Source organism: Streptomyces sp. NPDC001270, assembly GCF_042896695.1.
GTDB lineage: Bacteria > Actinomycetota > Actinomycetes > Streptomycetales > Streptomycetaceae > Streptomyces.
Genome location: NZ_JBIAXM010000042.1, coordinates 1 through 57,042, shown reverse-complemented (window position 1 = coordinate 57,042; position 57,042 = coordinate 1). Strand labels below are relative to the sequence as shown.

General features: G+C 72.0%; 46 protein-coding genes and 5 pseudogenes (1 of these 51 only partly in view). 20 read left to right on the top strand and 31 right to left on the bottom strand.

Annotated features, from left to right (window positions below):
• On the bottom strand, positions 1-858 hold the 5' portion of the coding sequence (sucD, locus tag ACFY2B_RS40190; RefSeq protein WP_390768011.1) for a succinate--CoA ligase subunit alpha. It extends 42 nt beyond the left edge of the window; 858 of the gene's 900 nt are visible here — the first part of the coding sequence; its start codon is at positions 856-858; its stop codon lies beyond the left edge, outside the window.
• A gap of 15 nt (positions 859-873) precedes the next feature.
• The gene (sucC, locus tag ACFY2B_RS40185) at positions 874-2,004 is read right to left on the bottom strand and encodes an ADP-forming succinate--CoA ligase subunit beta (protein ID WP_390768010.1); all 1,131 of its coding nucleotides are present in this window, start codon (positions 2,002-2,004) and stop codon (positions 874-876) included.
• 622 nt (positions 2,005-2,626) lie between these two features.
• Between sucC and frc the strand changes: the two genes are divergently transcribed.
• The 3 genes from frc to ACFY2B_RS40170 all read left to right on the top strand — a co-directional run bounded on the left by frc (position 2,627) and on the right by ACFY2B_RS40170 (position 7,514).
• On the top strand, positions 2,627-3,859 hold the full coding sequence (gene frc, locus ACFY2B_RS40180; RefSeq protein WP_390768009.1) for a formyl-CoA transferase: 1,233 nt from the start codon (positions 2,627-2,629) through the stop codon (positions 3,857-3,859).
• A 4-nt stretch (positions 3,860-3,863) separates the two neighbouring features.
• On the top strand, positions 3,864-6,008 hold the full coding sequence (locus ACFY2B_RS40175) for an acetate--CoA ligase family protein (protein ID WP_390768017.1): 2,145 nt from the start codon (positions 3,864-3,866) through the stop codon (positions 6,006-6,008).
• 117 nt (positions 6,009-6,125) lie between these two features.
• Positions 6,126-7,514 carry an OFA family MFS transporter gene (locus ACFY2B_RS40170; RefSeq protein WP_390768008.1) on the top strand — a complete coding sequence of 463 codons (1,389 nt, stop codon included), beginning with the start codon at positions 6,126-6,128 and terminating at the stop codon, positions 7,512-7,514.
• Positions 7,515-7,571: 57 nt separating this feature from the next.
• On the opposite strand, the gene ACFY2B_RS40165 is transcribed toward ACFY2B_RS40170, so the two are convergent.
• From ACFY2B_RS40165 to ACFY2B_RS40070, 20 genes and pseudogenes are all read right to left on the bottom strand, one after another.
• Entirely contained in the window at positions 7,572-8,741 is a 1,170-nt protein-coding gene (locus tag ACFY2B_RS40165) for a sugar phosphate isomerase/epimerase family protein (protein WP_390768007.1), read from the bottom strand.
• Positions 8,738-10,162 carry an alkaline phosphatase family protein gene (locus ACFY2B_RS40160; protein WP_390768006.1) on the bottom strand — a complete coding sequence of 475 codons (1,425 nt, stop codon included), beginning with the start codon at positions 10,160-10,162 and terminating at the stop codon, positions 8,738-8,740. Before ACFY2B_RS40160 ends, ACFY2B_RS40165 begins: the two co-directional genes overlap by 4 nt.
• Positions 10,159-11,328: a metabolite traffic protein EboE gene (eboE, locus tag ACFY2B_RS40155; protein WP_390768005.1), complete on the bottom strand. Its 1,170-nt coding sequence runs from the start codon at positions 11,326-11,328 to the stop codon at positions 10,159-10,161. The genes ACFY2B_RS40160 and eboE overlap by 4 nt, the downstream gene beginning before the upstream one ends.
• Positions 11,329-11,331: 3 nt before the next feature.
• The gene (locus ACFY2B_RS40150; protein WP_390768004.1) at positions 11,332-12,180 is read right to left on the bottom strand and encodes a TatD family hydrolase; all 849 of its coding nucleotides are present in this window, start codon (positions 12,178-12,180) and stop codon (positions 11,332-11,334) included.
• Positions 12,180-12,872: an EboA domain-containing protein gene (locus tag ACFY2B_RS40145; protein WP_390768003.1), complete on the bottom strand. Its 693-nt coding sequence runs from the start codon at positions 12,870-12,872 to the stop codon at positions 12,180-12,182. Before ACFY2B_RS40145 ends, ACFY2B_RS40150 begins: the two co-directional genes overlap by 1 nt.
• Positions 12,869-13,822 (bottom strand): annotated as a pseudogene (locus ACFY2B_RS40140) (sugar phosphate isomerase/epimerase family protein); the annotation flags it as partial. The gene ACFY2B_RS40145 and the pseudogene ACFY2B_RS40140, both read right to left, overlap by 4 nt.
• A 383-nt stretch (positions 13,823-14,205) precedes the next feature.
• A complete protein-coding gene (locus ACFY2B_RS40135) occupies positions 14,206-15,603 on the bottom strand; it encodes an SCO3242 family prenyltransferase (RefSeq protein ID WP_390768002.1) in 1,398 nt (465 codons plus the stop codon).
• Positions 15,597-16,841 (bottom strand): inositol-3-phosphate synthase, encoded by a 1,245-nt coding sequence (locus ACFY2B_RS40130; protein ID WP_390768001.1) that lies wholly within the window; start codon positions 16,839-16,841, stop codon positions 15,597-15,599. Before ACFY2B_RS40130 ends, ACFY2B_RS40135 begins: the two co-directional genes overlap by 7 nt.
• Positions 16,842-16,927: 86 nt before the next feature.
• Entirely contained in the window at positions 16,928-18,256 is a 1,329-nt protein-coding gene (locus ACFY2B_RS40125) for a ThuA domain-containing protein (protein ID WP_390768000.1), read from the bottom strand.
• Between the two features lie 12 nt (positions 18,257-18,268).
• Positions 18,269-20,770: a PQQ-dependent sugar dehydrogenase gene (locus tag ACFY2B_RS40120; RefSeq protein ID WP_390767999.1), complete on the bottom strand. Its 2,502-nt coding sequence runs from the start codon at positions 20,768-20,770 to the stop codon at positions 18,269-18,271.
• 107 nt (positions 20,771-20,877) lie between these two features.
• Positions 20,878-21,876: a sugar phosphate isomerase/epimerase family protein gene (locus ACFY2B_RS40115; RefSeq protein WP_390767998.1), complete on the bottom strand. Its 999-nt coding sequence runs from the start codon at positions 21,874-21,876 to the stop codon at positions 20,878-20,880.
• 11 nt (positions 21,877-21,887) lie between these two features.
• Complete coding sequence (locus tag ACFY2B_RS40110; RefSeq protein ID WP_390768016.1) at positions 21,888-23,096, bottom strand: Gfo/Idh/MocA family protein; 1,209 nt, start codon at positions 23,094-23,096, stop codon at positions 21,888-21,890.
• 60 nt (positions 23,097-23,156) lie between these two features.
• Entirely contained in the window at positions 23,157-24,197 is a 1,041-nt protein-coding gene (locus ACFY2B_RS40105; RefSeq protein ID WP_390767997.1) for a substrate-binding domain-containing protein, read from the bottom strand.
• 17 nt (positions 24,198-24,214) lie between these two features.
• Complete coding sequence (locus ACFY2B_RS40100; RefSeq protein WP_390767996.1) at positions 24,215-25,234, bottom strand: ABC transporter permease; 1,020 nt, start codon at positions 25,232-25,234, stop codon at positions 24,215-24,217.
• Complete coding sequence (locus ACFY2B_RS40095) at positions 25,231-26,748, bottom strand: sugar ABC transporter ATP-binding protein (protein ID WP_390767995.1); 1,518 nt, start codon at positions 26,746-26,748, stop codon at positions 25,231-25,233. The genes ACFY2B_RS40100 and ACFY2B_RS40095 overlap by 4 nt, the downstream gene beginning before the upstream one ends.
• Positions 26,749-26,870: 122 nt before the next feature.
• Positions 26,871-28,052, bottom strand: coding sequence for an ROK family protein (locus ACFY2B_RS40090; RefSeq protein ID WP_390767994.1), 1,182 nt, complete (start codon positions 28,050-28,052; stop codon positions 26,871-26,873).
• Positions 28,053-28,570: 518 nt separating this feature from the next.
• Positions 28,571-29,248 carry a GntR family transcriptional regulator gene (locus ACFY2B_RS40085; protein WP_390767993.1) on the bottom strand — a complete coding sequence of 226 codons (678 nt, stop codon included), beginning with the start codon at positions 29,246-29,248 and terminating at the stop codon, positions 28,571-28,573.
• 178 nt (positions 29,249-29,426) lie between these two features.
• Positions 29,427-30,374 (bottom strand): beta-ketoacyl-ACP synthase III, encoded by a 948-nt coding sequence (locus ACFY2B_RS40080; RefSeq protein ID WP_390767992.1) that lies wholly within the window; start codon positions 30,372-30,374, stop codon positions 29,427-29,429.
• A 133-nt stretch (positions 30,375-30,507) separates the two neighbouring features.
• Positions 30,508-30,636 carry a hypothetical protein gene (locus ACFY2B_RS40075; protein ID WP_390767991.1) on the bottom strand — a complete coding sequence of 43 codons (129 nt, stop codon included), beginning with the start codon at positions 30,634-30,636 and terminating at the stop codon, positions 30,508-30,510.
• Positions 30,611-31,942 (bottom strand): OFA family MFS transporter, encoded by a 1,332-nt coding sequence (locus tag ACFY2B_RS40070; RefSeq protein WP_390767990.1) that lies wholly within the window; start codon positions 31,940-31,942, stop codon positions 30,611-30,613. Before ACFY2B_RS40070 ends, ACFY2B_RS40075 begins: the two co-directional genes overlap by 26 nt.
• 202 nt (positions 31,943-32,144) lie before the next feature.
• Between ACFY2B_RS40070 and ACFY2B_RS40065 the strand changes: the two genes are divergently transcribed.
• The 3 genes and pseudogenes from ACFY2B_RS40065 (at position 32,145) to fdhD (ending at position 34,293) form a co-directional block, all read left to right on the top strand.
• Positions 32,145-33,116, top strand: a complete 972-nt coding sequence (locus tag ACFY2B_RS40065) for a 2-dehydropantoate 2-reductase (protein WP_390767989.1) — start codon at positions 32,145-32,147, stop codon at positions 33,114-33,116.
• Positions 33,117-33,174: 58 nt separating this feature from the next.
• Positions 33,175-33,401: pseudogene (locus tag ACFY2B_RS40060) on the top strand (hypothetical protein); the annotation flags it as partial.
• A 4-nt stretch (positions 33,402-33,405) separates the two neighbouring features.
• A complete protein-coding gene (gene fdhD / locus ACFY2B_RS40055) occupies positions 33,406-34,293 on the top strand; it encodes a formate dehydrogenase accessory sulfurtransferase FdhD (protein ID WP_390767988.1) in 888 nt (295 codons plus the stop codon).
• A gap of 89 nt (positions 34,294-34,382) precedes the next feature.
• Here fdhD and ACFY2B_RS40050 read toward each other — a convergent pair whose 3' ends face one another.
• Complete coding sequence (locus ACFY2B_RS40050; protein ID WP_390767987.1) at positions 34,383-35,195, bottom strand: LysR family transcriptional regulator; 813 nt, start codon at positions 35,193-35,195, stop codon at positions 34,383-34,385.
• 129 nt (positions 35,196-35,324) lie between these two features.
• Here ACFY2B_RS40050 and ACFY2B_RS40045 point away from each other — a divergent pair, with 129 nt between their 5' ends.
• Both ACFY2B_RS40045 and ACFY2B_RS40040 read left to right on the top strand, forming a co-directional pair.
• Positions 35,325-36,044, top strand: coding sequence for an SDR family oxidoreductase (locus tag ACFY2B_RS40045; protein ID WP_390767986.1), 720 nt, complete (start codon positions 35,325-35,327; stop codon positions 36,042-36,044).
• A 276-nt stretch (positions 36,045-36,320) separates the two neighbouring features.
• Positions 36,321-38,324 carry an exo-alpha-sialidase gene (locus tag ACFY2B_RS40040; protein WP_390767985.1) on the top strand — a complete coding sequence of 668 codons (2,004 nt, stop codon included), beginning with the start codon at positions 36,321-36,323 and terminating at the stop codon, positions 38,322-38,324.
• Between the two features lie 18 nt (positions 38,325-38,342).
• On the opposite strand, the gene ACFY2B_RS40035 is transcribed toward ACFY2B_RS40040, so the two are convergent.
• Positions 38,343-39,359 carry a bile acid:sodium symporter family protein gene (locus ACFY2B_RS40035; RefSeq protein WP_390768015.1) on the bottom strand — a complete coding sequence of 339 codons (1,017 nt, stop codon included), beginning with the start codon at positions 39,357-39,359 and terminating at the stop codon, positions 38,343-38,345.
• 161 nt (positions 39,360-39,520) lie between these two features.
• Between ACFY2B_RS40035 and ACFY2B_RS40030 the strand changes: the two genes are divergently transcribed.
• From ACFY2B_RS40030 to ACFY2B_RS40015, 4 genes are all read left to right on the top strand, one after another.
• Positions 39,521-40,390 carry a LysR substrate-binding domain-containing protein gene (locus ACFY2B_RS40030; RefSeq protein ID WP_390767984.1) on the top strand — a complete coding sequence of 290 codons (870 nt, stop codon included), beginning with the start codon at positions 39,521-39,523 and terminating at the stop codon, positions 40,388-40,390.
• Between the two features lie 87 nt (positions 40,391-40,477).
• Positions 40,478-40,915 (top strand): MerR family transcriptional regulator, encoded by a 438-nt coding sequence (locus ACFY2B_RS40025; RefSeq protein ID WP_390767983.1) that lies wholly within the window; start codon positions 40,478-40,480, stop codon positions 40,913-40,915.
• Positions 40,912-41,889, top strand: a complete 978-nt coding sequence (locus tag ACFY2B_RS40020) for an NAD-dependent epimerase/dehydratase family protein (RefSeq protein ID WP_390767982.1) — start codon at positions 40,912-40,914, stop codon at positions 41,887-41,889. The genes ACFY2B_RS40025 and ACFY2B_RS40020 overlap by 4 nt, the downstream gene beginning before the upstream one ends.
• A gap of 412 nt (positions 41,890-42,301) precedes the next feature.
• Positions 42,302-44,128 (top strand): AMP-dependent synthetase/ligase, encoded by a 1,827-nt coding sequence (locus tag ACFY2B_RS40015; RefSeq protein ID WP_390767981.1) that lies wholly within the window; start codon positions 42,302-42,304, stop codon positions 44,126-44,128.
• A 120-nt stretch (positions 44,129-44,248) separates the two neighbouring features.
• On the opposite strand, the gene ACFY2B_RS40010 is transcribed toward ACFY2B_RS40015, so the two are convergent.
• Together ACFY2B_RS40010 and ACFY2B_RS40005 are read right to left on the bottom strand one after the other, a co-directional pair.
• A complete protein-coding gene (locus tag ACFY2B_RS40010; protein WP_390767980.1) occupies positions 44,249-45,037 on the bottom strand; it encodes a Tat pathway signal sequence domain protein in 789 nt (262 codons plus the stop codon).
• A 4-nt stretch (positions 45,038-45,041) separates the two neighbouring features.
• Positions 45,042-46,208, bottom strand: a complete 1,167-nt coding sequence (locus ACFY2B_RS40005) for a glycoside hydrolase family 105 protein (RefSeq protein WP_390767979.1) — start codon at positions 46,206-46,208, stop codon at positions 45,042-45,044.
• A 446-nt stretch (positions 46,209-46,654) separates the two neighbouring features.
• Here ACFY2B_RS40005 and ACFY2B_RS40000 point away from each other — a divergent pair, with 446 nt between their 5' ends.
• On the top strand, positions 46,655-47,488 hold the full coding sequence (locus ACFY2B_RS40000) for an aldo/keto reductase (RefSeq protein WP_390767978.1): 834 nt from the start codon (positions 46,655-46,657) through the stop codon (positions 47,486-47,488).
• A 24-nt stretch (positions 47,489-47,512) separates the two neighbouring features.
• On the opposite strand, the gene ACFY2B_RS39995 is transcribed toward ACFY2B_RS40000, so the two are convergent.
• Entirely contained in the window at positions 47,513-48,124 is a 612-nt protein-coding gene (locus ACFY2B_RS39995) for a hypothetical protein (RefSeq protein ID WP_390767977.1), read from the bottom strand.
• Between the two features lie 220 nt (positions 48,125-48,344).
• On the opposite strand from ACFY2B_RS39995, the gene ACFY2B_RS39990 reads away from it, so the two are divergent.
• Entirely contained in the window at positions 48,345-49,043 is a 699-nt protein-coding gene (locus ACFY2B_RS39990) for a glycoside hydrolase family 75 protein (RefSeq protein ID WP_390767976.1), read from the top strand.
• Between the two features lie 112 nt (positions 49,044-49,155).
• On the opposite strand, the gene ACFY2B_RS39985 is transcribed toward ACFY2B_RS39990, so the two are convergent.
• The 3 genes and pseudogenes from ACFY2B_RS39985 to ACFY2B_RS39975 form a co-directional block, all read right to left on the bottom strand.
• Entirely contained in the window at positions 49,156-50,076 is a 921-nt protein-coding gene (locus ACFY2B_RS39985; RefSeq protein WP_390767975.1) for a class I SAM-dependent methyltransferase, read from the bottom strand.
• A gap of 236 nt (positions 50,077-50,312) precedes the next feature.
• Positions 50,313-50,499: pseudogene (locus ACFY2B_RS39980) on the bottom strand (SAM-dependent methyltransferase); the annotation flags it as partial.
• The gene (locus ACFY2B_RS39975) at positions 50,496-50,801 is read right to left on the bottom strand and encodes a 4a-hydroxytetrahydrobiopterin dehydratase (protein WP_390767974.1); all 306 of its coding nucleotides are present in this window, start codon (positions 50,799-50,801) and stop codon (positions 50,496-50,498) included. The gene ACFY2B_RS39975 and the pseudogene ACFY2B_RS39980, both read right to left, overlap by 4 nt.
• A gap of 197 nt (positions 50,802-50,998) precedes the next feature.
• Between ACFY2B_RS39975 and ACFY2B_RS39970 the strand changes: the two genes are divergently transcribed.
• From ACFY2B_RS39970 to narI, 6 genes and pseudogenes are all read left to right on the top strand, one after another.
• On the top strand, positions 50,999-51,835 hold the full coding sequence (locus tag ACFY2B_RS39970; RefSeq protein ID WP_390767973.1) for a helix-turn-helix domain-containing protein: 837 nt from the start codon (positions 50,999-51,001) through the stop codon (positions 51,833-51,835).
• A 95-nt stretch (positions 51,836-51,930) separates the two neighbouring features.
• Positions 51,931-52,794 (top strand): helix-turn-helix domain-containing protein, encoded by an 864-nt coding sequence (locus tag ACFY2B_RS39965; RefSeq protein ID WP_390767972.1) that lies wholly within the window; start codon positions 51,931-51,933, stop codon positions 52,792-52,794.
• Positions 52,795-53,322: 528 nt separating this feature from the next.
• Positions 53,323-54,096, top strand: a pseudogene (locus ACFY2B_RS39960) (molybdopterin dinucleotide binding domain-containing protein); the annotation flags it as partial.
• Complete coding sequence (gene narH, locus ACFY2B_RS39955; RefSeq protein ID WP_390767971.1) at positions 54,096-55,700, top strand: nitrate reductase subunit beta; 1,605 nt, start codon at positions 54,096-54,098, stop codon at positions 55,698-55,700. The pseudogene ACFY2B_RS39960 and the gene narH, both read left to right, overlap by 1 nt.
• Positions 55,700-56,194, top strand: coding sequence for a nitrate reductase molybdenum cofactor assembly chaperone (gene narJ / locus ACFY2B_RS39950; RefSeq protein ID WP_390767970.1), 495 nt, complete (start codon positions 55,700-55,702; stop codon positions 56,192-56,194). The genes narH and narJ overlap by 1 nt, the downstream gene beginning before the upstream one ends.
• Positions 56,191-56,913, top strand: a complete 723-nt coding sequence (gene narI, locus ACFY2B_RS39945) for a respiratory nitrate reductase subunit gamma (RefSeq protein ID WP_390767969.1) — start codon at positions 56,191-56,193, stop codon at positions 56,911-56,913. The genes narJ and narI overlap by 4 nt, the downstream gene beginning before the upstream one ends.
• 31 nt (positions 56,914-56,944) lie before the next feature.
• On the opposite strand, the pseudogene ACFY2B_RS39940 reads toward narI, so the two are convergent.
• Positions 56,945-57,042 (bottom strand): annotated as a pseudogene (locus ACFY2B_RS39940) (shikimate kinase); the annotation flags it as partial.

Sequence of the window (57,042 nt, the reverse complement as noted above, 5' to 3'; positions counted from 1 at the left end):
CACCAGTCGAGCTGTTTCGGTGGGGGTGCCGCCGACCCGGACACCGGCTGCCTCAAGGGCCTCCTGTTTGGCCCGCGCGGTGCCGGAGGAACCGGAGACGATCGCACCCGCGTGACCCATGGTACGGCCCTCGGGGGCGGTGAATCCGGCGACGTAGCCCACGACGGGCTTGGTGACGTGCTCGCGGACGTACGCGGCGGCGCGTTCCTCCGCGTCGCCCCCGATCTCGCCGATGAGGATGATCAGCTCGGTGTCGGGGTCGTCCTGGAAGGCGGCCAGGCAGTCGATGTGGCTGGTGCCGACGACGGGGTCGCCGCCGATGCCGACACAGGTGGAGAAGCCGATCTCACGCAGTTCGTACATGAGCTGGTAGGTCAGTGTGCCGGACTTGGAGACCAGTCCGATACGGCCGGGCTTGGTGATGTCGGCGGGGATGATGCCGGCGTTCGACTGTCCGGGGGTGATCAGCCCCGGACAGTTGGGGCCGATGATCCGGGTGCCCTTCGTCCTGGCGTGCGTGGTGAAGACGACGGAGTCGTGGACCGGGATGCCCTCGGTGATGACGACGGCGAGCCCGATTCCGGCGTCGACGGCCTCCAGCACGGCGGCCTTGGCGAAGGCGGGCGGTACGAAGACGACGGTGACGTCGGCTCCGGTCGCCTCGATTCCTTCGCGGACCGTGCCGAAGACGGGGACGGCCCGGTCGGCGAAGTCGACGGTCTGTCCCGCCTTGCGCGGGTTGACGCCGCCGACGACGTCGGTGCCCGCGGCCAGCATCCGGCGGGTGTGCTTCAGGCCCTCGCCGCCGGTCATGCCCTGGACGAGGACCTTGCTCTCCTTGGTGAGGTAGATGGCCATGGTGTCCCTGTCTCCTCAGGCTGCGGCGGCGAGCCGGGCGGCATGGGCGGCGGCGCCGTCCATGGTGGTGGCCTGCTGGACCAGCGGGTGGCCGTGGTCGTCGAGGATCGACCGGCCGCGGGCCGCGTTGTTGCCGTCGAGCCGGACGACGAGCGGTCTGGTCAGCCGGACCCTCTCCAGGGCCTGCACGATGCCGTCGGCGACCGCGTCGCAGGCGGTGATCCCGCCGAAGACGTTGACGAGGACCGACTTGACGGCCGGGTCGGACAGGATGACCGCCAGTCCGTCCGCCATGACCTGCGCGGAGGCTCCACCGCCGATGTCGAGGAAGTTGGCCGGGCGGGCGCCGCAGCCCGCGACCACGTCGAGGGTGGACATGACGAGGCCGGCGCCGTTGCCGATGATGCCGACCTCGCCGTCGAGCTTGACGTAGTTGAGGCCGCGGGCGGCGGCCACGGACTCCAGCGGGTCGTGGTGGTCGGTCTCGTCGGCGCCCCAACGGGCCTGCCGGAAACGGGCGTTGTCGTCCAGGGTGACCTTGCCGTCGAGAGCGAGGATCTGGCCCTGCCGGGTGCGCACGAGCGGATTGACCTCGACGAGCAGGGCGTCCTCGCGGACCAGTACCTGCCACAGTCGGACGAGGACGTCCACGGCCTGTGACGGCAGCCCGGCCGCCGCGACGATCTCCGCGGCCTTGGCCGAGGTGACGCCCTCGGCCCGGTCCACGGGGATCCGGGCGACGGCCTCGGGGCGGCTCGCGGCCACTTCCTCGATCTCCATGCCGCCCTCGGCGGAGGCGATGGCGAGGAAGCCGCCGGCCGTCCGGTCGAGTACGTAGGAGACGTAGAACTCGTTCTCGATGTCGACGGGTTGGGCCAGCATCACCTTGCCGACCGTGTGCCCCTTGATGTCCATGCCGAGGATCTGCCGTGCGGTCAGCTCGGCGGCGGCCGGGTCGGCGGCGAGCCTGACCCCGCCCGCCTTGCCGCGGCCACCGGTCTTCACCTGGGCCTTCACCACCACCTTGCCGCCGAGCCCGCGGGCGATCTCCCGGGCTTCCTCGGGTGAATCGGTGACCTCCGCCCTCGGCACCACGATGCCGTGTTCCTCGAAGAGTTCCCTTGCCTGGTGTTCGTACAGGTCCATAACCGGCTCCTGTCCTAAAAGTGCCGCACGCCCCCTGGACACCACCCACCGGATGCGGGATAACAAGCTTCATACAGTATCCGTCGACTGTATGCAATGTACCGCGAGAGAGCCACACCCCTCATGAAGGGACCGGACTTCGCCATGCCCGACGACGCCGACGAGGCGATATCCCCAGGTCATCCCGGAGCCCAGGCGCTGTGGGCCGAAGCCGTCGACCGCATCCGCACCCCGTGCGGCGGCCACGCCTCGACCGCCACGACGGCAGCGCCGACGAAGGCCCCGAGATCGCCGACGCAGGGGGCGTCCGGTCCGCCGGGCACGCCGCCGGCGGCCGCAGGAGCGTCATCGGCGAGCCCGGCCGCACGGCCGTCGCCACGGGTCCGGGGACCACGGACGCCGCCACCGGTGCCGCCGGGGCCTGCCACGCGGAGTCCCGTACGACACGTTCGCGCAGCCGCCCGGGGGCCACGGCCAGGAGGTCCGTACCGGGGCCGGCGCCGGCCCGGTGCCGCGGCGGGCCCGGGAGTCCCGGGAGAGCCGCCGATCGACGTCCGGGCCGACCCGGACGCGCACGCCCCCGGATCCATGAATCCCGACCCGTACAAGTGAGGTGAGCCCGGTGACCACCAAGGCACTCGACGGCATCCGCGTCCTGGACATGACGCACGTCCAGTCCGGGCCCTCCGCGACCCAGCTGCTCGCCTGGCTCGGCGCGGACGTCGTCAAGCTGGAGGCCCCGACCGGTGACATCACGCGCAAGCAGCTGCGTGACCTGCCGGACGTCGACTCCCTGTACTTCACGATGCTCAACTGCAACAAGCGCAGCATCACCCTGAACACCAAGACCGGGCGCGGCAAGGAGATCCTGACCGAGCTGATCCGCCGCAGCGATGTCATGGTCGAGAACTTCGGGCCGGGCGCGGTCGACCGGATGGGGTTCACCTGGGACCGCATCAAGGAGATCAACCCACGGATCGTCTACGCCTCCATCAAGGGCTTCGGCGAGGGCCCGTACACCGCTTTCAAGGCGTACGAGGTCGTCGCGCAGGCGATGGGCGGATCGATGGCGACCACCGGCTTCGAGGACGGCCCGCCGCTCGCGACCGGCGCCCAGATCGGCGACTCGGGAACGGGCGTGCACGCCGTCGCGGCGATCCTCGCGGCACTGCTGCAACGCGAGCGGACCGGCCGCGGCCAGCGCGTGAACGTCGCGATGCAGCACGCCGTGCTCAACCTGTGCCGGGTCAAACTCCGTGACCAGCAGCGCCTCGCACACGGCCCGCTCGCCGAGTACCCGAACGAGGACTTCGGCGACGAGGTCCCCCGCTCCGGCAACGCCTCCGGCGGCGGCCAGCCCGGCTGGGCCGTCAGCTGCGCACCCGGCGGACCCAACGACTACGTGTACGTGATCGTGCAGCCCGTCGGCTGGCAACCGCTCAGCGAACTGATCGGCCGGCCCGAACTGGCCGGCGACCCCGACTGGGCGACGCCGGAGGTCCGGCTGCCCAAGCTGGGCAAGATGTTCCAGCTGATCGAGGAATGGTCCTCGACGCTTCCCAAGTGGGAGGTGCTGGAGAAACTGAACGCGCACAACATCCCGTGCGGGCCGATCCTGTCGACGAAGGAGATCATCGAGGACGAGTCGCTGGCCGCCAACGAGATGGTGGTCACCGTCCCGCACCCGGAGCGCGGCGAGTTCGTGACCGTGGGAAGCCCGCTCAAACTCTCCGACTCACCCGTCGACATCACCGCCTCCCCGCTGCTCGGCGAGCACAACGAGGAGATCTACGTCGGCGAACTCGGCCTGAGTGACGAGGAGTTGCGCCTGCTCAAATCGAACGGAGTGATCTGACGTGCTGGCCGAGGACCGGGTGGTGAAGGTGCGGGCGCTGCTCGACGCGGTGCGCGCCGAGGGACGCACCGCGCTCACCGCCCCGGAGGGCAAGGTCATCGCCGACGCGTACGGCATCGCCGTACCGGGCGAGGAACTGGCGAAGGACGTCGACGAGGCGGTCGCGCACGCGGCGCGGTTCGGCGGACCCGTCGTGATGAAGATCGTCTCGCCCGACATCCTGCACAAGACCGACGCGGGCGGGGTGATCGTCGGTGTCGAGGGCGCGGCGGACGTACGGGACGCCTTCCACCGGATCGTGGAGAACGCACGCGCCTACGACGCCGCCGCCCGGATCGAGGGCGTGCAGATCCAGGAGCTGCTGCCCACGGGGCAGGAGGTCATCGTCGGCGCGGTCACCGACCCGACGTTCGGCAAGGTGGTGGCCTTCGGGCTCGGCGGTGTGCTGGTCGAGGTGCTGAAGGACGTCACCTTCCGGCTCGCGCCGGTGGACGCCGACGAGGCGCTGTCCATGCTGGACTCGATCCGCTCGGCGGAGATCCTGCGCGGGGTGCGCGGGCAGGCGGGCGTGGACCGGTGGGCGGTCGCCGAGCAGATCCGCCGGGTCTCCCGCCTGGTCGCGGACTTCCCGGAGATCGCCGAGGTGGATCTGAACCCGGTGATCGCCACGGCGGAGGGAGCGGTCGCCGCGGACATCAGGGTGATCATCGCCGACAAGCAGCCGCCACCGCGCCGCACCTACTCGCGTGCGGAGATCCTCACCTCCATGCGGCGGCTGATGCAGCCGTCGTCGATCGCCGTGATCGGTGCCTCCAACGAGCAGGGCAAGATCGGCAATTCGGTCATGCGCAACCTCGTCGACGGCGGCTTCCGCGGGGAGATCCACCCGGTGAACCCCAGGGCCGACGACATCCTGGGCCGCAAGGCGTACCGGAGCGTCGCGGACGTCCCCGGTGAGGTGGACGTCGCGGTCTTCGCGATCCCCGCGAAGTTCGTGGCCGCCGCGCTGGAGGAGGCGGGGCGCAAGAGGATCCCCAACGCCGTGCTGATCCCCTCCGGGTTCGCGGAGACCGGTGAGCACGAGTTGCAGGCCGAGATCGTGGCGCTGGGCGAGCGGTACGGCGTCCGGCTGCTCGGGCCCAACATCTACGGCTACTACTCCACCTGGCAGGACCTGTGCGCGACGTTCTGCACGCCGTACGACGTCAGGGGCGGGGTGGCGCTGACCTCGCAGTCCGGCGGCATCGGGATGGCCATCCTGGGGTTCGCGCGCACCACCAGGACGGGTGTGTCGGCGATCGTCGGTCTCGGCAACAAGTCGGACCTGGACGAGGACGACCTGCTGACCTGGTTCGGCGAGGACCCGCACACCGAGTGCATCGCGATGCACCTGGAGGACCTGAAGGACGGCCGCGCGTTCGTCGAGGCGGCGCGCGCAACCGTGCCGAGGAAGCCCGTCGTGGTGCTGAAGGCGGGCCGTACGGCGGCCGGCGCGAAGGCCGCGGGGTCGCACACCGGGGCGCTGGCGGGCGACGACGCCGTGTACGACGACATCCTCCGCCAGGCAGGTGTCATCCGGGCGCCGGGCCTGAACGACATGCTGGAGTACGCGCGCGGGCTGCCGGTGCTGCCCACGCCCCGGGGCGACAACGTGGTGATCATCACGGGGGCGGGCGGCAGCGGTGTGCTGCTGTCGGACGCGGTGACGGACAACGGGCTGTCCCTGATGGAGATCCCGCCGGACCTGGACGCGGCCTTCCGGACGTTCATCCCGCCCTTCGGTGCCGCTGGCAACCCGGTGGACATCACCGGGGGCGAGCCGCCGTCGACGTACGAGGCGACGATCCGGCTCGGGCTGGAGGACCCGCGGATCCACGCGCTGGTCCTCGGCTACTGGCACACGATCGTCACGCCGCCCATGGTGTTCGCCGAACTGACCGCGCGGGTGGTGGCGGAGTTCCGGGCGCGCGGCATCGAGAAGCCCGTCGTCGCGTCGCTCGCGGGCGACGTCGAGGTCGAGGAGGCGTGCCAGTACCTGTACGAGCACGGGGTGGTGGCGTACCCGTACACGACGGAGAAGCCGGTCGCCGTGCTGGGTGCGAAGTACCGCTGGGCTCAGGCGGCGGGGTTGTTGGGGGGCGGTTCATGAGGTGAGCGAGGAGGGGCCGGCCGACGGTGCGCCGGCCGGCCCCGAGACCCGAGCGCGCACGAAACGCATTGGACAGGGGGCGCTGGCCAGAGCTTTCGACGCAAGGGGAATCGAGACATGACAACCACCGACCACTCCGCCGCGGTCCCGTTCCGGGAGGTGGCGGACCGCAACGGCCGCGTGTACCGGATCGGCGAGTCCGATGTCGACATCATGGGGCGCTCGCGCAAGTGGATGGTCATCCTGCCCTGGGTGGGCATGATGGGCATCAGCTCCGCCGAGTACGCGTTCACCTCGGCGGAGGACACACTCCACGAGGCACATCTGTGGAGCAGCGGACACATCTTCTGGCTGATGGGCGTCTGGGTGTTCTTCCAGGCGGCCGTGGCCTTCCCGGCCGGACAGCTGCGGGAGAGCGGCAGGCTGCCCGCCCGTACGGCCATGCTGATCGGCGCGGTCGGCACCATGCTGGGCTATCTGTCGCTGGCGTACGCACCGAATGTGCTCGTCGCCTATCTCGGCTTCGGCATGTGCAGCGGTATCGGCGCCGGTCTGGTCTACGCGACCTGCGTCAACATGGTCGGCAAGTGGTATCCGGAGCGCAAGGGCGGCAAGACCGGCTTCGTCAACGGCGGTTTCGCCTACGGGTCCGTGCCGTTCGTGTTCCTCTTCACCTCGTACATGGATCTGGGCAACTACCAGACGGTGCTGGCCGCGGTGGGCGTCGGTCTGTGCGTGATGGTGGCCACCGCGGGCTGGTTCTTCCAGGACCCGCCGAAGAACTGGTGGCCGCCGCAGGTCGACCCGCTGAAGGCGACCGACGACCCGCGCATCCGCCGGGCGCTGGAGAAGAACCCGCCGGCCGTGAAGCAGTACACGCCGAAGGAGGCGGCGCGCACACCGGTCCTGTGGATGATGTGGTTCTGTCTGCTGTGCACGGCCGGCATCAACATCTTCGGCATCGCCTTCCAGGTCCCGTTCGGCAAGGACATGGGCTTCGCGGGCGGGATCGTGGCCACGGCGATGTCCCTGAAGGCGATCGTCAACGGCACCGGACGCGGCGTCATCGGCTGGATATCCGACCGCTACGGGCGCCGCAGCACACTGATCATCGTGTGTCTGGTGCTCGGTACCGCGCAGTTCGGCGTGCTGGTCTCCGGCCAGATGGGCAGCATGCCGTTCTTCCTGTTCTGCTCGATGGTCTCCGGCTTCGGCGGTGGGGCGATCTTCCCGCTGTTCGCGGCGATGACGGCGGACTACTTCGGTGAGAACAACAACGCCAGCAACTACGGCATGGTCTACAGCTCCAAGCTGGTCTCGGGCCTCGTCGGTTCGGGCATGGGCTCGGTCGTCGTCAGCGCGTGGGACTACCACGGCGCGTTCGTCCTGGCCGGCTCCATCGGTCTGGCCTGTGCGGTACTCGCGGTCTTCCTCAGGGCACCGGGCAGGCCCGAGGCCCGGCGCATCGCCCCCAACCCGCAGCCACTCGGTGAGGAGATGGCGTGATATGACGGCAGGCCCTCCCCCACGGGGGAGGGCCTCCTGGCGTCCGTGCGGTGGGGCCTACTTGTGGCGCAGCGCGGCGAGGTTCTGGTAGCCGATGCGCGCGTGGTTCAGGGACTGGGCCGGGTCGGTGGCGCTGGGCGCGTTGTCCTGCTCGACCATCGGGTTGTGGTAGTTGCGCCGGCCCACGCGGGAGAAGAACGTCGTGTAGTCGATGACTCCGGTGCCGAACGGGACCATGTCGTAGCCCTCGCCGCTGGTGGTGTTGGCGACACCGTCCTTGGCGTGGAACAGCGGGTAGCGCTTGTTGTGGCGGGCGACCAGGCCCGCCGGGTCGAAGACGTTCTCACGGGTGGAGCCGTCGGGAGCGGTGTAGGTGCGGAACTTGTACTGGGCCACGTGCGCCCAGTAGATGTCCATCTCCAGCCAGATCAGCTTGGGGTCGGTGACGGACAGGAAGTACTCCAGCTTGCGGACGCCGGAGCTGCGGGTCGGGCGGCCCTGGGCGTCGAGCGGGCCGCTGTCGAGCAGGAAGCCGTAGGCGGCGTCGTGGTTGTGCGTGTACAGCTTGATCCCGGCGCGGCGGGCGATCTCGCCGAGGGCGTGCCACTTGTCGGCGGCCACGTCCCAGTCGGCCCGGTAGGAGCTGCCGGTGGGGTCGCCGCCGGTGCCCATGTGGTCCATGCCGAGGATGTTCGCGATCTCCAGGTGTTTCTTGAAGGTGTCCACGTCGGCGGTGGTCAGCGGCCAGGAGCCGGGGATGAAGCCGTGGTTGCCCTGGGCGCGCAGTCCGAACTCGTCCAGCCAGCGCCGCAGCAGCCGGGCGCCCTCGACGTTCTCCAGGTTCGCGCCGCCGGGCGCGTTGGGGTGCTGGCCGTACCCGGCGAACTCGACCTGCCGGTAGCCGAACCGGGCCAGTTGCTCGAACACGGACCGGAACCCGGAGGGCAGGCCGGTGGAGAGCGGGTCGCGGCCGGTGGCGTCGCGGACGGTGTACAGGATGAGGCCCCGCTTGTCGGCGGGAACGAGCAGCTGCCCTCTGCCGCCCTTCCCGGAGGTCTGGGCGGCCGGCGTCGCCTGGACGGGGGCCGCGCCGAACACGGGAGCGGCGACGGCGCCCGCCGCGACGGCGGTACAGGTGCTCAGGAAGCCGCGGCGGCCGATGCCGAGTGCGCGGCGCAGGGGTTCGTCGGTGCCGGTGCCGGTGACGGTGGTGTCGGTGTCGTTCACGGGTGCCTCTCTCTGGACCGGTGGTCCGATAGGCCCGCCAGGGCGAGCAGCAGGGACTTCACGTCGGTGGCCGCGATGCGGTCTCCGACGGCGCGGGGGGTGGAGCACAGGAGGAGCGGACCGTCGTCGTCGCTCGCGGGAAGGCGGCCGTGGCTGCCGCGGACGGGTGAGGCGTCGAGGGGCACGACCGCCATGCGGTAGCGCATGCCGAGCTTCTTGCGGGCGAGCGCGGTGGCGGCCTTGGCCTTGACGTAGGGATCGAGCGGGTCCATGAACAGCTCGGCCGGGTCGTATCCGGGTTTGCGGTGGATCTCGACGAGCTGCGCGAAGTCGGGCGCGCGGTCGTCGTCGAGCCAGTAGTAGTACGTGAACCAGGCGTCCGGCTCCGCCACGGCGACCAGGTCGCCGGCGCGCGGGTGGTCGAGGTGGTGGGCCTTCTTGCCCTCGTCGTCGAGGAGCAGGTCGATGCCGGGCAGGCCGTCGAGCGCGGCCCGGGTGGCGTCGAGGTCCTCGGCCCGGCGCACGTACACGTGGGCGATCTGGTGGTCGGCGACCGCGAAGGCACGGGAGGCCGTCGGGTCGAGGTATTCCATGCCGGCCTGGGTGTGCACCTCCAGCAGACCGGCCCGGCGCAGCGCCCGGTTGATGTGCACGGGGCGGTCGGCGCGGGTGATGCCGTACTCGGACAGGGCCACGACGGTGCGGCCGGCGGCGCGGGCGTCGTCCAGGAGCGGGGCCACGGCGGTGTCCAGTTCGGCGGCGGCCCGGTGCGAGCGCGGGTCGTCGGGGCCGTAGCGCTGGAGGTCGTAGTCGAGGTGCGGGAGGTAGCCGAGGGCCAGGTCGGGGTTGCGGGTGCGCAGGATGTGCCGGGTCGCGTCGATGATCCACTGGCTGGAGGCGAGGCCGGCGCCGGGTCCCCAGTACGAGAAGAGCGGGAACGTGCCCAGTTTCTCGGTGAGTTCGTCGTGCAGGGCGGCGGGGCGGGTGTAGCAGTCGGGTTCCTTGCGTCCGTCGGCGTAGTAGACGGGGCGCGGGGTGACGGTGAAGTCGGTGTCGGCGCCCATGGCGTACCACCAGCCGATGTTGGCGACGGTGTAGCCGGGGTGGGCGCGGCGGGCGGCGTCCCACAGTTTGTCCCCGGCGACGAGGGCGTTGTGCTGGCGCCACAGCAGGACGTCGCCGAGTTCCCGGAAGTACCAGCCGTTGCCGACGATGCCGTGCTCGGACGGCATGGTGCCGGTCAGCAGGGTGGACTGGACGGAGCAGGTCACGGCGGGCAGGACGGTGCCGAGCGCGGCCCGGGAGCCGGACCGGCCGAGCCGTTTGAGGTGCGGCATGTGGTCCAGGAGGCGGGGGGTGAGACCTACCACGTCCAGGACGAGCAGCGGGGTGGGGTCCGCGGTGGCGGGCGCGGCGCTCATGGCAGCTCCTTCAGGCCGAGGTCGGTCAGCAGGTCGCGGGCCAGCATGAGTTCGGCGGCGATGCCGTCGGCGAGCCGGCTGCGGTCGCGGGGGCGCAGGTCGGGCGGCAGGGCCTGCCAGGTGTAGGTCTCGACCTCCAAGTGGCGGGTGAGCGGGTGCGGGCCGCCGACGAGCCGGGCCAGGGCGGTGCGCAGCACCGGGAGGGTGGCGGTCAGGGGGGCGGCGGGGGCCGCGTGCAGCGGGACGTGGAAGTGCGACCGCCAGGGCGCAGTGTCGGGCAGCGCGTCGCCGTGGACGGCCTCGCCAAGGTCGTCGGTGCCGCGCAGGCCGGTGCCGTTGAGGGTGCGGGTCTGGTGCAGGAAGCGGGGTTCGGCGAAGGCCGCGAGGGCCTCGCGGACCTCGGGGAGCCGGGGGTCGGCGGCGTGCAGGGCGGCGGACAGCTGGGACTTGACGACGCGGACGCCTGCCCGGGTGAGCCCGTCCAGGGCGGTGTCCGGGTCCTCGAAGGAGGTGGCGAGGTGGCAGGTGTCGACGCAGATGCCGATGCGGTCGTGGCCGATCGTGGTGAGCGGGCCGATGGCGTCGGCGGTGGTCTCGATGATGCAGCCGGGTTCCGGTTCCAGGCCGACGCGGACGGAGCGGCCGGTCAGCTCCTGGAGGGCGTCGAGGCGTTCGGCGAGGGTGCGCAGGGCGGCGCGGGCGGTCTGAGCCCGCTGCTCGTCCCAGTGGGTGCGCCAGGCGAGCGGCAAGGTGGAGACACTGCCTTCGGTGACGTCGTCGGGGAGCAGCCCGGCGAGCACCCGGGCCAGGGAGGTGGTGTGCTCCAGGCGTTCGGGGTCGGCCCAGTCCGGTTTGTAGACGCGGTACTTGACCTCCTCGGCGCCGAAGCCCTGGTACGGGAAGCCGTTGAGGGTGACGACCTCAAGGCCGCGCCGGTCCAGTTCGGAGCGGAGGGTGCGCAGCGCGGCGGGATCGGTGACGAGGGCGTGGGCCGCGTCCCTGGCGAGCCACAGGCCGATGCCGAGCCGGTCCCGGCCGAGCCTGCGGCGTACGGGTTCGCAGTGGTCGCGGAGCTGGGCGAGGACGCCCTCCAGGGTTTCGGCGGGGTGCACGTTGGTGCAGTAGGCGAGGTGGACGGTGGTGCCGTCGGGGTGCCGGAAGCGCATCGGTCACTCCCCGCCGCGCAGGATGCTGTTGCCCTCGTGGGTGGTGCCGGCCTGGCCGGTGTCCAGGCTCAGTCGGCCGCTGAGCCCGTAGAACGCGACCGGGTTGTGCCACAGGACCTGGTCGACGTCGTCCGCGGAGAAGCCCTCGGCGAGCATCAGGTCGCCCACCTTGCGGGTCTTGAGCGGGTCGCTCTTTCCCCAGTCGGCGGCGGAGTTCACCAAGACCTTCTCGGGCCCGTAGGAGCGCAGGATGGCGACCATCCGCTCCTCGTCCATCTTGGTGTCCGGGTAGACGGAGAAGCCGAGCCAGCAGCCGCTGTCCTTGGCCTCCTTGACGGTGGTCTCGTTGAGGTGGTCGACCAGGACCCGGTCGAGCGGCAGCGCGGACTCCCGGACCACGTCGAGGGTGCGGCGCAGCCCGGCGAGTTTGTCGCGGTGCGGGGTGTGCACGAGCGCGGGCAGCGCGTGGTCGGCGGCGAGCTGGAGTTGCCGGGCGAGCGCGGTGTCCTCGGCCGGGGTCATCGAGTCGTAGCCGATCTCACCGACCGCCACGACCCGGTCCTTGACGAGGTACCGGGGCAGTGCGTCGAGGACGGGCACGCACCGCGGGTCGTTCGCCTCCTTGGGGTTGAGGGCGAGCGTGCAGTGGTGGGCGATGCCGTACTGGGCGGCGCGGAAGGGTTCCCAGCCCAGCAGCGAGTCGAAGTAGTCGAGGAAGGAGGCCGGTGAGGTACGGGGCTGGCCCAGCCAGAACGCGGGCTCGACGACGGCGCGGACGCCCGCGGTGTGCATGGCCTCGTAGTCGTCGGTGGTCCGGGAGGTCATGTGGATGTGGGGGTCGAAGATGCGCATCAGGACTCCTTGCCGTGGGGGTCGTCCGTGGTGTGCGGCGGGGTCTCGGCGCCGGTCAGGGTCAGCACCCGGTACAGGTCGTCGGGCACGTGCCGGCCCGCGGCGGTGCGTTCCGCCGCGTAGTCGTCGAGCATGCGGGCGAGTTCCGGGTCTCCGTGGGCGCGCCGGGCGAGGTCGGCCACCTCGGCGACGGGCACGCCGGTGAACAGGCATTTGAGTACGGCGTGCCGCCAGGCGTGGGCGTCCAGGTGGCGGGCGGCGTAGGGGCCTACGGCGGCGGCGAGGAGCCGGGTGTCGTTGGTGCGCAGCGCGTCCTCGACGAGCGGGAGCCCGCCGGTGTCCGCCACCAGGTGGGGCAGGGCGTGCAGGACCGCGCGGCGTTCGTCGGCGGTGCCCTGCCGGTAGACGCGGGTGAGGGCGTCGGTGCCGGGGCGGGCGGCGTGCAGGACGAGGACGCGGGCGGCGTCGGCGTGGGCGGGTCCGCAGCGCCGGCCGGCCTCCGCGAGCCGCAGTTCCCAGGCGGGGACGGGGCCGTGGGTGTCGGGGGGTGCGGCCGCCTCGTCGAGGGCCTTCTCCAGCCAGGAACGGGCGGTGGTGCCGAGTCGGGCGTGCAGCAGGGTGCGCAGTCGGTCCGGCGGGGTGTGCGCGGGGCCGGCCACCGGGGTGTCCGGTGCGGGGGGCCGGGTGGTCATGCGGGGCTCCCTTCGGGGGTGGCGGAGGGCTCGCCGGCGGGCCGGGCGGGGTGCGGAGACCCCGGAGACCCCGGAGACCCCGGGGACCCCAGGGACACGGTCGTGGCTGCGGTGGCCGCCCGGCGCAGGAACGGGAGGGCGAGGGCGGCCTGGTGGGGCCCGGCGTGGGAGTGGCGCGGCAGTTCGACGACGGTCAGGCCCCGGTAGCCGGTGGCGGCGAGGGCGGCGAGGACGGGCGGGAAGTCGATCTCGCCGTCCCCGAAGGGCAGGTGCTCGTGGACTCCGCGCCGCATGTCCTCGATCTGGACGTGGCGCAGCCAGGGGGCGGCGGCGCGTACGCAGTCGGCGGGCGGGAGGGGTTCGAGGCACTGGCAGTGGCCGATGTCGAGGGTGAGGCCGAGGGGTTCGGGATCGCCGAGCGTGCGGCGCAGGCGGTGGAAGTCGGCGAGGGTGGCGAGCAGATGGCCGGGTTCGGGTTCCACGGCGAGCGGGACGCCCGCGTCGGCGGCGGCGTCCAGGACCGGCGCCAGGGACTGGGCCAGCCGTTGCCAGGCCGTGTCCGGGTCGGTGCCGGCCGGCGTGATCCCGCTGAAGCAGTGCACGGCGTGCGCCCCGAGGTCGGCGGCGACCCGCACGGCACGCAGCAGCAGGTCCACGCGGCGGGCGCGGGCCGTGGGGTCGGGGTCGAGCAGGGAGGGGCCGTGCTTGTGCCGGGGGTCCAGGACGTAGCGGGCGCCCGTCTCCACGGTGACGTCCAGGCCGAGTTCCGCCAGGCGGTGCGCGACGCGGCGGGTGCGGGCGCCGAGGTTCGGGGCGAGGGGGTCGAGGTGCATGTGGTCGAGGGTCAGGCCGAGGCCGTCGTAGCCGAGGTCGGCGAGGAGCGCGAGGGCGTCGTCGAGGCGGAGGTCGGTGAGGCCGTTGGTGCCGTATCCGAAGCGGTGCGGCTGGCCGCCGGGGGGTGGGGTGGGGGGTGTGCTGCCTCGGGCGGCAGGGGCATGACAGGCGGGGGTGGGGGTGAGGGGGGAGGCGGAGGTGGAGGTGGGTTCGGCTTTGGGTTTGGGTTTGGGTCCGGGGGTGGGGGCTGTGGATTCTTCGGGTGCGGCTGCGTCGTGGCTGGGCGCGCAGTTCCCCGCGCCCCTGTCGGGCGCTGAAGAGCCGGCGGCGAAATCGCTCGGCACGCTCCGCGCGGGGGTGGCGACTCGACCCGCGGTGAGAGCTGAGCGCTCCGGTCGACGCGCCGTGGAGACATCGCCCCGGGGCACGTCGTAGCTGGGTGTGCGGTTCACCGCGGCCCTGTGGGGGTGGAGATCGCTCGGGTCGGTGGGTCGGGGGCTCATGTGACGCTCACCTTCTTCGCGAACCGGCGGGCGAGCGGTGCGAGGGTCGCGGTCAGCAGTGCGCCGAACGGGGCACCGGCGCGGGCGCAGAGTGCGGCCTGGAGGGGGATGGTCGCGCGGATGCCCCCGCCGACGGCTCGCTGGGTGAGCTGGGGAGACGGATTGAGCGCGGCGTGGAAGTAGGGCCGGCCGGCCGTGACGGCGTAGGCGGTGCCCAGGGCGGCCCGCAGCACCTCGGACACGGCGCCGGTGGCGCGGCCGGACGTCGGTGGGGAGGTGCCCGGCGGGCCGGGGGTGGCTGCAACACCCCGGCCCGCCGGACGGCGGGGGAAGCCTGGTTCTCGGGGACCGCCGAGGACCGTGGCGTCGGGCGCGAGCGGTGGGGGCACCAGGGCGGCTGCCGCGCCCACGGCCGCCCGAAGGCGCGGCACGGCACGCTCTCGACCGCCGCCGACGGCCACGTCGGCGGCGGTCGGCGGGGGCCCGGAGGCGGCCGGACCTGGCCGTGGCCGGGTCAGCGGCAGCGCGAGGGCGACGGTGGTGGCCAGTGCCGCCAGCGGGGCCAGAGGTGAGCCGCCGGTCGTCTCGCGCCGGGACACCGCCGTGACCGCCAGGGTGTGGCTGCTCAGCAGTGCGGCGGAAGGCAGCGCGCCACGGACCGCGTCCGGGGTGGCGCGGGTGGCCGCCGCGCCGAGCAGCAGGTCGAGGCCGCGGGCCGCCGCCATCGCCGCGGGGCCCGCCGGGGTGCGTTTGAGGACCAGGTCGTACGCCCACACGGTGGCCGCGAGCGAGGTGGCGACGGCGAGTGCGGGCCGCCCGGCGCGGGCGGCCAGGGCGAGGCCCGCCGCGGTGGCGGCGCCGGCCGCCGCGAGGGCCGCCGACGGCCTGATACGGCCGGACGGCAGGGGGCGGTGTGGGCGTTCGAGGGCGTCCTCGTCGCGGTCGGCCCAGTCGTTGAGGGCCATGCCCGCCTCGTACAGGCACAGCGAGGAGCCGATGGCCAGCAGGGTGCGGGGACCGGGGCGCGCCGACACCGCGGCGGCACCGGCCAGGGCGTCACCGGGCACGGTGAACAGCGCGGGCAGCCGCAGCAGTTCGGCCCAGGCCCGCAGGGGTGAGCCGGAGGGACCGGGCCGGGCAGGCCGACCGGCGGGCTGCTGCCGAGGCCGGTCCGGGCGGGGTTCGGCGGTGTCGTCGCCCGGGTGGGGCCGGGAGCCGAGTACCCGTCCGGTCCGCTCCGGGCGGCCCTCGTCGGCCCCGGCCATCCGGGGCGTCCCGAGGTGCCGCGCGCCCCCGCCGGCCACGGACGGGACCGGCGGCCCGCCGGCCCGGCCCCGCTCGACCGACCGCCCCGTCCCGGCGAACCGGCGGAACATCGCCAGATTCCTCAGCATCCCCGCCCCTCCACATCCGCCACGTCCGCCGCGGCCCCCGCGGCCGTCACGCCCTCGGCGGCCTGCATGTCCACCTCGGCCGCACCGTCCACCGCGACCTCCACGGCCTCCGCGGCCCGCGCGCCCTCCCGCAGCCGCTGAGCGAAGCCGGTCAGGGCCGTGTACTGGTCGCCGAGGGCCGACGGGGCGTCGCCCAGTGGGTCCTTGAAGTAGAAGGCGAGGTCGGTCAGGGGACCGGTGTGGCCCTGCTCGTGGGCGCGGAGCGTCAGGCGGGCGAGGTCGAGAACCAGGGGGGCGGCCAGCGCCGAGTCGCAGCCCTGCCAGACGGTCTGAAGGATCATGCGGGTGCCGAGGAAACCGTCGAAGGCGACGTGGTCCCAGGCGGTCTTCCAGTCGCCGAGGGCCGGTACGTCGTCGATGTGCACCTCGCCCTGCGGGGTGCCGCCCAGTGTGTCGGCGAGGACCCGTTCCTTGCCGGCGTTCTTGGCGGCGGCCGCCGCCGGGTCGGCCAGGGCGGCGCCGTCGCCGCCGCCCAGCAGGTTGGTGCCGGACCAGGCGCGTACCGCCAGCGCCCGCTGCGCGAACATCGGTCCGAGGACCGAACGCAGCAGGGTCTGGCCGGTCTTGCCGTCCCGGCCCGCGTACGGCAGTCCGCTGTCCGCGGCCGCCTCGGCCAGGGCCGGATGGTGCAGTCCGGTCGACGGGGTGAAGTTCACATAGGGGCAGCCCGCCCGCAGGGCCGCCGCCGCATACAGCGAGCTGGGCGGCAGCGCGTCCCCGGCGGCGACGGGCTCGGTGGACGCCACGTTCACCACGACGGCTCGGGCCAGTCGGTTGCGTCGTACGAAGTCGGCGATGTCCGCGGCGAAGGCGGCGATCACCTCCGTGGCGTCCCGGGTGTCTCCCGGGGCCGGGCCGCCGGGCCTGATCTCGGCGTCGGCGGCGGCGAGTTCGCCCGTGACGGCGGCGGGCAGCCCGTGCGGCAGGACGCCGCCGGCCGCCAGTTGCTCGGCCCGCTTGGGCAGCGGACAGCCGGTCACGTCGTGCCCGCCGAACACCAGCGAGGCGAGCGGTGGCAGGCCGCAGTCGGTGAACAGGGGTGTCTCGGTGACCATTCCGGTGGGCGGGTGCAGTCCGGCCGCCACGGCGGCGCAGCCCGCGACCACGGTGGTGGCGACGGAACCCCGGGCGCCGATCAGCCAGATTCCCATACGGTTTCGGGGAAGGGACGCGGACATGGGCAGCCTCCTTGTCGTGCGCTGACCCCGGCTATGACGGGACGAAGACGGCGGGCGGGGGTCCGGCGTCCCCCGCCCGCCGCCGCTCACCTGCCCTTGACGGGCAGTTCCTTGATCCGGATGTCGCGGAAGGACACCTGGTCGTCGGCACCGTGGTTCTGGATGCCGACATGTCCGTCGCGCAGGCTCCGGGCCGGATCGGTGTTGGTGAAATCGTTGATCCTCACGCCGTTGAGCCAGATGCGGAGGCGCTCGCCCTCCACCCGGATCTCGTACGTGTTCCACTCCCCCGGCGGGTTCAGCGCCCGGTCGCGCTTCTTCAGGTCGGCGGACTGGAAGCCGTAGACGGACCCGGTGGTCTTCTCGGGCACGTCGGTGGCGTCGATCTGGATCTCGTATCCGTTGTTCACGGCCGACCACGGGTCGTCCGAGGGCGGGAAGCCCACGAACACGCCCGAGTTGTCGTCGCCGTCCATCTTCCAGTCGAGCTTCAGGGAGTACGACCCGAAGCTCTGCCCGGCGTACCAGAGCATGCCCATGCCACCCGTGGAGGTCAGCGTGCCGTCCTCGGACAGGGTGAAGGAGCCCGGGCCGGCCTGGCTCCAGCCGTCCAGGCCGGTGCCGTCGAAGATCGGCCGGTAGCCGTTCTCCGGGCGGCAGTCGGCCTGGGCGTCACCGACGGCCCAGCGGATCCCGCCCAGCAGATGCTGCCGGAACGCGGGGTCGGCGTAGGACTCCTTGGTGTGGCCGCCCCCGGTGTAGAAGGCACGGCCGCCCTGGTAGTCCTGGCACCAGGCGATCGGGTGATCGCCGTTCATGGTGCCGCCGGTGTACGACGCCTCGTCGAGCGAGGCGAGGACATGGGCGCGTTCGCGCGGGTTGGAGCGGTAGTTGTACCACTCGTCCGTGCGGTCCCAGGTGTGCGCCAGGTCCGAGGTCGCCGGGTGACCGCGGTCCTCCACGTTCACCGTGGCCGGCTGGATCGCCGGGTGCGACTGGAAGTAGGCGCCGGCCAGGCCGCCGTAGAACGCCCAGTCGTACTCGGTGTCGGCGGCGGCGTGGACGCCCACGTAGGCGCCCCCGTCGCGGATGTAGCCTTCGAAGGCCCGCTGCTGGGCGTCGTCGAGGACGTCGCCCGTCGTGGACATGAAGACGACGGCGGCGTAGCGCCGCAGGTTCTTCCCGGTGAAGGCACCGGCGTCCTCCGTGGCGTCGACGGCGAAGCCGCCGCTCGCGCCGAGTTCCCTGACCGTCGCGATCCCTTCGGGGATCGAGTCGTGCCGGAATCCGGCCGTCTTGGAGAAGACCAGTACCCGCTTGCTCTCCGCCGGGTGCGACGAGGCGGGTCCCGCCACGCAGCCGAGGAGCAGGGCCGCTCCGAGGGCGGCGGTCGTCAGTCTGCCGGTCGCGCGCATCACGGCCTCCTCTCAGCTCGTGGTGAAGACGAAGTCGTCGACGTCGAACAGGGCGCCGTTGCCGGTGCTGCCCTTGAAGACCAGGTAGAGCGTGGTGGTGGCCTTCGGTGCGCGTGCCAGGTCGGCGCTGACGTCCTGGAAGGTCTCCCAGCCGCCGGTCACCGGCACAGTGGCCTTGCCGAGGAGCTTGCCCTTCGGGGAGCCGGCACGGACCTCAAGGGTGCCGCCCGCGCCGCCCGAGGACACCCGGGCCGTGATCTGCTGGGCGTTGCCGAGCGCGTACGGCGTGAAGGCGATCCAGTCGCCGTTGTCGATGTCACCGACCGTCTTGCCGCCGTGCGCGCTCGCCTTGCTGATCTGCGAGATGCCCGAGGAGTCGCTGTAGTGCTCGGCCTGGCGGTGGCGCGGCTGGGCGACGTTGCGGTCGTGCGTGGTGAGCGGGGCCTGGCCGCCGCCCCCGTTGTCCGTGTACTGGGCGTCGAACACGCCGAAGATGTTGGCGTTCTCGTCGTGTCCGCCGTCCGCGCTGGTCTGGATGGTGCCGGAGCAGCCGGTCGCGGAGGTCAGCGGGTGGCCGTGGGTGTCGTGGCCGAGGACGAAGTTGACCGTGACCTTGGAGCAGTCGATGGCCGTGCCGTCCTCGGGGTCGGTGACCTTCACCTTGAACGGGACGGCGTCACCGAAGCTGAACAGCCGGCCGTCCTGCGGGAGTTCCAGGGTGACGGTGGGCGCGGTGTTGCCGACGACGACCTGCGCGCCGGCGCTGCCGGTGCGCCCGCCCGGGTCCTTCGCGGTGAGCGTGGCGGTGTAGGTGCCGTTCTTCTTGTAGGTGTGGCTGGGGTTGGCGCCGGTCGAGGTGGTGCCGTCGCCGAAGTCCCAGCTGTAGGTGAGCGCGTCGCCGTCCTGGTCGCTGGTGCCGGCCGAGGAGAAGGAGACCTTCAGCGGTGCCTGTCCCGAGGTGCGGTCGGCCGCGGCCTGGGCGACCGGCGAGTGGCCGTCGGTGGCGTTCTCGATGCGGTACAGGGCCGAGTTGTCGTCGCCGCCGAACCAGGACAGCCCGTAGTCGAGGACGTACAGCGCCCCGTCCGGGCCGAAGGCCATGTCCATCACCTGGGTACCGGTCCAGGGCACGGGGTTGATGGACTGCACGGCGCCGTTCGCGTCGCTGGTGATGCGCTTGATCCAGCGGCGGCCGAACTCACCGGCGAAGAAGTCGCCGTCGTATGCCTGCGGGAACTTCACGGGCGAGTCGAGCGCGGGGTCGTAGTGGTAGACCGGTCCGCCCATGGGGGATTCGGAGCCGTCGCCGAACTCGGGCACGGACGGGCCGTCGTAGGGGATCCAGGCGGCCTGGGCCGGCGGCAGGTCGGTCAGGCCGGTGTTGTGCGGCGAGGTGTTCTTCGGTGCGGCGCAGTCGAAGGCGGCGCCGGACGTCTTGGTGGCGAAGTCGTAGTCCTTGTACGCCTGGTTGTCGCCGATGCACAGCGGCCAGCCGAAGTTGCCGGGGCCGGTGACCCGGTCGAACTCGACCTGTCCCGAGGGGCCGCGGTCCGGGTTGGCGGAGCCGGCGTCGGGTCCGTAGTCACCGACGTAGAGGATGCCGGTTTCCTTGTCGACGCTGAAGCGGAACGGGTTGCGGAAGCCCATCGCGTAGATCTCGGGCCGCGTCTTGGGCGTGCCCGGCGCGAAGAGGTTGCCGTCGGGTATGGCGTACGAGCCGTCGGCGTTCACCTTGATGCGCAGGATCTTGCCGCGCAGGTCGTTGGTGTTGCCGGCGGAGCGGCGGGCGTCGAAGGCCGGGTTGCGGTCGGACCGCTCGTCGATGGGCGAGTAGCCGTCCGACTGGAAGGGGTTGGTGTCGTCGCCGGTCGACAGGTAGAGGTTGCCGTCCTTGTCGAAGTCGATGTCACCGCCGACGTGACAGCAGATGCCGCGGGAGGTCTTGACGTCGAGGATCTGCTTCTCGCTGGCCTTGTCCAGCGTGCCGTCCGCGCCCAGGACGAACCGGGAGAGCCGGTTGACGCCGTCGAAGGGGGCGAAGTCGGCGGCGGTGCCGGTCTCCGGGGCGTCGCCCGCCGGGGTGTCCAGCGGGGGCGCGTAGTAGAGGTAGACGAAGTGGTTGTCGGTGAAGCCGGGGTCGACGCCGACGCCCTGGAGGCCCTCCTCGTCGTGCGAGTAGACGTCCAGCTTGCCCGCGACCTTGGTGTTGCCGGCGGCGTCGGTCAGCCGCAGCGTGCCGTCGCGCGAGGTGTGCAGGACGGAGCGGTCCGGCAGGACGGCGAGCGACATGGGCTCGCCGACCTCCGCCGCCCCCTTGGCCAGGGTGACCTGCTGGAAGTCCTCGGCCGCCGCGGCTGACGGGTCGGCGACGGCTGCGCCGGCCTGGGGGGCGGTGAGACTCAGGGTGGCGCCCGCGAGCAGGGCCCCGCTGAGCAGGGCCACCGCCTTGCGGAATCGGCGTCGTCCGGGGGTCTCGTTTCTGCGGGTGCGGGTGGTGCGGTCGTTCCCGTGCACGAATGCCTCCAAGAAGGGGCCGGTTGTACGGGGCGGGTGCGGTGCGCCGGGATGCGCCGTCATCCCGGAGAGCGGAAGAGGGGTTCGGTGGGTGGCCGCGTCGGGCCTCAGTTGCCGAACGCGGCGTCGAAGGAGGCCGTCGGCGGTTCGAAGTCGAACGCCTTGAGCCGGGTCAGTGCCTCGGGGGCGCCCTGGAGCCGGTCCATGCCGGCGTCCTCCCATTCGACGGAGACGGGTCCCTGGTAGTCGATGGAGCGCAGCATCCTGAAGACGTCCTCCCAGGGGACGTCGCCATGCCCGGCGGAGACGAAGTCCCAGCCGCGGCGCGGGTCGCCCCAGGGCAGGTGGGAGCCGAGGCGGCCGTTGCGGCCGTCGAGGCGCTTGCGGGCCTCCTTGCAGTCGACGTGGTAGATCCGGTCGCGGAAGTCCCACAGGAAGCCGACCGGGTCGAGGTCCTGCCAGACGAAGTGGGAGGGGTCGAAGTTGAGGCCGAAGGCGGGCCGGTGGTCGACGGCCGCCAGGGCGCGCTGGGTGGTCCAGTAGTCGTAGGCGATCTCGCTGGGGTGGACCTCGTGCGCGAAGCGGACGCCCTCCGCGTCGAAGACGTCGAGGATGGGGTTCCAGCGGTCGGCGAAGTCCTGGTAGCCGCGTTCGATCATCGCCTCGGGCGCGGGCGGGAACATGGCGACCAGGTGCCAGATGGCGGAGCCGGTGAAGCCGATGACGGTGTCGACGCCGAGGGCCGCGGCGGCGCGCGCGGTGTCGGCGATCTCGGTGGCGGCCCGGCGGCGTACGCCCTCCGGCTCGCCGTCGCCCCAGATCCGGGCGGGCAGGATCGCCTCGTGCCGCTCGTCGATGATGGCGTCGCAGACGGCCTGTCCGACCAGGTGGTTGGAGACGGCCCAGCACTTGAGGCCGTACTTGTCGAGGAGCTGGTGGCGGGAGGCGACGTAGCCGGGGTCGGTGAGCGCCTTGTCGACCTCGAAGTGGTCGCCCCAGCAGGCGAGTTCGAGGCCGTCGTAGCCGAAGTCGCGGGCGAGCCGGCAGACCTCCTCCAGGGGGAGGTCGGCCCACTGTCCGGTGAAGAGGGTGAAGTTGCGGGGCATTGCGAGACTCCTCAGACCGCGATGGGGGTGTAGACGGCGTTCTTCTCGGCGCTCTCCTCCACCGCGGCGAGCACGCGCTGGATCTGGAGTCCGTCGGCGAAGGAGGGTTCGGGGGCGCTGCCCTCGGCGATGGCGTGCACCAGGTCGCGGGCCTGGTGGACGAAGCTGTGCTCGTAGCCGAGGCCGTGGCCCGGGGGCCACCAGCCCTCCAGGTAGGGGTGGTCGGGTTCGGTGACGAGGATGCGGCGGAAGCCGGCGTGGTTGCCCGGTTCGGTGCCGTCGAAGTACGACAGTTCGTTGAGCCGTTCCAGGTCGAAGGCGAGTGAGCCGCGCGCGCCGTTGAGTTCGATGCGCAGGGCGTTCTTGCGGCCGGTCGCGTAGCGGGTGGCTTCGAAGGAGGCCAGGGCGCCGGAGGCGAAGCGGCCGGTGAACACGGCGGCGTCGTCGACGGTGACCTCTCCGGTGCCGGTGGCCGACACGGCGGTCAGGCCGCTCGTGGCGCCGCCGGGCCGGGGCCGCTGCCGTACGAAGGTCTCGGTGAGCGCGGAGACCCCGGCGAGGCGTTCGCCCGCCAGGTACTGGGCGAGGTCGATGATGTGCGCGCCGAGGTCGCCGAGCGAGCCGGAGCCCGCCGCTTCCTTGCGCAGCCGCCAGGTGAGCGGGAACTCGGGGTCGATCAGCCAGTCCTGGAGGTAGACGACCCGGACGTGCCGCAGGGTGCCGATCCGGTCCTCGGCGACCATCCGCCGGGCGAGCGCCGTGGCGGGCAGCCGCCGGTAGTTGAAGCCGACCATCGCCACCTGGCCGCGCGCCTCGGCCTCCTCGGCCGCGCGGGCCATCGCGGTGGCCTCTTCGACGGTGTTGGCGAGGGGCTTCTCGCACAGTACGTGCTTGCCCGCGGCCAGGGCGGCGAGCGCGATCTCGGCGTGGCTGTCGCCCGGGGTGCAGATGTCGACGAGGTCGACGTCGTCCCGGGCGATCAGCGCGCGCCAGTCGGTCTCGGCCGCGGCCCAGCCGTGCCGGTCGGCCGCCGCCCGGACCGCGGCGCCGTCCCGGCCGCAGATCGCGGCGAGGACCGGCCGTCGGGGCAGGTCGAAGACACGGCCCGCGGTGCGCCAGCCCTGGGAGTGGGCGGCGCCCATGAAGGCGTATCCGACCATGCCGACGCGGATCGGTGGCTGCTCCGCCTCCGGCCCGTCCGGTTGCTGCGGCTGTCCCATAAGGAAGTCCTCCTCGTCCTCGTTCATGTCTGTGCCGTGGGGGGTGCGGGGCGGGACCCGTCAGCGGAACCCCGTGGACATGTACTGGTCGACGTTGTCCTTGTCGACGACGGCCGAGTACAGCGTGATCGACGACGGGATCTCGTACTCGGCGAGGCCGCCGATGCCCTTGCTCTGGCCGAGGGCGCGCGCCAGGTCGATCGCCGAGGCGGCCATGGTCGGCGGATAGAGAACGCTTGCTTTCATCACGCCATTGTCTTGTTTGATCGCCTGGAAGGCAGAGAGGGCCCCCGCACCGCCGACCATCATGAACTCGTCGCGTCCGGCCTGTTCGATGGCGCGCAGCGCGCCCACGCCCTGGTCGTCGTCGTGGTTCCACACGGCGTCGATCTTGGACTGGGCCTGGAGCAGCTGGGACATCTTGGCCTGTCCCGACTCGACGGTGAAGTCGGCGGCCTGCCGGGCGACCTTCTTCAGGTTCGGGTAGTTCTTGAGCGCGTCGTCGAAGCCCTGGGTGCGCTGCTTGGTCAGCTCCAGGTTGTCGATCCCGGCCAGTTCGACGACGCGAGCGTCCGTCTTGCCCTTCAGCTTCTCGCCGATGTACGTGCCGGCGTTGAAGCCCATGCCGTAGTTGTCGCCGCCGACCCAGCAGCGGTACGCCTGCGGGGTGTTGAAGATCCGGTCCAGGTTGATCACCGGGATGCCCGCGCGCATCGCCTTCAGGCCGACCTGGGTGAGGGCCTTGCCGTCGGCGGGCAGGATCACCAGGACGTCGACCTTCTTGTTGATCAGGGTCTCGATCTGGCCGATCTGCGCGGCGGTGTCGTTGGAGCCCTCGGTGATCTCCAGGGTGACGTCCGAGTACTTCTCGGCGCGGCTCTTGGCGTTGTCGTTGATCGCGTTGAGCCAGCCGTGGTCGGCCTGCGGACCGGCGAACCCGACGGTGACCTGCTTGCCGGGCTTGTCGTCGGCGGCCGGCTGAGAACTGGCGGCCGGCTGCTCGTCCTTGCTCTCGTTGCTCGTGCAAGCGGTGAGCAGGGCACCGGCGGAGACCGCGGCGGTCCCGAACAGCAGCCCTCTGCGACTGGTGAGGTGTGACATGGCGGTGATCCCCTTCGTCAGGTCGTGCTCGCGGTACGGCGCTGGACCAGCACGGCGGCGACGATGATCGCGCCCTTGGCGATCTGCTGGACGTCGCTCTGCAGGTTGTTCAGGGCGAAGATGTTGGTGATCGTGGTGAAGATCAGGACACCGAGGACGGAGCCGGTGATGGTGCCGCGGCCCCCACTGAGCAGGGTTCCACCGATGATCGCGGCGGCGATGGCGTCGAGTTCGTACAGGTTGCCGTTGGTGTTCTGGCCCGAGCCGGACAGGATGATCAGCAGGAAGGCGGCGATGCCGCAGCACAGCCCGGACAGCAGGTAGAGGTACAGCCGCTGGCGGCGTACGTCGATGCCGGCGAGCCGGGCGGCCTCCGCGTTGCCGCCGACGGCGACCGTGCGGCGGCCGAAGGTGGTGCGGTTGAGCACGAACCAGCCGATGATCGTCACGACCGCGAAGACCAGGACGAGCGGCGGGATGCCGAGCACATAGGAGTCGCGCTCGCCGAGCTTGAGGATGCCGTCGACCGAGACGATCTGCGTCTTGCCGTCGGTGATCTGCAGGGCCAGACCGCGGGCCGAGGCCAGCATGGCGAGGGTGGCGATGAACGGGACCATGCTGCCGTAGGCGATGAGCACGCCGTTGACGAGTCCGCAGCCCACGCCGACGATCACCGCGGTGAACAGGATGCCCGCGAAACCGAAGTCCTGGGTGGCGACCGTGGTCGCCCAGACCGAGGCGAGGGCGACGATCGCGCCGACCGACAGGTCGATGCCGCCGGAGGTGATGACGAAGGTCATGCCGACGGTGACGACACCGATCACCGACGCCTGGGTGAGGACGAGTTGCAGGTTGCGGGTGTCGAGGAACTCGTCCGGCTTGGTGATGCCGCCGACCACGACGAGCGCGAGCAGCACACCGAGCAGCGAGAGGGTGCGGACGTCGGCGCGGGCCACGAGGGAGCGCCAGGCGGGGCTGGGGCCGGCCGGCTGCACCTTGCCGGTGCTGCTCCGCGGCGGGGAGGCATGCTGCGTCATGACGCCGGGCTTCCTTCCATGACGAGGTCGAGTACGCGGTGTTCGTCCAGTTCGCGGGCGGGTGCCTCGTGTACGACGTGGCCCTCGCGCAGCACCAGCACGCGGTCGGCGAGGCCCAGTACTTCGGGGACCTCGCTGGACACGAGCAGGACCGCGAGCCCTTCGTCGGCCAGCCGCCGCACGACCGCGTACAGCTCGGCGCGGGCGCCGACGTCGACGCCGCGGGTCGGCTCGTCGAGCAGCAGCACGCGGCAGCCGCGCAGCAGCCAGCGGGCCAGAACGGCCTTCTGCTGGTTTCCGCCGGAGAGGGTGCGGACTGGTACGGAGGGGTTGTCGGGGCGCAGCGACAGCTCGCGGGTGGCCGCGCGGGCCGCGCCCAGTTCGGCGCGCCGGTCGAGCCAGCCGCCGCGGGAGAAGCGGGACAGGGTGGAGACGGACACGTTCCGGGTGACGGACTCCAGCATGAGCAGGGCCTGCGCCTTGCGTTCTTCGGGGGCGAGGCCGAGACCCGCGCGGACCGCCGCGGGCACGCTGCCGGGCCGCAGCGCCTTGCCGTCCACCAGGACCTGGCCGGAGCCGGGCTTGCGGGCGCCGTAGATCGTCTCCAGCACCTCGGAGCGGCCGGAGCCGACGAGTCCGGCGAGGCCGACGATCTCGCCGGCCCGGACGGTGAGGTCGAGCGGGGCGAACTCGCCCGGCCGGGACAGGCCCCGGACCTGGAGGACCGGGGCGCCGTCGGGCGCCGCGGCGGGCCGCTCGGGGAAGACGTACTCGACGTTGCGCCCCGTCATCAGCGCCACGACGTCCCGGGTGGGCGTGGTCTTCGCGGGCAGCCCGCCCGCGACCGCGCGCCCGTCCTTGAGGACCGTCACCCGGTCGCCGATGCGCCGGATCTCCTCCAGCCGGTGCGAGATGTAGACGACGGCCACACCGTCCGCGGTGAGCGAGGCGACGATGCGGAACAGGTTGTCGACCTCGTCCGGGTCGAGCGCGGCGGACGGTTCGTCCATGACGATGAGCCGTACGTCGTGGGAGAGCGCCCGGGCCATGGAGACGATCTGCTGCTGGGCTGCGGACAGTTCGCCGACGAGCCGGCCGGGGTCGACCTCCGGATGCCCGAGGCGCGCGAGGAGTTCGGCGGTCGACGCCCGCGCGGCCCTCCCCCGTACGACGAAGCCGGCGGCCGTGGGCTCATGGCCGAGGTGGACGTTCTCGGCCACCGACAGGTGCTCCACCAGGTCGAGTTCCTGGTAGATGGTGGCGATGCCGAGACGCATGGCGGCGCTGGGCGAGCGGAGCGTGACGTCCTCGCCGCGCCAGGTGATGGTGCCGCTGTCCGGCTGGTGGGCGCCCGCGAGGACCTTGATCAGGGTGGACTTGCCGGCCCCGTTCTGACCGAGCAGGCAGTGCACTTCACCGGCCTGGACATCGAGGTCGACGCCGTCGAGGGCCCGGACGCCGGGGAACGACTTGGTGATTCCGGACATGCTGAGCAGCGGTGGTTCTGGTGCCATGTGTGGTCCCCTCGGCGGGCGTGCGGAGCCTGAGTCAGGGTGAAGCCGCCTGGATGTCAGGCGTGGTGGCGCGGGGCAGGCAGAGCGGGCGCTGTACTGGTCGAGGCCGGGAAAGCGGTCGGCTATGCGGGCGAGAACAGGTGGTCGCTGATGAGGCGGGCCGCGCCGATGACGCCGGCGTTGTGGCCCAGCTCCCCGAGGACGATGGGCAGGTTGCCGGTGGCCAGCGGCAGTGACTGGCGGTAGACCTGGGTGCGGATCGCGGCGAGCAGGGTGTGGCCGAGGCCGGTCACCCCGCCGCCGATCACGACCAGGCCGGGGTTGAAGAACGAGACGAGTCCGGCGATGACCTGGCCGACGTGGTTGCCGCCCTCGCGGATCAGGGCGAGCGCCACGGTGTCGCCCGCGGCGGCAGCGGCGGAGACGTCGACGCCCGTGAGGGTGCCGTTCGCCGCGAGCCGCGCCGCCAGCTCCGTCGACCGGCCCTGCTGGGCGGCCTCCAGTGCGTCGCGGGCGAGTGCCGCACCGCTGAAGTGGGCTTCCAGACAGCCCCGGTTGCCGCAGGGGCACGGCCGGCCGTCGGGCACCGCCTGGATGTGTCCGATGTCGCCCGCGCTGCCCGTCACCCCGCGGTGGACCTCACCGCCGGCGACGATGCCGCAGCCGATACCGGTACCGATCTTGATGCAGAGGAAGTCGCCCACGGAGCGCGCGACGCCCGCGTGCCGCTCCCCCATCGCCATCAGGTTCACGTCGTTGTCGACCATGACCGGGCAGCCGAGTTCCTGACTGAGCGCCTCCCGTACCGGGAAGCCGTCCCAGCCGGGCATGATCGGCGGTGCGACCGGGACGCCCTCGGGAAAACGGACCGGTCCCGGCACGCCGATCCCGGCGCCGTCGAAACCCTCCGCGAGTCCGGAGGCACGCAGCTTCGCGGCCATGGCCAGGACCTGTTCGAAGACCGCTACGGGGCCCACGCGTACGTCCATGGGCTGGTTGAGGTGTCCCAGCACTTCCAGTTCGGCGTTGGTGACGGCGACGTCGACCGAGGTCGCGCCGATGTCGACGCCGAGGAAGCGGAGGTTCGGGGCGAGCCGGATGTTGTGGGACCGGCGTCCGCCGCGCGAGGCGGCGAGGCCGTCGGCGACCACGAGGCCGGTCTCCAGCAGGCGGTCCACCTCCACGGCCAGCTTGGACCGTGAGAGGTCTATCTGGTCGCCCAGTTGCGCACGGGAGTTGGGACCGCCGTCACGCAACAGCTTGAGCAGTCGGGCCTGATGGGCGTTCGCGGGTCGTGCGGTCATGCGTCTCACGTGCCCCTCCCCGCCTCAAATCGGCCATCCGGGTGTGTCTTTCGAGGGGAACGTAGCAGTCACCGCCGCACCTGGGAAGAAGCTGTGCATGGATTGGCGCTGACTTTTCCCACTCACAGGACAAAGCCGTGAGGGCCCCGGCTGTGAAAGGCGGCCCTCGGCCGACGCGGCGGCCGTCCCGGAACCGGACCGCCCGCACGTCGGCGCCGTCCTCGTGGCCGGGCATCCGCTCCTGCCGCGCGAACGGAATGCCGCCGCCGGAGCCGGGCGAAGGCGGGCATGCGTGGGCGTGGCGACGAACCCCGGCGGGTTCTGACTCCGGCTCTGACTCCGGCTCCGGCGGCGCTTTCGTCTTCGGCCCGCACGCGGCACCTGTGGGACGCCGAAAAGATCATCGTGTTGCGGGCCGCCGCCCCGTCCGCCGCTCCGGAAGGGCCGGGCGGGCGGGCCGTCGCCTCACACCCGGAGGTGGTTGCGCGGCCCGCGGCGCGGGCCCGCTCGTCCCGGGGTCAGGAAGTCGTGCGGTCGTGGTAGGAGTGGCGGGTGTGCTCGGTGTGCTCGCGCATCAGCTGCGTGGCGAGCTGTTCGTCGCGGTCGGCCACGGCGGCGATCATGGCGCGGTGCTCCACCCAGGACTGCCGGCCGCGCTGCCGGGCCACCGGCGTGTAGTACCAGCGCACCCTGCGGTCGACCTGCCCGGCCAGCTCGGCGAGGACCGCGTTGCCGGCCAGTTCCATGATCTTGGCGTGGAAGGCCGCGTTCAGGGCGACGGCGCCGTCCACGTCGTCGGCGGCGACCGCCTTCTCGCCCCGCGCGCACAGTTCGTTGAGCGCCTCGATCCCGGCGCTGCCCGCGTTCGCCGCGGCGAGCCGGGCCGCCTCGGCCTCCAGTAGCGTCCGCACGGTGAGCAGCTGATCGGCCTCTTCCTCCGTCGGCTCGTGCACGAAGGCGCCCTGGGCGGGCCGCAGGTCCACCCAGCCCTCGGTGTTGAGCCGTTGCAGCGCTTCGCGCACCGGCTGCCGGGAGACGCCCAGATGCCCGGCGAGTTCACTCTCGACCAGGTGCTGGCCGGGCTGCAACGCACGCGTGGTGATCAGTTCGAGCAGCGCCTCGTACACGCGGTCGCGCAGCGGGCCGGGCCGTTCGAGCTTGGGCACGGCACCCTGTGGCAGTCCGGTCGACAACATCGCGGTCCCCCTCCTGGGCAGGGCCGTGCACGGCGGACGAGATTCGTGCGCGCACTTCCGTCCAGTATCAATTGTCTTTCGTCTACAGTCTACGGCGCACGGGTGCCAGGGACGCGCACAGTCGCTCGCGTCACATCGAGCCGGTCCGGTCCGGCTCGCGACGCTGGTCGGGGACGCGTCAAGGACAGCGGACGACCTGCCCGGCGTACGACAGGTTGCCGCCGAAGCCGAACAGCAGGACCGGGTCGCCGCTGCGGACCTCGCCCCGTTCGATGAGCTTGGACAGGGCCAGCGGGATGCTGGCCGCCGAGGTGTTCCCGGACTCGGTGACGTCCCGGGCGATCACGGCACGCGCCGCGCCCAGCTTCTCGGCGAGGGGTTCGATGATGCGCAGGTTGGCCTGGTGCAGCACGACCGCGGCCAGGTCGGCGGGGGCGATGCCGGCCTTGTCGCAGGCACCTCGGGCGAGGGCGGGCAGCCGGGTGGTGGCCCAGCGGTAGACGCTCTGCCCCTCCTGGGCGAACCGCGGCGGGGTGCCCTCGATCCGTACCGCATGCCCCATCTCCGGCACCGAACCCCACAGCACGGGTCCGATCCCGGGCTCCGCCCCCGGTGCGCAGGGCTCGACGACCGCGGCCCCCGCCCCGTCGCCGACCAGGACGCAGGTGCTGCGGTCGGTCCAGTCGGCCACGGCGGACATCTTGTCGGCGCCGATGACCAGGGCCCGGCCCGCGGCGCCCGCGCGGACGGTGTGGTCGGCGGTGGCCAGGGCGTGGGTGAACCCGGCACACACGACGTTGACGTCCATCGCGGCGGGCCGCGGTATGCCGAGCCTGGCCGCGACCCGGGCGGCGGTGTTCGGGGAGCGGTCGATGGCGGTGGAGGTGGCGACCAGGACCAGATCGATGTCCCCGGGAGCGAGACCCGCCGCGGCGAGGGCCTTGGCGGCGGCGTGCGCGGCGAGTTCGTCGACCGGTTCGTCGGGCCCGGCGATGTGCCGCGTCCGGATCCCCACCCGGGACCGGATCCACTCGTCGCTGGTCTCGACCAGGTCCGCCAGCTCCTCATTGGTGAGGACCTTGGCGGGCTGGTAATGGCCGACGGCGGCGATGCGCGAGCCGATCAACTGGTCCCCCTCGTGGACGCGGGTGGCGGGAGGTCCCAGTGTGTTGGGTGACCCGCGGGTACGACGGCAGGTGAAGCCACAGGATTCGGGCGCCCGGGTTGTCGGCTTCCGTCAGCCCCGGGCGCCCCGGGCGTCACCCCGTGAACAGCTGGGTCGCCTTCTGGACCAGCTCGTACAGGCCGTAGACCAGGGGTGCGCCGACCCACACCCAGGCGAGGGCGATCAGGCCGCGCCGGTCAGGCGGGCTGTTCTCGTTGGACATCGGCGGCCTCCTTCGGCGCGGTGACGCGGTGGCGGGCGTGGACCGGGCGGACGAGTTCGTTGGCGACGAAACCGATCACCAACAGCCCGATCATGATGGTGAAGGACAGGCCGTACAGGGACGCGCCGTGTTTGCCGGCCGATTCCTGGCGGTCGGCGATCCAGTTGACGATCAGCGGGCCCAGCACGCCCGCGGTGGACCACGCGGTGAGCAGCCGGCCGTGGATGGCGCCCACCTGGTAGGTGCCGAACAGGTCCTTCAGATAGGCGGGGACGGTCGCGAAGCCGCCGCCGTAGAAGGAGAGGATCACCAGCGCGCACAGCACGAACAGCGGCTTGGCGGAGTCCCCGAACAGGGCGATCGTCAGGTACATCAGGGCGCCCACACCCAGGTAGACGCGGTAGATGTTCTTGCGTCCGATGAGGTCGGAGGTGGAGGACCAGCCGATGCGGCCCGCCATGTTGGCCGCCGACAGCAGGGCGACGAACCCGGCCGCCGCGGACGCCGAGACGGGTGTGCTGGAGTCCGCGAAGAAGTCCGTGATCATCGGCGCGGCCTTCTCCAGGATGCCGATGCCCGCGGTCACGTTGGTGCAGAGCACGATCCACAGGAACCAGAACTGCGGGGTGCGCAACGCGCTGCGGGCCGACACCTGCACCCCCTCGGCGGGGCTCGGTCCCTCGTCCGCCGTCGTGCGCTCCGCGGGGCGCGGCACCCGGACGAGGAACACGCCGAGCGCCATGAACACCGCGTACGACAGCCCGTGCACCAGGAACGCGAGCGCGATCCCGGAGTGGTCGGAGCCGAAGGACTCCAGCATCTGCGCCGACCAGGGTGAGGCGATCAGCGCGCCGCCGCCGAAGCCCATGATGGCGATGCCGGTGGCCATGCCGGGCCGGTCCGGGAACCACTTCATCAGGGTGGAGACGGGCGAGATGTAGCCGATGCCCAGGCCGATGCCGCCGACGAAGCCGTAGCCGAGGACGATCAGCCAGTACTGCTGGGTCCAGGCGCCCAGGGCGGAGATCAGGAAGCCCGAGGAGAAGCAGACGAGGGCCACGGTCATCGCCCAGCGCGGCCCGTTGCGCTCCACGAGGGTGCCGCCGAACGCGGCCGACAGGCCGAGCATCACGATCGCCAGCTGGAAGGGCAGCGCGCTCTGGGTGCCATCGAGGTTCAGCGCGGATTCAAGCGGTGGCTTGAAAACGCTCCAGGCGTATGCCTGGCCGATGGAGAGGTGGACGGAGAGTGCCGCGGGCGGAACGAGCCAGCGGCTCCATCCCCGCGGTGCGAGAGGGGGGCTCATGATCGCGCACGATAAGGAGGACACCCGGAAGTTGAGAAGGAGTCGGTCGACCGTATGCGATGAGCGGTATGCGACCTGCGCCGAACGGTCATCGCCCGTCCCCTTGCTGACCCTCCCTCCATACTGTAGACAATATTTCGTCGACAAGATTCACCCCACCCCCCACCTCCGCGGTATCCCTCAAACCGAACGGAGTGTTCCCGTGAAAGTCGCAGTTCTCGGCGCCGGAGCGATCGGCGCCTATGTCGGGGCGGCGCTCCATCGCGCCGGCGCCGATGTGCACCTCATCGCCCGTGGACCGAATCTCGCGGCCATGAGGCAGGACGGAGTCCGGGTGCTGAGCCCGCGCGGTGACTTCACCGCGCGGGCTCACGCCACCGACGACCCGGCCGACGTCGGCCCGGTCGACTTCGTCTTCCTGGGTCTGAAGGCCAATTCGTACGCGGCGTGCGGGCCGCTGATCGATCCGCTGCTGCACGAGCGGACGGCCGTGATCGCGGCCCAGAACGGCATCCCGTGGTGGTATTTCCACCGGCACGGCGGCCCCCACGACGGGCACCGGGTCGAGAGCGTGGACCCCGACGGCACGGTGAGTGCGGTACTCGCGCCCGAGCGGGCCATCGGCTGTGTCGTCTACGCCGCCACCGAACTCGAAGGCCCCGGAGTGGTGCGGCACTTGGAGGGCACCCGGTTCTCCGTCGGGGAGCCCGACCGCAGTGTCTCGCCACGCTGTCAGGACTTCAGCGAGGCGATGCGGGCCGGCGGTCTGAAGTGCCCGGTCGAGCCGGACCTGCGCAACGACATCTGGCTCAAGCTGCTCGGCAACATCTCCTTCAATCCGATCAGCGCCCTGGCCCGGGCCACGATGCGGCAGATGTGCCTGCACGGCGGCACCCGGCGGGTCATCGAGATCATGATGCAGGAGACCCTCTCCGTGGCCGAAGCCCTCGGCTGCGAGGTCGGGGTCTCCATCGAACGCCGGCTCGCGGGTGCGGAGCGCGTCGGCGACCACCGCACGTCCACGCTCCAGGACCTGGAGCGCGGCAAACCGCTCGAACTGGACGTGCTGCTCGCGGCCGTCGTCGAGCTGGCGGAGATCACCGACGTGGACGTGCCCACCCTGCGCACCGTGCACGCGATTTCGGACCTGCTGGCGCTGCGGAGCGCCGCGTGAGCGCACGGCTACCGAGCGCCTCCTCCCGGCCCGCCCACCCGCTCGTCCGCGACCGGCGCGACGGGCGGGCTGGGAGGAGGCGCCGCCCCGGGTCGCCGCGGGCCCGCCCGCGGCGACCCGGCCGAGGACCGTGTGCGCGTACTGCCGGGTAGGCCACGACGCCACCCCGCGCGTGCAGGACAATGAGGCCGTGAAGGTCACCTCGCCGTACGACGGCCGGTGATCCACGGGAACCTCCGCATCAAGGGCCGTCTCGGCCGCCAGCACGTACAGAACCGGGGCTGATCACATGGGACGAGTCACGGAACGACGCAAGGTGATCCGGATCCGCGAGGGAGCCGTCTCCACCCGGCCGGACACCCTGGTCGCCGAGGAACCGATGGAGATCAGGCTCAACGGCAGACCGCTCGCCATCACCATGCGCACACCCGGCGACGACTTCGCGCTGGCCGCCGGTTTCCTGGTGAGCGAGGGTGTGCTGGCCACCGCCGCCGACGTGCAGAACATCGTGTACTGCGCGGGCGCCACGGACGGGGGCGCCGACCCGTCCGCGGCAGGCCAGGGGCTCCGGGGCGGGTCCAACACCTACAACGTGGTGGACGTGAAGACCGCGCCGGGCGTCGTCCTGCCCGACATCACGTTGGAGCGGAACGTGTACACGACCTCCTCGTGCGGACTGTGCGGCAAGGCCAGCCTGGACGCGGTGCGTACGACGGCCCACTGGCCGATCGCCGACACTCCCCCGGTCCGGGTGGACCCCGACCTGCTCGCCTGCCTCCCCGACCGGCTGCGGGCGGCCCAGCGGGTGTTCGACCGGACCGGGGGTCTGCACGCCGCTGCCCTGTTCACCGAGGACGGGGAACTGCTGGACATACGGGAGGACGTGGGCCGGCACAACGCGGTCGACAAACTGGTCGGCCGGGCGTTGCAGGGCGGAACCCTGCCGCTGTCCCGCTCGATCCTGCTAGTCTCCGGCCGGGCCTCGTTCGAGCTGGCGCAGAAGGCCGTGATGGCGGGCATTCCGGTGCTCGCGGCGGTCTCGGCCCCGTCGTCGCTGGCGGTGGACCTGGCCGCCGAGACGGGTCTGACCCTCGTGGGTTTCCTGCGGGGCAGGTCCATGAACGTGTACGCGGGTGAGGCCCGGGTCGCTCTGCGGACCGCGGCCGCCAAGGGCTGACCGGTTCCCCGCGGCACGGCGGCGGGGCCCCCGGCGGGGAGCGCCCCCTGCGCCGGCGGGGCCCCGCCGCACCTGGACACCCGGCCGTCTCAGACCTGCCGCGCCACCCGGGCGAAGTCGGTGATCAGGGGCGCGCGACGGCTCGCCGCCCAGGCGAGGAACACGTGGTCCGGCTCGGCGTCACGCACGGGCACATAGGTGATGTCGGGGCGCGAGTACTGCTCGGCGACCGAGGTGGGCACGAGGGTGATGCCGGCGCCGCCCGCCACGCACTCGAACTTCTCCTCGACGGTGCGGATCGGCAGATCGCCGGGGAGCGGATCGGCGTAGCGCAGCCGGCGCTCGCCCGCCAGGTCGGCGAGGGCGAGGTCCTGCTTGCCGGCGAGCCGGTGGTGCGCGGGCAGCATCGCCACCTTCTCCTCCGTGTACAGCGGCACGAGGGTGAGCCCGCGCTCGTCGATCGGGCGGCGCACGTAGGCCAGGTCGACCGTCCCGTCCAGGATCAGCCGCTCCTGGTCGTCCCATTCGACGCGCCGAGCGTGCACCTCCACGTCGGGGTGGGCAGCGCCGAAGGCCCGCAGGGCGCGGGTGACCACCACCCCCGCCCGGAAGCCGACGACCAGCCGCCGCGGACCGCGCGCGGCCCTGCGCACCCGGCGCCGGGTGGCGTCCGCCGCGGCGAGCAACTGCCGTGCGTCGTCGAGGAACTGACGGCCCGCGGGAGTGAGGGTCACCCCGTGGCTGTCCCGTTCGAGGAGGGTGGCGTCCAGGTCCTTCTCCAAGGCCCGGACCTGGCGGCTCAGCACGGGCTGGGCGATGTGCAGGCTCTCGGCCGCCCGCCCGAAGTGCAGCTGCTCGGCGACGGCCGTGAAGTAGCGGACCTTCCGCAGGTCGAGGTCCATGTCCGTCCCTTCCGCCGATGCGGTGGCGATGCCTTCAGGGTATCGCCACGCCCGGAAGAGGTCTTGGACCACGAGGTGCCCGCGGGCGCAGGCTGGAACACATCGGACCGGCACGGAAGGAATGACGGGATGAGACTGCACGGACAGCGGGTCGTGGTCGTCGGGGGCACGTCGGGCATCGGCCTCGCGGTCGCGGAGGCCGCGGCCCGGGACGGGGCCGGCGTCGTGGTCGCCTCCCGGCGGCGGCAGAGCGTGGACAGCGCGCTGGAACGGCTGCCGCGCGGCACCGGGGGGCACGCCCTCGACGCCACGGACGAGACGGCGGTGCGCGCCTTCTTCGACCGGCTCGGTGCCTTCGACCACCTGGTCTACACCGCCGGGGAGGCACTGCTCATGGAGGGCCTGGCGGAGTCGGACCCGGCCCGGGCCAAGCGGTTCCTGGACACCCGGCTGTGGGGCGCGTACACGGCCGTCAAGTACGGCGCGCCCAAGATCCGCGAGGGCGGTTCCATCGTACTGACGACCGGGACCGCGGGACGCAGGCCGCTGCCGGGTACGAGCGTCGCCGCGAGCCTGTGCGGCGCTATGGAGTCGCTCACCCGGGCGCTGGCCCTGGAGCTGGCCCCGCTCCGGGTGAACGTGGTCTCCCCCGGCCTGGTGCGCACCGAACTGTGGCGGGAGATGTCCGAGGAGGACCGCACCGGTCTGTTCGAGGCCGGCGCCGCCTCGCTGCCCGTCGGCCGGGTGGGCACCCCGGAGGACGTGGCGGAGGCGTACCTGTATCTGATGCGCGGCGGGTACAGCACCGGCTCGGTGGTGGTCGTGGACGGGGGCGGACTGCTGGTCTGAGACCGGGTGGCACGCCGGACCGCCGGAGTCCGTCGACCCGTCGGCCCACTGGCCGCCGCCCGGACCGGTATCCGGTTCAACAGGTCCGCGCGCGGGCCGCGTTCGGCGGTCGGCGGCAGGGGCGACGGCGTGCGCCCGGCGCCCGCCCCCCGAATGGCCGCACCGTCTTGTGACCCGGTGCCGACGCCAACTAACGTCTGAGATGCGCACGTTGGACGTCGGATGTCCGAATGTCCCGATGCCCGTACGGCTCGACGCAGGAAGGGCAGGCCGCACATGCCGCCAAGAACCGGTGCACTCCCCTTGGTCCTCCGGCTCCGCAGGGGCAGGGGACGTCGCGCGAGATCCGCTCCGGCCGCCGTCCTCACGGCGGCCATACTGTTGCTGCTGCCCCATCCCGCGAGCGCCCGGACGGCGCACGATCGGACCGCACCGGCTCGCACGGCACACGAGCAGACCGCACCGGCCCGCACGGCACAGACCCGGGCGGCGCGGGTCCAGACGCCCCCCGGGTCCCAGGGCTTCGACCAGCAGGTCCTCTTCAAGGCGGCTCAGGACCCGGGGTACGCCTGCTTCCGCATCCCGGCGATGGTCCGGACGGCCGCCGGCACGCTGCTCGCGTTCGCCGAGGGCCGGGTCCTCAACTGCGGTGACGCGGCGGACATCGACATCGTGCTGAAGCGGTCCACCGACGGCGGCCGCACCTGGGGCCCGCTCCGGGTGGTCAACCGGGGCGCGGGCGACACCCACGGCAACCCGGCGCCGATCGTGGACCGCAGGACGGGGCGCGTCCTGCTCGCGGAGACGTACAACACGGGCCGCACGGACGCCGGGAGCTGCTCCGTCCCCTGCGACCGCACCCCGCACCTGCAGTACAGCGACGACGACGGCCTGACCTGGTCGGCGCCGCGCGACCTGAGCCCCGAGATCCTGCCTCCGAACTGGAACTCCTGGTACGCGACCGGTCCCGTGCACGGTCTCCAGCTCAGCCGCGGCCGGTACGCCGGACGGCTCGTCTTCGGCGTCAACGCCGAGACGTGGCACGGCAGCCGGGTCACCGCCAACCACGCGGCGCTCATCGTCAGCGACGACGGCGGCGACCACTGGCGGATCGGTGCCACGGACAGCTGGCCGATCGCCGCCGACGGCACCTTCCGGCAGAAGCCGTCCGAGATGGCGCTCGCCGAACGCGCCGACGGCTCGATCCTGGTCAGCGGCCGGGAGCAGGACGGCACCGACCTCGGCCACCGTACCCAGGCGGTCAGCAGCGACGGCGGTGCCGGTTTCACCGCCCCCTTCCGGAGCCTCCCGGACCTGTACGCGCCCCAGGTGCAGTGCTCGACGCTGCGGCTCGGCGGCCGGCTGCTGCTGGCCTGCCCCGGCGACCCGGACCGGCGCCGCACGATGATGATCCGCTCCTCCTACGACGGCGGCCGCACCTGGGACAGCGCGGACCGCGGCACGGTCGTCACCACCGACTGGTCCGGCTACTCCGACCTGGCCTCCGTCGCACCCGGCACGGTGGGACTGCTGTACGAGGGCGGGGCGGCCGACGCCCGCGACGAGATCCGCTTCGCCCGCTTCAGCGAGGACCGGCTGCGTCCCCGCCACGGCCCCGACCCCACCACCCCCGACCTCGCGCCCCGGGCCCCGCGCGCCGCGGTACTGGGCGGTGCCACCCGGACGGCCGGCGTGGCGGGCGGCGCCCTGAAGTTCGACGGCGTCGACGACGCCGTACGCCTGCCGTACGACGGCCGGCTCCCGCTCGGCACCCGGGACTTCACCGCGTCGCTGTGGTTCCGCACCACGGCGGCCCGCGGCGAGCAGCCGCTGCTGTGGATGGGCGGCATCGGCACCGGTCAGCCGCAGGTGTGGCTGCGCGGCGAGCCCGACAGCGACCGGGTGCGCGGGCTGATCACGGTACGGGAGGGCGCGACGGCGGTCCGGACGGCGGCGGTCGCCGCGTCCGGCGCCCACAACGACGGCCGCTGGCACCACCTGGTGCTGCGCCGCGGCGGCGGGCGGCTGGCCCTCGTCCTCGACGGCGCGGCGTCCTCCGTCGCCGACGTGCCCGGCTCGGTGAGCCGCAACTCGCCGTTCGGTGTGCACGTCGGCCAGCGCATGGACGGCCGTGCCTTCTTCTCCGGCGCGATCGACGACGTCCACGTCTGGGACCGGGCGCTGTCCGACGCGGAGCTGTCCGACCCGCGGGTGCTGCGCTCCGCCCGGGACACCGTGCTGTGGCTGCCCCTGGACCAGGTGGCCGCCGGCGCTCCCTGAGGCCCCGGGCTGCGGACGTCAGCCCGAACGCGTCCCCGTGCCGACCGCGGCGGGTGCCGCCCCGGCCGGCACGGCCTCGGCCGTGAGTTCCGCCTCGGGGTCGCGCGCCCGGCGCTTGGCGATGACCGCGCAGACCATGAGCTGCATCTGGTGGAAGAGCATCAGGGGCAGCACGGCCAGCGAGGCGTGCGCGCCGAACAGGACGCTCGCCATGGGCAGCCCGGAGGCGAGGGACTTCTTCGAACCGGCGAACTGGATCGCGATCCGGTCCGCGCGTCCGAACCGCAGCGCCTTGCCGCCGTACCAGGTCAGCAGGAGCATCACGGCGAGCAGGGCGGCCTCGACGACCAGCAGGCCGCCCAGCCGGGCGGGGCTCACCTGGTGCCAGATCCCCTGGACCACGCCCTCGCTGAACGCCGTGTAGACGACCAGGAGGATCGAGCCGCGGTCGAAGACGGCGAGCACCTTCTTGTGCCGGGTGACGAAGCCGCCGACAAAGGGGCGCAGCAGTTGTCCGGCGAGGAAGGGCACCAGCAACTGGAGCACGATCTGCAACAGCGAGTCGCCGGAGAACCCGCCGCCACTGTTGCCGAGCAGCGCCGCCGCGAGCAGCGGGGTGAGCACGATGCCGACCAGCGAGGAGAAGGAACCGGCGCAGATCGCGGCGGGCACGTTGCCACGGGCGATCGAGGTGAACGCGATCGACGACTGGATCGTCGACGGCACCAGGGTGAGGAACAGCAGTCCCTGGTAGAGCGAGGAGCTGAGCAGCACCGGCACCAGCCCGCGGGCGGCCAGGCCGAGCACCGGGAAGAGGACGAAGGTGCAGGCCAGGACGGTGACGTGGAGCCGCCAGTGGCGGAGCCCGTCGATCGCCTCACGGGTGGACAGGCGGGCGCCGTAGAGGAAGAAGAGGAAGGCGATCGCGGTGGTGGCGGCGCCGGAGGCCACGTCGGCGCCGGTTCCCCGGGCGGGCAGTACGGCCGCGAGCCCCACGGTCCCGAGCAGCAGCAGGATGAACTTGTCGATCGGCATCCAACTCGGCCAGTGCAGGCGTCTCACGGTGCTCCACTTGCTGTGCGTCAGGGCGGTGATCAAGGGTCGCAGGACCCCTCTCCATCGTCCTCCCCGGAACGGCGATCGGGAATCTGGCATACCGCTCTCACTGTCATCATGTATCGCGATATCCTGACGCCGTGTACGAGCCCTCCCACCTTCGGACCTTCCTCGCTGTGGCCCAGACGCTCAGCTTCACGCAGGCCGCCAGGCGGCAGGGGCTGCGCCAGTCCACCGTCAGCCAGCACGTGCGCCGGCTGGAGGACGCCACCGGACGGCAGCTGTTCACCCGCGATACCCACTCCGTGGAGCTGACCGAGGACGGCGAGGCGATGCTCGGCTTCGCCCGCCGGATCCTGGAGGTGCACGAGCAGGCGACGACCTTCTTCACGGGGACGCGGGTGCGCGGCCGGCTGCGCTTCGGCGCGTCGGAGGACTTCGTGCTGACCCGGCTGCCGGAGATCCTGGAGGGCTTCCGGTACGACCATCCGGAGGTCGACCTGGAGCTGACGGTCGAGCTGTCCGGCACGCTGCACGAGCAGCTGGCCGCCGGGAAGCTGGACCTGGTGCTGGCCAAGCGGCGGCCGGACGATCCGCGGGGCGAGCTGGTCTGGCACGACGACCTGGTGTGGATCGGCGCGGAGCGGCTCCGGCTGGACCCGGACCGGCCGGTGCCGCTCATCGTGTTCCCGCCGCCGGGCATCACCCGTGCCCAGGCGCTGGAGGCGCTGGAACGGCAGGGCCGTCCGTGGCGCATCGTGTGCACCAGCGGCAGCCTCAACGGCCTCATCGCGGCGGCCCGGGCCGGGCTCGGTGTGATGGCGCACTCACGGGGCCTGGTCCCGCCCGGACTGTTCCGGGTGCCGGACCGGGCGGGCCTGCCGGAGCTGGGCAGGGTCGACTTCGTCCTGCTCCACGGCCGCCACCGCACCCCGGCGCGGAGCGCGGCGGACGCGCTGGCGTCGGCGATCCTGAGCGGCGGAGAACGCCTGCACCGGCGCGGCGCCTGACCACTCCGCCCGCGAGGAGCCGCGGCCCCGGACCACCGGACGCCCGCGGTTGACTTCAAGCGCTTGAGGTGTGTTCTGCTGCCTGGCATGACAACCTTCACCATTCAGGACATGTCCCGGCGCAGCGGGCTGAGCGAGCCGACGCTGCGCTACTACGAGGAGGTCGGGCTGGTCGGTCCGGTCGACCGCGACGAGCACAGCGGGCACCGCCGCTACGGTCCACGGGACCTCGATGTGATCGAGGCGCTGGCCTGCCTGCGCGCGGTCGGCGTCGGCATCGAGGACATGCGTACCTATCTGGCGAACCGGGCCCGTGGGCGGGCGGCGGCGGCCGAGCAGCGCGATCTGCTGCTGCGGCACGCCGAGCGCGTCGAGGAGGAGATCGCGGCCCAGCGCGCGCGGCTCGGCTATCTGCGGGAGAAGGCGGCGCTGTGGGACGCCCGTGAGCGCGGGGACGCCGCCGCGGAGGCCGGGGCGATGGAGCGGCTGGCGGGCGCGATCGGCCGCCTGGGGGTGCTGCGATGAGCCCGGTCCTGGTCACCGGTGGATCCGGCTACCTGGCGACGCGGCTGATCGCCGCGCTGCTGCGGGCCGGCCGCCCGGTGCGCACCACGGTGCGTTCGACGGCCCGCGAGGCCGAGGTGCGCGCGGCCGTGCGCCGCGGGAACGCCGACGACGGCGGCCTGGAGGTCGTCGCCGCCGACCTGACCGCCGATGACGGCTGGGCCGCCGCGGCGGCCGGCTGCGCCGAGGTCCACCACGTCGCCTCGCCCTTTCCGGTCACGGATCCGGAGGATCCCGACGAGCTGATCGTCCCGGCCCGCGAGGGCACGCTGCGGGTACTGCGGGCCGCGCGCGACGCGGGTGCCCGGCGGGTGGTGCTCACCTCCTCCTTCGCCGCGGTCGGATACTCGCCCAAGCCGGGCGCCGAGTTCACCGAGGCCGACTGGACCGATCCGGACACGCCGGGACTCGCGCCCTACCCCCGGTCCAAGGCGATCGCCGAGCGTGCCGCGTGGGACCTCATGGAGCGCGACGGCGGCGGCACCGAACTCGTCGTCGTCAACCCGACGTTCATCCTCGGGCCCACCCTCACCACCGGCCTGCACTCCTCGACACTGCTGATCAAGTCGATGCTGGAGGGGACGATGCCCGTCGCACCCCGCCGGCGCTTCGGCGTCGTGGACGTCCGGGACGTGGCCGACCTGCACCTGCGCGCCATGGCCGCGCCCGAGGCCGCGGGCCGGCGCTACCTGGCCGTCGCCGACGGCCCGACGCTGAGTTTCCTGGAGGTCGCCGACGTCCTGCGCCGACGGCTCGGCCCGCCGGCCGCGCGGGTGCCCACGACGGAGGCAGCGGGGGACGGCCCGCCGCGTCCGGTCATCCACAACGACCGGGCTCGTGCGGAACTCGGCTGGCGTCCGCGACCGGCCGGCACGACGATCCTGGAGACGGCCGAGAGCCTGCGTGACCTCGGTCTGCTGGAGTCGGCCTGGTGAGGACCGCCGGGTCTTCGCGCCAGGCACCGGGCCGAGCCGGGAACGGGGCCCGCTCGTCCGGGTGATGCCGCGGGCCCGACGGCGGTTTCCGGACACGACGCTTCCGTCCCACCCGGCGCCCGCGCCGGCCTCGGCCGCCCCGGACGACCGCTGTGCGTCCTGCGCGACGGCGGACGCCCGAGTCCTCAAACCCCCGTAATCGGGTCGTACAGATTCAGTGGAGATTACGCCACCGAAACTTACTCAACCGTAAGTAATCTGTCCGCCCCTTCCCCGTGTGAGTGCTTTCTCCCGGGCACGACCATGCGGTACGGGCGCATTGGCCGTTTTCGCACCCCCTCCCCTCCGGCCAAACGGTGGGGTAGCTTTCACGGCGCTGTGCGGAGCGCCACCGAAGGAGCGGGAGCGGGGTTTGCGCGAGTTCACCAACCCTCCGTTGGCGTCGGCGCCACCGGTGGGTGGTCTGGCCGACGTCGTTTTCGAGCATGCCGTCCGGGACCCCCTCCATGTGGCGCTCGGCCGCAAGGACGAGTCGGGGCAGTGGCGGGACGTGACCTCCGCAGAGTTCCGTGACGAGGTCCTCGCCCTCGCCAAGGGGCTGCTCGCCCGTGGTGTCCGCTTCGGCGACCGGGTCGCCATCATGTCCCGCACCCGCTACGAGTGGACCCTCTTCGACTACGCGCTGTGGGCGATCGGCGCCCAGGTGGTGCCGGTCTACCCCACGTCCTCGGCCGAGCAGTGTTTCTGGATGCTGTACGACTCGGAGGTGTCCGCGGCGATCGTCGAGCACGAGGACCACGCGATGACGATCGCCACCGTCATCGACCGGCTGCCCCGGCTGCGCCAGCTGTGGCAGCTGGACTCGGGCGCCGTGCAGGAGCTGTACGACGCGGGCGCGCACCTCGACGACGAGATGGTGCACCGGCACCGCCGTGCGGTCACCCCGGACTCGGTCGCCACGATCATCTACACCTCGGGGACGACGGGCCGGCCCAAGGGCTGTGTCATCACGCACGGCAACTTCGCGTTCGAGGCGGAGACCGTCATCGACCGCTGGGAGCCGGTGTTCCACTCCCGGAAGGGCGACGAGGCGGCGACCCTGCTGTTCCTGCCGCTCGCACACGTCTTCGGACGGATGGTGGAGGTCGCGGCGATCCGCGGCGGGGTGCGCTTCGGGCACCAGCCGCAGCTCAACGCCGCCGCCCTGCTGCCCGACCTACAGGCGTTCAGGCCGACGTTCATCCTCGCGGTGCCGTACATCTTCGAGAAGGTGTTCAACGCCTCGCGGCGCAAGGCCGAGAAGGAGGGCAAGGCCGGGCCGTTCGAGAAGGCGGTCGAGATCGCGGTGCGGTACGCGGACGCAGTGGAGGCCAAGGCGTGGGGCAGCGGGCCCGGCCCCTCGGCCTCGTTGCGCGTGCAGCACCAGATTTTCGACAAGCTCGTCTACGCCAAGGTGCGTGCGGCCATGGGCGGCCGGATCCGGAACGCGATGTCCGGCGGCTCGGGCATGGACCGCAGGCTCGGGCTCTTCTTCGCGGGCGCGGGCGTGCAGGTCTACGAGGGCTACGGCCTCACCGAGTCGACGGCCGCCGCCACCGCCAACCCGCCCGAGCGCACCCGCTACGGCACCGTCGGCCAGCCCATCCCGGGCGTGAGCGTGCACATCGCCGACGACGGGGAGATCTGGCTGCACGGCGACAACGTCTTCAAGGGCTACCTCAACAACGAGAAGGCCACCGACGGGACCCTGCACGACGGCTGGCTGGCCACCGGCGACCTGGGGTCGCTGGACGAGGACGGCTATCTGACCATCACCGGCCGCAAGAAGGAGATCCTGGTGACCTCCGGCGGCAAGAGCGTCTCGCCCGGGGTGCTGGAGGAGCGCGTCCGCGACCATCCGCTGGTCAACCAGTGCATCGTCGTCGGCAACGACCGCCCGTACGTCGCCGCCCTGGTCACCCTCGACCACGAGGCGATCGAGCACTGGCTGTCGATGCGCGGCAAGCCGCAGCTCTCGCCCGCGCAGCTGGTCCGCGACCCGGATCTGGAGACCGAGGTGCGGCGCGCGGTGGTGGCGGCCAACACCCTGGTCTCGCAGGCGGAGTCGATCCGTACCTTCCGCATCCTGGCCCAGCCGTTCACCGAGGAACACGGCCTGCTGACACCGTCGATGAAGCTGAAGCGCAAGGCGATCGAGAACGCGTACGCGAACGAGGTGGAGGCGCTGTACCGGGCGTGAGCGGGCACAGCGCCCCGAACCGGGCCGTGGTGATCGGCGCCGCGAGCAGCAGCGCGGGCAGTGGGTCGAAGCGGCGCTCGGTCTCGTGGTGGTGTCCTGCCCGCCGTACGGTCCGGCCGCTCAGCCCAGTCGGTAGCCGCGCAGGTCGGTGAGCAGGAGATAGGTGTCCTGCAGCGAGCCCGAGGTGTCACCGAGGGAGCGGTAGATGCCCCACTTCGGCCGGACCCGGTCGGCCAGGAAGGTGTCGACACCGGTCATCGACTTGTCGATGACGGTCGTGGAGCCGGTCCTGAGGATCCAGCGGACCGAACCCGCCGTACCGTCACCGACCTTGATCTGGAAGTCGACGTCGGTCCAGGTGTCGTGCAGCGGCGCCAGCTCGGTGCGTCCGACGAGGATGTCGGCGATGGCGAGCTTCAGCTCGATGGTCTGGACGCCGTTCACCCGGCGCAGCGACTGCACGACGATCGGCGAGGTGCCGGTGCCGGGCTGCTTCATCTGCATGATGTGGGTGAAGGTGGTGGTGGCCTGGAGGGAGCTGGGAATGTACATCGAGTACGTGACCCGCCAGGTCTGGCCCTCGGTCCACTTGAGGTAGTCGCTGCCGCTGCCGTTGCGCAGGCCGGTGACCTCCTGGCGCTGCCGGTCGGTGGAGGTGTCCCGGTCGGTCATGTGCATGTTGAAGCGCCAGTTGTCGCCGGTCGCGTAGATGTGGGGCTGTCCGGCCGGGTGGGAGTCGGCGCGGTCGTCCTCGACGGTCTCGAAGGCACCGAGTCCGTCCTCGCTCGCCGACGGTGACCATGCGAGCTGCCAGGACGCCGCCGCGGCCGGCTGGGCCGGCAGGCCGACGGCGGCCGTGGCCGCACCGCCGAGCGCGGCGCCCAGCAGCGCCCTTCTGGATGTGCTCATGGCACTAATCACCCCGCAGCTGCTCGTTCATGATCAGGAACGCGCCGAGTCCGTGGAAGTCGTTGACGGCCCGGTCACGGGCGACGTAGTACGCGTAGTCGCCCACATTGGTCCCGACGGAGATGTCGGCGAGGTTCGTGCGGCCGTCCGCGCCGACCGACAGCTTCGCCAGGACGCCCGCGTAGCCGCGCCGGGCGACCGCCTCGTAGCGCGGCGGGAGATAGCCCTGGCGCACACCGCGGTCCAGGGCGTAGGTGAACATGCTGGAACAGGACGTCTCGGTCCAGTTGTCGGCGCGGGCGCCCTCGTCCATCACCTGGAACCAGCGTCCGCTCGCCGGATCCTGGTACTTCGCCAGGCCCGTGGCCAACTTCCTGAAGATGCCGAGGAGTTCGGCCCGTCGGGGGTGGTGGCCGGGGATCGCGTCGAGGACGTCGGCGAGCGCCATCGAGTACCAGCCGACCGCCCGGCACCAGTGCTCGGGGGCCAGCCCGGTGGCCGGATCGGCCCAGGACGTGGTCCTCGACTCGTCGTAGGCGTGCCGCAACAGGCCGTTCGCGACCTGGAGATGGCCGCCGTAGACGGCCAGTTGCCGGGCCGCCTCGTCGTCGCTGCGCGCCCGGTCGCCGAACTCCGCGCCGTACTCGACGAGGAACGGGTTCACCATGTAGACGCCGTCCGCCCAGAGCTGGTGGGCGCGGCTCGCGGTGTCGGCGTGCCAGAAACCGCCGTCGCCGGTGCGCGGGTAGGTGGCCAGCCTGCCGACGATCTTCTCGGCGGCCCTGCGGTAGCGCTCCTCGCCGGTCTCGTGATGCAGGATCACCAGGAGGCGCCCCGCCTGCATGCTGTCGAGGCTGTTGAAGGACTGGTCGATCGAGCCGTCCTCGGCCACGAAGCGGTCGACGTACTCCTTGAGGTAGGTGAGGTAGCGGGACTCGTGGGTGCGCTGGTAGGTGAGGTACTGGCCGTAGAGGTAGAGCCCGACCGGGTACGACCAGCCGCCGATGGTGCTCGGCGTGTAGCGGGCCATGGTGGAGTCGACCACGGCCGTGGACCAGTCGGGGGCGGCCGGCCGGGCCGTGGCCGCGGGGGCGGCCGTGGGCAGTGTGACCAGTGCGGTGGCGGTGAGCGCGACGGCCGTCAGTGCCGCCCGCAGGCGTCGGCGTGTCATGGTCCTCCTTCGCGACGGGCGTATGCGCACCCCGCGGCGGTGTCATCAGGGCGTCAGCCGGGCCCATTCATCCGATGTCTGTGGACCGGGCCGTTCCGTCCGACGATCCCCGAACGGGGTGCCGGGGCGAGGTGTCGTTCATGTGCACGTACCCGCCTTCCTGAGGTGGGGGATCCCAGCGCCCTCAAAGGCGCCGGGTGCACAGGGAGGTTCACATGCATGTACCGCATTCAGCAACGCGTCCGGTGGTGCGATACAGAGTTCCGGTACGACAGCCCGCGGTCAATGGTCCGGAACGCTGACATCGGATGCGTTCCGGCCATTCTTGGCAGCCGGGTCCGGCCCTCCGGGCACTCCCGGACGGCTGCCGCCCCAGGAGTGCGGGACGGCCGGTGATCGTTCACGATGGAAGCAGCACCTGTCGGCAACCGAAGGGGCGAGCACCCGTGAGCAGCAAGGTTCCCCCGGTCGTCCTCAACAACGGCGTCGAGATGCCCCAGCTGGGTTTCGGAGTCTGGCAGGTGCCCGACGACGAGGCCGAGCGGGCCGTCACGACGGCCCTGGAAGCCGGGTACCGCAGCATCGACACGGCGGCGGTCTACGGCAACGAAGCGGGCACCGGCCGCGCCGTCGCCGCCTCCGGCCTGCCCCGCGAGGACGTCTTCGTCACCACCAAGCTCTGGAACGCCGACCACGGGTACGACGCGGCGCTGCACGCCTACGACGTCAGCCTGGCGAAACTGGGCCTGGACTACGTCGACCTGTACCTCATCCACTGGCCGCTGGCGCAGCGGGACACGTTCGTCCCGACGTACAAGGCGCTGGAGCAGTTGTACGCCGACGGCCGCGTGCGGGCCATCGGCGTCTCCAACTTCCTGCCCGAACACCTTGAGCGGCTGACCGCCGAGACGTCGGTCATCCCCGCGGTCGACCAGATCGAACTCCACCCCCGGCTCCAGCAGCGCGCGGCCCGCGAACTCCACGCCGAACTGGGCATCACCACCGAGGCGTGGTCGCCGCTCGGCCAGGGCAAGGGCCTGCTGGAGGTGCCGGCGATCGTCGCCGTCGCGCAGAAACACAACCGCACTCCGGCCCAGGTCGTACTGCGCTGGCACGTCCAGCTGGGCAACATCGCCATCCCCAAGTCCGTGACGCCGTCCCGGATCAGGGAGAACATCGAGGTCTTCGACTTCAGCCTGGACACCGAGGACCTCGCGGCGATCGGCGCGCTGAACGAGAACCGCCGGCTGGGCCCGGACCCGGCGACGTTCGGCACCTGAGCCTGCGCGCGCCGCGCCCGCCGCTCAGTCGGCGCGCACGTCCGCGTACACGACCTCGAACTCCTCCAGCCCGGTCACGGTCGCATGCGCCTTCGCCACCCCTTCGTGCCGCACCGCCGCCATGACCGCGCGGGACGCGGCCAGCGACTCGCGGTCGACGAAGAGGAGGCCGGACCTGGCGCGTCCGCGCTCCCGGTCCACGAACAGGGACGCACCGGCGATGCCGCGCAGCCTGTCCAGCCGGGGCAGCAACGACGTCCGGAACACGTCGGCGAGCAGATCCGCGTCCGCCGGGTCGAACTCCAGCCCGGTGACCCGTAGTCCGCCGCCCGCCCTCGGGTGCTGGAACACATGGAAGGCCGCCACCTCGTAGTTGTCGACGGTCACCGTGCCCGCGAACGGTCCGAGGAGTTCGGCGCGCCGCAGGCTCATCACCTCGTCGCTGTTGTGCCGGTCCGCCGCGGAGGACCACCAGCTGGCCGAGAGTAGTTTGCCCAGCTCCCGGTCGACGAAGACGCTCGCTCCGCGGTAGCCGGGACGCTCCATGAGCAGGTCCCGCCCCGCGGTGTTGAGGGCACGGAGCGCCGTATCGATCTTCGTGGGATCTCCGGTCGCGTACACCGTGCGGACGAACATGACGACTCGCCTCCCCGGAAGCCAGGTAATGGTTCGGACATATCCGTACCAAAAATGTGGAATGTCCACTGATGTCCAGTCTTGTCGCAGGAACAAATCATTGCAAATGGCACAGCGAGCACGAGCTTGCATCGAGAGACTTGACGAGGCCACGTAAAGAGGCCACCTTGTACGGCACCTGGTAAGGAAACTTTCCTAACAGACAGAAGGGTCCCCCACAGTGCGCATGCGACCACTGACCCTCGCCGCGGCCTCCGGGGCCGCACTGCTCGCGACCGGAGTGCTCCCCGCGAGCGCCTCGGGCGCCCCCACCGCCCCGACGTCGACCCAGGAGGGCACGGTCAGCGCGGCCGACCTGCTGGCCAAGGTGACGTCATGTCAGCAGATCTCGAACGGCAAGTACAAGACCGACGACGAGACGTCGGCCACGATCCCCGTGTGCGGCAAGAACGGCGCGGTGTTCTGGAAGGCCGACATGGACATCGACTGCGACGGCCAGCGCACCTCGAACTGCAACGAGGACACCGACCCCTGGTACCAGGACGACACGGCCTTCCACCAGTCCGACGACAAGCCGCTGAAGGCGGACACCCTGCCGTACGTCGTGGTGCCCAGCTCCAGCAGCATCTGGAACTACTCCAGCGCCGGCATAAAAGGCGGCGGTGTGGTCGCCGTCATCTACAACAACAAGGTCGAGTACGCGGTCGTCGGTGACACCGGCCCCACGCAGATCATCGGCGAGGCGTCGTACGCCACCGCCAAGGCGCTGGGCATCGACCCCGATCCGGAGACCGGCGGCACCGACTCCGGGGTGACCTACATCCTGTTCAAGAACTCCCAGGTGTCCCCCATCGAGAGCCACAGCGGCGCGGTCAGCCGCGGGGACCAGTTGGCCAAGCAGTTCCTCCTGGACAACTGAGGCGGACGGCGGGCCGATTGGGCTCCGTGCGGCCCCGCGTCTCCTCCATGGGCGTCGTGCGGCGCCCTGACCGGGAACGCGGGGCCGCACCCGCGGCGTCGCCGGACGGCGGTCAAGCGGGCCGGACCGCCGTGTACACCGTGTACGCGCTCAGGACGAACACGTCCGGGCGGCGGTGGACGCTCTCCGGGGCGGCCGGGTCGAGAAGGCGGCCGAGGGTGGCGCGGTCGTCGGCGTCGAGGCCGTCGGCGACCAGGTCGCGCAGCCGGGCGAGGGTGGCGGCGGCGTGCGCGCGCGCCCGGTCGGACGCCGGCGCGGGCAGGTCCAGCAGGAAGCTGCGGGTCCGGGTGTGCCGCAGACCGGCGGAGGTCAGCAGGGCCGGCCAGTCCTCCCGTTCGGTGACGCTGCCGGGAAGTTCGGCCCGCATCCGCGTGAACCGCTCCTCCTGCACCGCATCGAGCCTGGCTTGCAGCCCCGGCCGGCCGATGCCGATGTCCCGGGGCAGGAACCGGCTGGGCAGGCCGCCCTCCAGCAGCGCGAGCGTGCCGCCCGGCACCAGCCGGGCCGCGAAGGCGGTGAGCGCCGCGCGCTGGTCGGCGAGGTGGTGCAGGCTGCGGCCGGCCCACAGCAGGTCCGCCGGGTAGGTCAACTCGTCGAGAACTGCGGGGAGTTCCCCGGCGAGCGTGTCGAAGCGGTCGGCGACGCCCTGCCGGGCGGCCCGGGCGCGGGCCCGCTCCAGGAGCGGCCCGGTACCGTCCACGGCCAGCACCCGCGCGTCCGGGAACGCCTCGGCGAACAGGCACGACACCACGCCGGGGCCGCTGCCCGCGTCGACGATCAGCCCCGGCTCGGCCGCCTCTTCGGCGAGCCAGGCCATGGCCTGCCGGTACACGGGCGCGGTCAGCTCCGCCTGCGTCTCCAGCAGCGAGGCCATCTCCGACCAGTCGATGTCGGTGCCCCGTTGCTCGTGCCCGGGGCCCTGCTGGTGCCCGTGCTGCTGCTCGTGGTGGTGATCGGGGTGTCCGTGCGCCATGGTGGTCAGCCTCTCGTCCTGGTGCCGCCAGCCTGCTCCGGCGCACCGTACGCGGGCCAGTGCTGTTGCCGGGACCGCAAAACCGCGACGGCCGGAGACCGGACGGAGGGAGCGGGGGCGAGGGCAGGTGGGACGCACGGCGCGCGGACCGTCGTCGCGTCAGGACAGCGGCGGCGGCCCCGGCGTCAGCCGTCCGATGGCGTCGGCGAGGTCGGTGCCGGTGACCCGCAGCCGGGGCCGGGCCGGGCCGCCGCCGGCCGCCGGGTCACGATCCCGGTCCCGCAGCCCACGTCGAGGAGGCGGCCCACGGCCGCGGGGACCAGGCCCGAGCACCGCGTCGGCCGCGGCCCGGGCTCTGGGCTCGCCGCCGCGTGACGGGTCGTAGCCGCCGGCCTCTTTGTCGTAGTCGAGCCCGTACCTCAGCTCGCCCCGTGGGCCGGGGCGAGATCCGCCACCCGGCGGGCCAGCTCGAAGTCCAGCTCGGTGACGGCGCCGCCCACGCTGTGCGTGTTCACGCTCAGGGACACCGAGTGGTAACCGAGGGTGAGGTCGGAGTGGTGGTCCAGTTCCTCCTGGACCCGGGCGATGTGCACGACCATCGCGGCGGCCGCGAAATGCGAGCCGAGCCGGTACGTACGGGTGATCCGGTCCTCGTCGAGCGCCCAGCCCGGCAGCTCGGCCAGCCGGCCCTCGATCTCCTGCTGCGACAGCGGTGCGACGGCCATGGCCCGGCTCCCTTCGTGGCGGTGCCGCCCCGGCCGGCCCGGTGCGGTCGTCCTCCCCGTTCAGCCTGTCACGCCCGCCCGGCCCGCACGTCACTACGCGGGCCCACCCGGGGTGGCGCGGCCCCGCCGGCCGCCACGGGCGCCCGCCGGCCCCGCGCGGCACCGCGGCCCCGGCCTCCTCGACTACCGTCGTCGGTATGGTCATCACCGCCGCCGGCTCCGCAGCGTCCGCCGTCCCCGCCGGCCGGTCGGGCGTCGGCCCGCTGCTGCGGGCCTGGCGGGAGCGGCGGCGGCTCAGCCAGCTGGAGCTGGCCCTGCGCGCCGGCTCCTCCGCCCGGCACCTCAGTTTCATCGAGACCGGCCGGTCCCGGCCGAGCGAGGAGATGGTGCTGCGGCTGGCGGAGCACCTGGACGTTCCGGTGCGTGAGCGCAACGCGCTGCTGCTGGCGGCCGGTTACGCGCCGCGCTATCCGCAGACCCCGCTGGACGATCCGGCGCTCGACGCGCTGCGCGACGGCATGCAGCGGCTGATCGGCGGCTACGAGCCGTATCCGGCGCTGATCGTCGACGCCTCGTACACGGTGGTCGCCGCCAACCGGGGTGTCTCGATGCTGCTGGAGGGCGTCCCGGAGTCACTGCTGGCACCCGCGCCGAACGCGATGCGGCTGACCCTGCACCCGCAGGGCCTGGCGCCCCGGATCCGCAACCTGCGCGAGTGGCGGGGTCATCTGCTCGCGCAGATGGAACGGCAGATCGCCCTGCACCGCTCGGACGCGCTGCGCGAGCTGTACGAGGAGGTGGCGGCCTATCCGGTCCCGGACCGGGACGCCGGGGCCGAGGACGAACCGGCCGGGCCCGTGGCCTACTTCGCGCTGCCGCTGCGGATCGAGCACGCGGGCCGGGTGCTGTCCTTCGTGTCGTCCATCGCCACGTTCAACACGCCGATGGACGTGACCGTCGCCGAGCTGGCCGTCGAGACACTCCTGCCCGCTGATCCGGCCACGGCCAAGTACCTGCACTCCCTGGCGGGTTGACGTGATGCGACGGCTGCCGCGCGACCGGCCCGCGTCCGCGCCCGCACGGCGTGACACACTGCTCGCATGCAGGGGCGCACAGGGGAGGTCGTGGCGTGAGTGAGCGGCGGCCCGCGCCCACCGTGGGCCAGGTGGTACTGGGCAGGCGGCTCCAGGAGCTGCGGGAGGCGGCCGGGCTCGGGCGCGAGCAGGCCGCGCGGGTGCTGCGGGTGGCGCCGGCGACCGTGCGGCGGATGGAACTGGCCGAGGTCGCCCTGCGGATCCCCTATGTGCAGATGCTCCTCAGCGCGTACGGCGTGGCCGCGGAGGAGGCCGCCGCGTTCGTCCGGCTGGCCGAGGACGCGAACCGGCCGGGCTGGTGGCAGCGGTTCCACGACGTGCTGCCGGAGTGGTTCAGCATGTACGTCAGCCTGGAGGGCGCCGCCCGCATCATCCGCTCCTACGAGCCGCACTTCGTGCCCGGCCTGCTCCAGACCGAAGGGTACGCGCGTGCCGTGATGGAAGCGGGGACGGTCGGCCAGGACGGACCGGACTCCATCGAGCGCCATGTCTCCCTGCGCATGGCCCGGCAGCGGCTCCTGGAGCGGGACGACCCGCCCCACCTGTGGGCGATCATCGACGAGACGGTGCTGCTGCGCCGGGTGGGCGAGCGCGCCGAGGTGATGCGCGAGCAGGTGGACAAGCTGCTGGAGTTCGCCGAGCGGGACCGGGTCACGATCCAGCTCGCCGAGTTCGCGTCCGGCCCCCATCCGGGGACGTACGCGCCCTTCTCGCTGTTCCGGTTCGCCCAGCCCGAACTGCCCGACATGGTGTTCACCGAGTACCTGACCGGGGCGCTGTACCTGGACTCCCGCAAGGAGGTCTCCGTGCACCTGGAGGTCCTTGACCACATGACGGCGCACGCCGCGTCCGCCCAGCGCACCATGAAGATCCTGCGGGAGTACCGCGAGAACCTGTGACCCGGTTCCCGGTGTCCGAGCTGGTTCCCCGGCCGTCCTGGCCGGGTTCGCGGTCCGCTCCGGTCGGGTTCGCGGGCGTTCCGGTCCGGTTCCCGGGTGTTTTGATCGGGTTCCCCGGCTCTGCGCGGCGTGCCGCGTACCGGGTCCTGACCCGTACGGGTGCCGTGGACGGGTGCGCTCCCCCGTCCCGCCCTAGGTTCGAAGCCACGGGTGACCGAGGGAGCGCACGTGACCGACACGCGGACACCGCCCACGGAGCCGGGCGCGGCACTGCTGGGCGCCGGGCGGTTCTTCCGGCGCGGCACCGCCGCCGCCGACCTGCACAGCGTGCGGCTGACCGGCGGCCGGGAGGCGGACACCTTCTACCGGGACCGCTGGAGCCACGACAAGGTGGTGCATTCCACGCACGGGGTGAACTGCACCGGCTCGTGCCGCTGGAAGGTGTACGTCAAGGACGGGATCATCACCTGGGAGACCCAGGAGACGGACTATCCGACGGTGGGCCCGGACCGGCCCGAGTACGAGCGGCGCACCGGACGGCCGATGGCCCAGCTGGCCGCCGAGCACGAGGGCAAGCGGGTCGACTACGCCGACACCGAGGCCGCGCCGGTGCCCGTGATCACCTCGCCGGAGTGGTCGGGCAGCGAGTCCGGCGGGCGGCGCTACACGGCGTTCACGCAGAACACCGAGCAGCTTAGGCCGTGGCACACCCTCACCGGGCGGCAGCACTTCTTCCTGGACCACGACTGGATGCACGAGCTGGGCGAGGCGCTGCCGGTGTACCGGCCGCCGCTCGACATGCACCGGCTGTTCGGCGAGCCACGGCTCGGTCCGGACGGGCAACGGGAGGTGACGGTCCGTTACCTCACCCCGCACAACAAGTGGTCCATCCACTCCGAGTACCAGGACAACCTGTTCATGCTGTCCCTCTCCCGGGGCGGTCAGACCATCTGGATGTCCCCCGAGGACGCCGACGCCATCGGGGTGCGCGACAACGAGTGGGTGGAGGCGGTCAACCGCAACGGCGTGGTCGTGGCGCGCGCGGTCGTCTCGCACCGGATGCCCGCCGGCACCGTGTACATGCACCACGCGCAGGAGCGGACGGTGAACGTGCCGCGGACCGAGACCACCGGAATGCGGGGCGGCACCCACAACTCGCTCACCCGGCTGCTCCTCAAACCGTCCCACCTCATCGGCGGCTACGCCCAGTTGTCCTGGGCGTTCAACTATCTGGGCCCGACGGGCAACCAGCGCGACGAGGTGACGGTGATCCGCCGCCGCGGCCAGGAGGTGGAGTACTGATGCGTCCGATGGCCCAGCTCGCGATGGTCATGAACCTCGACAAGTGCATCGGCTGCCACACCTGTTCGGTGACGTGCAAGCAGGCGTGGACCAACCGGCAGGGCATGGAGTACGTCTGGTTCGACAACGTCGAGACCCGGCCCGGACAGGGCTATCCGCGCCGCTACGAGGACCAGGAGAAGTGGCGGGGCGGCTGGGAGCTGAACCGGCGCGGCGCGCTGCGGCTGAAGGCGGGCGGCCGGCTGCACAAGCTGGCCGGGATCTTCAGCAATCCCCGGCTGCCGGAGATCAAGGACTACTACGAGCCCTGGACGTACGACTACCGCACGCTCACCGACGCCCCGCTGGGCGACGACTACCCGGTGGCCCGGCCGGTGTCCCAGCTCGACGGCAGGCCCATGGCGATCGAGTGGTCGTCGAACTGGGACGACGACCTCGGGGGCGCCCCGGCGTACGGCGATCTCGACCCGATGGTGGAGCGCACCCGGCAGCAGGTCTCGGACAAGGTGCGGTTCGAGTTCGAGCAGACCTTCATGTTCTATCTGCCGCGGATCTGCGAGCACTGCCTCAATCCGTCGTGCGTGGCGTCCTGTCCGTCCGGCGCGATGTACAAGCGGAGCGAGGACGGCATCGTCCTGGTCGACCAGGACCGCTGCCGGGGCTGGCGGATGTGCGTGACCGGCTGCCCGTACAAGAAGGTGTACTTCAACCACCGTACCGGCAAGGCCGAGAAGTGCACGTTCTGCTATCCGCGGACGGAGGTCGGGCTGCCGACGGGCTGTTCGGAGACCTGCGTCGGCCGGCTGCGCTACCTCGGGGTGCTGCTGTACGACGCCGACCGGGTGACCGCTGCCGCCGAGGTCGAGAACGAGCAGGACCTGTACGAGGCCCAGTTGGGCGTCTTCCTCGACCCCCAGGACCAGGAGGTGCGGCGGGCGTGCGAGGCGGCGGGGATCCCGGACGACTGGCTGGCGGCGGCCCGCCGCTCCCCCGTGCACACGCTGATCAGCCGGTACCGGGTGGCGCTGCCGCTGCATCCGGAGTACCGGACCCTGCCGATGGTCTGGTACATCCCGCCGCTGTCACCGGTGGTGGACGCACTGACCGGGACCGGGCACGACGGCGAGGACGCGGAGAACCTGTTCGGCGCGATCGACACGCTGCGCATCCCGGTGGAGTACCTGGCGGAGCTGTTCACCGCGGGCGACACCGAACCGGTGCGGGCCGCCCTTGAACGGCTGGCGGCGATGCGCTCCCACATGCGGGCGGTCAACCTCGGTGCGGAGCCCGACGGCCGGATCTCCGCGGCCGTCGGCATGGACCGGGCGCAGCTCGAGGAGCTGTACCGGCTGCTGGCCATCGCCAAGTACGAGGACCGGTACGTCATTCCGACGGCCGCCGTCGGCGACGCGAGCCGACTGGAGGAGTCGGCCCTGCCGGAGGGCTGCGCCCTCGACGGGGAGGGCGGGCCCGGCATGGGCGGGGACGGTCCGTTCGGCGGTGACTCCGGGCGCCGCCTGCTGCCGCTGGTGTCGGTGGAGACCTTCCACGCCCTGAGCAGACGGCAGAAGTCCGACCGTGCCGACGACGCCCGGGAGGTCTGATGCCCTCGGACGCGGTGCTGTACCAGGCGGCGGCGCTCTGTCTGACGTATCCGGACGACGACCTCGTGGCCCGGCTGCCGCTGATCCGCGAAGCCGCGCCGCAGCTACGGGAGTTCACCGACCACGCGGCGGTCACCCCGCTGAGCGAGCTGGCCGCGCACTATGTGCGGGTCTTCGACTTCCGGAACCGGCACAGTCTCTATCTGAGCTGGTGGCGCGACGGCGACACGCGGCGGCGCGGGATGTCGCTGGTCCGTTTCAAGGAGCTGTACCGGCAGCACGGCCTGGAGTTCTGCGACGAGGAACTGCCGGACTTCCTGCCGGCGGTCCTGGAGTTCACGGCCCGCACCGGCAGCACGGACCTGCTCACCGGCCACCGCGACGTCCTGGTGGAACTGCGCACCAGGCTCACCGACTTCGGCACGCCGTACGCGTCCGTCCTGGGCGCGGTCTGCGCGGCGCTGCCGCCCGCCCGGACCAGGAGGCGCCCGTGAACACGCTGCTGTGGGGTGCGCTGCCGTACGTCGCCTTCGCCCTCCTCGTCGCCGGGCTGGTCTGGCGGCACCGCTACGACCGCTTCGGCTGGACCACCCGTTCCTCGCAGGTGTACGAGTCGCGGCTGCTGAACATCGCCTCGCCCGTGTTCCACTACGGCATCCTCTTCGTGCTCGCGGGCCATCTGATCGGGCTGTTCGTCCCCGCGTCCTGGACCGGGGCGCTCGGCGTCGACGAGCACACGTACCACCTGTTCTCCCTGTACGGCGGGACGGCGGCGGGAGCGCTGACGGTCGCGGGGATCCTGCTGCTGGTCTACCGCTGGCGCACCCGTGCCCCGGTGCTGCGGGCGACGACGGCCAACGACAAGCTGATGTACGCCGTGCTGCTCGCCGCGATCGTGCTGGGCATGACCGCCAAGCTCACCCACACCGCGGGGAACGGCTACGACTACCGCACCACGATCGCCCCGTGGGCGCGCAGCCTGTTCACGCTGCGCCCGCGTACGGAGCTGATGGCGGGTGTGCCGGTGCTGTACCAGGTGCACGCGGTGGTCGGCATGCTGCTCATCGCGTTCGTCCCGTACAGCCGCCTGGTGCACACGTTCAGCGCGCCCGTGCAGTATCTGTTCCGGCCGTACATCGTCTACCGCAGCCGTGACCCACGGCAGTTGGGGCCGCGGCCGGAGCGCCAGGGCTGGGAGCGGGCGGGTTCCTGAGCCGGACGCCCGCCCGGACGCCGGGTGTTCCTCACAACTCCAGTGCGTCCAGGACCGCTTGGGTGACTTCTTCGGGTGTGCGACCGTCCGTCGCCACCACCGCCACGGCGACCTCCTCGTACAGGTGCC

Coding starts and splice junctions, on each gene's coding strand:
- ACFY2B_RS39985 (WP_390767975.1), bottom strand. CDS start 50,076: ATGGCGCACGGACACCCCGATCACCACCACGAGCAGCAGCACGGGCAC.
- ACFY2B_RS40040 (WP_390767985.1), top strand. CDS start 36,321: ATGCCGCCAAGAACCGGTGCACTCCCCTTGGTCCTCCGGCTCCGCAGG.
- ACFY2B_RS40005 (WP_390767979.1), bottom strand. CDS start 46,208: ATGACACGCCGACGCCTGCGGGCGGCACTGACGGCCGTCGCGCTCACC.
- ACFY2B_RS40115 (WP_390767998.1), bottom strand. CDS start 21,876: ATGCCCCGCAACTTCACCCTCTTCACCGGACAGTGGGCCGACCTCCCC.
- ACFY2B_RS40050 (WP_390767987.1), bottom strand. CDS start 35,195: ATGGACCTCGACCTGCGGAAGGTCCGCTACTTCACGGCCGTCGCCGAG.
- ACFY2B_RS40010 (WP_390767980.1), bottom strand. CDS start 45,037: ATGAGCACATCCAGAAGGGCGCTGCTGGGCGCCGCGCTCGGCGGTGCG.
- ACFY2B_RS40145 (WP_390768003.1), bottom strand. CDS start 12,872: ATGACCACCCGGCCCCCCGCACCGGACACCCCGGTGGCCGGCCCCGCG.
- ACFY2B_RS40020 (WP_390767982.1), top strand. CDS start 40,912: ATGAGCCCGGTCCTGGTCACCGGTGGATCCGGCTACCTGGCGACGCGG.
- ACFY2B_RS40100 (WP_390767996.1), bottom strand. CDS start 25,234: ATGACGCAGCATGCCTCCCCGCCGCGGAGCAGCACCGGCAAGGTGCAG.
- eboE (WP_390768005.1), bottom strand. CDS start 11,328: ATGCGCTTCCGGCACCCCGACGGCACCACCGTCCACCTCGCCTACTGC.
- sucC (WP_390768010.1), bottom strand. CDS start 2,004: ATGGACCTGTACGAACACCAGGCAAGGGAACTCTTCGAGGAACACGGC.
- narJ (WP_390767970.1), top strand. CDS start 55,700: ATGCCCTCGGACGCGGTGCTGTACCAGGCGGCGGCGCTCTGTCTGACG.
- ACFY2B_RS40025 (WP_390767983.1), top strand. CDS start 40,478: ATGACAACCTTCACCATTCAGGACATGTCCCGGCGCAGCGGGCTGAGC.
- fdhD (WP_390767988.1), top strand. CDS start 33,406: ATGGGACGAGTCACGGAACGACGCAAGGTGATCCGGATCCGCGAGGGA.
- ACFY2B_RS40090 (WP_390767994.1), bottom strand. CDS start 28,052: ATGACCGCACGACCCGCGAACGCCCATCAGGCCCGACTGCTCAAGCTG.
- ACFY2B_RS40070 (WP_390767990.1), bottom strand. CDS start 31,942: ATGAGCCCCCCTCTCGCACCGCGGGGATGGAGCCGCTGGCTCGTTCCG.
- ACFY2B_RS40110 (WP_390768016.1), bottom strand. CDS start 23,096: ATGGGACAGCCGCAGCAACCGGACGGGCCGGAGGCGGAGCAGCCACCG.
- ACFY2B_RS40095 (WP_390767995.1), bottom strand. CDS start 26,748: ATGGCACCAGAACCACCGCTGCTCAGCATGTCCGGAATCACCAAGTCG.
- narH (WP_390767971.1), top strand. CDS start 54,096: ATGCGTCCGATGGCCCAGCTCGCGATGGTCATGAACCTCGACAAGTGC.
- ACFY2B_RS39970 (WP_390767973.1), top strand. CDS start 50,999: ATGGTCATCACCGCCGCCGGCTCCGCAGCGTCCGCCGTCCCCGCCGGC.
- ACFY2B_RS40130 (WP_390768001.1), bottom strand. CDS start 16,841: ATGTCCGCGTCCCTTCCCCGAAACCGTATGGGAATCTGGCTGATCGGC.
- ACFY2B_RS40075 (WP_390767991.1), bottom strand. CDS start 30,636: ATGTCCAACGAGAACAGCCCGCCTGACCGGCGCGGCCTGATCGCCCTC.
- ACFY2B_RS40125 (WP_390768000.1), bottom strand. CDS start 18,256: ATGCGCGCGACCGGCAGACTGACGACCGCCGCCCTCGGAGCGGCCCTG.
- ACFY2B_RS40150 (WP_390768004.1), bottom strand. CDS start 12,180: ATGCGCATCTTCGACCCCCACATCCACATGACCTCCCGGACCACCGAC.
- ACFY2B_RS39995 (WP_390767977.1), bottom strand. CDS start 48,124: ATGTTCGTCCGCACGGTGTACGCGACCGGAGATCCCACGAAGATCGAT.
- ACFY2B_RS40045 (WP_390767986.1), top strand. CDS start 35,325: ATGAGACTGCACGGACAGCGGGTCGTGGTCGTCGGGGGCACGTCGGGC.
- ACFY2B_RS40135 (WP_390768002.1), bottom strand. CDS start 15,603: ATGCTGAGGAATCTGGCGATGTTCCGCCGGTTCGCCGGGACGGGGCGG.
- ACFY2B_RS40085 (WP_390767993.1), bottom strand. CDS start 29,248: ATGTTGTCGACCGGACTGCCACAGGGTGCCGTGCCCAAGCTCGAACGG.
- ACFY2B_RS39975 (WP_390767974.1), bottom strand. CDS start 50,801: ATGGCCGTCGCACCGCTGTCGCAGCAGGAGATCGAGGGCCGGCTGGCC.
- ACFY2B_RS40170 (WP_390768008.1), top strand. CDS start 6,126: ATGACAACCACCGACCACTCCGCCGCGGTCCCGTTCCGGGAGGTGGCG.
- ACFY2B_RS40105 (WP_390767997.1), bottom strand. CDS start 24,197: ATGTCACACCTCACCAGTCGCAGAGGGCTGCTGTTCGGGACCGCCGCG.
- ACFY2B_RS40035 (WP_390768015.1), bottom strand. CDS start 39,359: ATGCCGATCGACAAGTTCATCCTGCTGCTGCTCGGGACCGTGGGGCTC.
- ACFY2B_RS40160 (WP_390768006.1), bottom strand. CDS start 10,162: ATGAGCGCCGCGCCCGCCACCGCGGACCCCACCCCGCTGCTCGTCCTG.